Source organism: Halarchaeum sp. P4, assembly GCF_051195175.1.
GTDB lineage: Archaea > Halobacteriota > Halobacteria > Halobacteriales > Halobacteriaceae > Halarchaeum.
The window spans coordinates 1,139,836-1,195,178 of record NZ_JBNTKC010000001.1; the positions used below are offsets into that span (position 1 = coordinate 1,139,836).

Annotated in this window: 55 protein-coding genes and 1 tRNA gene (2 of these 56 only partly in view); 28 read left to right on the plus strand and 28 right to left on the minus strand. The window is 68.5% G+C overall.

The annotated features are described in order from the left end of the window. Together ACQUS8_RS06150 and ACQUS8_RS06155 are read right to left on the minus strand one after the other, a co-directional pair. Positions 1-133, minus strand: the beginning of a protein-coding gene (locus ACQUS8_RS06150) for a methyltransferase domain-containing protein (RefSeq protein WP_435098487.1). It extends 596 nt beyond the left edge of the window; the window shows 133 of its 729 coding nt (coding positions 1-133); it begins with the start codon at positions 131-133; its stop codon lies beyond the left edge, outside the window. Between the two features lie 165 nt (positions 134-298). Further along, positions 299-556 (minus strand): DUF7692 domain-containing protein, encoded by a 258-nt coding sequence (locus tag ACQUS8_RS06155; protein WP_435098490.1) that lies wholly within the window; start codon positions 554-556, stop codon positions 299-301. A 267-nt stretch (positions 557-823) separates the two neighbouring features. On the opposite strand from ACQUS8_RS06155, the gene ACQUS8_RS06160 reads away from it, so the two are divergent. Beyond that, positions 824-1,954, plus strand: coding sequence for a restriction endonuclease (locus tag ACQUS8_RS06160; protein ID WP_435098493.1), 1,131 nt, complete (start codon positions 824-826; stop codon positions 1,952-1,954). Positions 1,955-2,260: 306 nt separating this feature from the next. On the opposite strand, the gene ACQUS8_RS06165 is transcribed toward ACQUS8_RS06160, so the two are convergent. The 8 genes from ACQUS8_RS06165 to ACQUS8_RS06200 all read right to left on the minus strand — a co-directional run bounded on the left by ACQUS8_RS06165 (position 2,261) and on the right by ACQUS8_RS06200 (position 6,346). Beyond that, positions 2,261-3,949: a MarR family transcriptional regulator gene (locus ACQUS8_RS06165; protein WP_435098496.1), complete on the minus strand. Its 1,689-nt coding sequence runs from the start codon at positions 3,947-3,949 to the stop codon at positions 2,261-2,263. Continuing rightward, complete coding sequence (locus ACQUS8_RS06170; protein WP_435098499.1) at positions 3,946-4,443, minus strand: DUF488 domain-containing protein; 498 nt, start codon at positions 4,441-4,443, stop codon at positions 3,946-3,948. Before ACQUS8_RS06170 ends, ACQUS8_RS06165 begins: the two co-directional genes overlap by 4 nt. Next, positions 4,440-4,709: a hypothetical protein gene (locus ACQUS8_RS06175; protein ID WP_435098501.1), complete on the minus strand. Its 270-nt coding sequence runs from the start codon at positions 4,707-4,709 to the stop codon at positions 4,440-4,442. Before ACQUS8_RS06175 ends, ACQUS8_RS06170 begins: the two co-directional genes overlap by 4 nt. Beyond that, complete coding sequence (locus ACQUS8_RS06180; RefSeq protein WP_435098504.1) at positions 4,706-4,978, minus strand: hypothetical protein; 273 nt, start codon at positions 4,976-4,978, stop codon at positions 4,706-4,708. The genes ACQUS8_RS06175 and ACQUS8_RS06180 overlap by 4 nt, the downstream gene beginning before the upstream one ends. Continuing rightward, a complete protein-coding gene (locus ACQUS8_RS06185; RefSeq protein WP_435098507.1) occupies positions 4,975-5,586 on the minus strand; it encodes a hypothetical protein in 612 nt (203 codons plus the stop codon). Before ACQUS8_RS06185 ends, ACQUS8_RS06180 begins: the two co-directional genes overlap by 4 nt. Further along, a complete protein-coding gene (locus tag ACQUS8_RS06190) occupies positions 5,583-5,864 on the minus strand; it encodes a hypothetical protein (RefSeq protein WP_435098510.1) in 282 nt (93 codons plus the stop codon). Before ACQUS8_RS06190 ends, ACQUS8_RS06185 begins: the two co-directional genes overlap by 4 nt. After that, positions 5,861-6,094 (minus strand): hypothetical protein, encoded by a 234-nt coding sequence (locus ACQUS8_RS06195; protein ID WP_435098513.1) that lies wholly within the window; start codon positions 6,092-6,094, stop codon positions 5,861-5,863. Before ACQUS8_RS06195 ends, ACQUS8_RS06190 begins: the two co-directional genes overlap by 4 nt. Before the next feature lie 178 nt (positions 6,095-6,272). Beyond that, positions 6,273-6,346: transfer RNA gene (locus tag ACQUS8_RS06200), tRNA-Tyr, on the minus strand. 123 nt (positions 6,347-6,469) lie between these two features. Between ACQUS8_RS06200 and ACQUS8_RS06205 the strand changes: the two genes are divergently transcribed. From ACQUS8_RS06205 to ftsZ, 3 genes are all read left to right on the plus strand, one after another. Continuing rightward, complete coding sequence (locus ACQUS8_RS06205; protein ID WP_435098516.1) at positions 6,470-7,018, plus strand: zinc-ribbon domain-containing protein; 549 nt, start codon at positions 6,470-6,472, stop codon at positions 7,016-7,018. Positions 7,019-7,190: 172 nt separating this feature from the next. After that, entirely contained in the window at positions 7,191-7,364 is a 174-nt protein-coding gene (locus tag ACQUS8_RS06210; protein WP_435098519.1) for a ribbon-helix-helix domain-containing protein, read from the plus strand. Between the two features lies 1 nt (position 7,365). Next, positions 7,366-8,553 (plus strand): cell division protein FtsZ, encoded by a 1,188-nt coding sequence (ftsZ, locus tag ACQUS8_RS06215; RefSeq protein ID WP_435098522.1) that lies wholly within the window; start codon positions 7,366-7,368, stop codon positions 8,551-8,553. Positions 8,554-8,679: 126 nt separating this feature from the next. Here ftsZ and ncsA read toward each other — a convergent pair whose 3' ends face one another. Beyond that, the gene (ncsA, locus tag ACQUS8_RS06220) at positions 8,680-9,651 is read right to left on the minus strand and encodes a tRNA 2-thiolation protein NcsA (protein ID WP_435098525.1); all 972 of its coding nucleotides are present in this window, start codon (positions 9,649-9,651) and stop codon (positions 8,680-8,682) included. Between the two features lie 170 nt (positions 9,652-9,821). Between ncsA and ACQUS8_RS06225 the strand changes: the two genes are divergently transcribed. The 3 genes from ACQUS8_RS06225 to ACQUS8_RS06235 all read left to right on the plus strand — a co-directional run bounded on the left by ACQUS8_RS06225 (position 9,822) and on the right by ACQUS8_RS06235 (position 12,052). Further along, a complete protein-coding gene (locus tag ACQUS8_RS06225) occupies positions 9,822-10,604 on the plus strand; it encodes an SDR family NAD(P)-dependent oxidoreductase (protein WP_435098528.1) in 783 nt (260 codons plus the stop codon). A 169-nt stretch (positions 10,605-10,773) separates the two neighbouring features. Beyond that, a complete protein-coding gene (locus ACQUS8_RS06230) occupies positions 10,774-11,373 on the plus strand; it encodes a TetR/AcrR family transcriptional regulator (protein ID WP_435098531.1) in 600 nt (199 codons plus the stop codon). A 37-nt stretch (positions 11,374-11,410) separates the two neighbouring features. Next, entirely contained in the window at positions 11,411-12,052 is a 642-nt protein-coding gene (locus ACQUS8_RS06235; protein WP_435098534.1) for a DUF7095 family protein, read from the plus strand. Here the strand turns inward: ACQUS8_RS06235 and ACQUS8_RS06240 are convergent. From ACQUS8_RS06240 to ACQUS8_RS06255, 4 genes are all read right to left on the minus strand, one after another. Then, entirely contained in the window at positions 12,049-12,837 is a 789-nt protein-coding gene (locus tag ACQUS8_RS06240; protein WP_435098537.1) for a class I SAM-dependent methyltransferase, read from the minus strand. The genes ACQUS8_RS06235 and ACQUS8_RS06240 overlap by 4 nt on opposite strands. Positions 12,838-12,885: 48 nt before the next feature. Continuing rightward, a complete protein-coding gene (locus tag ACQUS8_RS06245; protein ID WP_435098540.1) occupies positions 12,886-13,185 on the minus strand; it encodes a hypothetical protein in 300 nt (99 codons plus the stop codon). 90 nt (positions 13,186-13,275) lie between these two features. Beyond that, complete coding sequence (locus ACQUS8_RS06250) at positions 13,276-14,154, minus strand: deoxyribonuclease IV (RefSeq protein ID WP_435098543.1); 879 nt, start codon at positions 14,152-14,154, stop codon at positions 13,276-13,278. Between the two features lie 295 nt (positions 14,155-14,449). Further along, entirely contained in the window at positions 14,450-14,770 is a 321-nt protein-coding gene (locus tag ACQUS8_RS06255; RefSeq protein ID WP_435098546.1) for a tRNA-binding protein, read from the minus strand. A 95-nt stretch (positions 14,771-14,865) separates the two neighbouring features. Between ACQUS8_RS06255 and ACQUS8_RS06260 the strand changes: the two genes are divergently transcribed. The 5 genes from ACQUS8_RS06260 (at position 14,866) to ACQUS8_RS06280 (ending at position 19,738) form a co-directional block, all read left to right on the plus strand. Beyond that, the gene (locus tag ACQUS8_RS06260; RefSeq protein ID WP_435098549.1) at positions 14,866-15,963 is read left to right on the plus strand and encodes a hypothetical protein; all 1,098 of its coding nucleotides are present in this window, start codon (positions 14,866-14,868) and stop codon (positions 15,961-15,963) included. Positions 15,964-16,020: 57 nt separating this feature from the next. Then, positions 16,021-16,443, plus strand: a complete 423-nt coding sequence (locus ACQUS8_RS06265; RefSeq protein WP_435098552.1) for a hypothetical protein — start codon at positions 16,021-16,023, stop codon at positions 16,441-16,443. A gap of 79 nt (positions 16,444-16,522) precedes the next feature. Beyond that, the gene (locus tag ACQUS8_RS06270; protein ID WP_435098555.1) at positions 16,523-17,368 is read left to right on the plus strand and encodes a helix-turn-helix transcriptional regulator; all 846 of its coding nucleotides are present in this window, start codon (positions 16,523-16,525) and stop codon (positions 17,366-17,368) included. Positions 17,369-17,446: 78 nt separating this feature from the next. After that, entirely contained in the window at positions 17,447-18,619 is a 1,173-nt protein-coding gene (locus ACQUS8_RS06275; protein ID WP_435098558.1) for an ABC transporter substrate-binding protein, read from the plus strand. A gap of 6 nt (positions 18,620-18,625) precedes the next feature. Further along, positions 18,626-19,738 (plus strand): FecCD family ABC transporter permease, encoded by a 1,113-nt coding sequence (locus ACQUS8_RS06280; RefSeq protein ID WP_435098561.1) that lies wholly within the window; start codon positions 18,626-18,628, stop codon positions 19,736-19,738. Here the strand turns inward: ACQUS8_RS06280 and ACQUS8_RS06285 are convergent. From ACQUS8_RS06285 to ACQUS8_RS06295, 3 genes are all read right to left on the minus strand, one after another. Continuing rightward, positions 19,735-20,883 carry a methionine synthase gene (locus ACQUS8_RS06285; protein WP_435098564.1) on the minus strand — a complete coding sequence of 383 codons (1,149 nt, stop codon included), beginning with the start codon at positions 20,881-20,883 and terminating at the stop codon, positions 19,735-19,737. The genes ACQUS8_RS06280 and ACQUS8_RS06285 overlap by 4 nt on opposite strands. A gap of 63 nt (positions 20,884-20,946) precedes the next feature. After that, positions 20,947-21,849, minus strand: a complete 903-nt coding sequence (locus ACQUS8_RS06290; RefSeq protein ID WP_435098567.1) for a DUF6807 family protein — start codon at positions 21,847-21,849, stop codon at positions 20,947-20,949. Next, the gene (locus tag ACQUS8_RS06295; RefSeq protein ID WP_435098570.1) at positions 21,846-22,937 is read right to left on the minus strand and encodes a Gfo/Idh/MocA family protein; all 1,092 of its coding nucleotides are present in this window, start codon (positions 22,935-22,937) and stop codon (positions 21,846-21,848) included. Before ACQUS8_RS06295 ends, ACQUS8_RS06290 begins: the two co-directional genes overlap by 4 nt. Before the next feature lie 126 nt (positions 22,938-23,063). Between ACQUS8_RS06295 and ACQUS8_RS06300 the strand changes: the two genes are divergently transcribed. Further along, complete coding sequence (locus tag ACQUS8_RS06300; protein WP_435098573.1) at positions 23,064-23,972, plus strand: serine/threonine-protein kinase RIO2; 909 nt, start codon at positions 23,064-23,066, stop codon at positions 23,970-23,972. A gap of 64 nt (positions 23,973-24,036) precedes the next feature. On the opposite strand, the gene ACQUS8_RS06305 is transcribed toward ACQUS8_RS06300, so the two are convergent. Both ACQUS8_RS06305 and ACQUS8_RS06310 read right to left on the minus strand, forming a co-directional pair. Further along, entirely contained in the window at positions 24,037-24,921 is an 885-nt protein-coding gene (locus ACQUS8_RS06305) for an ABC transporter permease (RefSeq protein WP_435098576.1), read from the minus strand. Continuing rightward, positions 24,918-25,931 (minus strand): ATP-binding cassette domain-containing protein, encoded by a 1,014-nt coding sequence (locus ACQUS8_RS06310; RefSeq protein ID WP_435098579.1) that lies wholly within the window; start codon positions 25,929-25,931, stop codon positions 24,918-24,920. The genes ACQUS8_RS06305 and ACQUS8_RS06310 overlap by 4 nt, the downstream gene beginning before the upstream one ends. A gap of 94 nt (positions 25,932-26,025) precedes the next feature. Between ACQUS8_RS06310 and ACQUS8_RS06315 the strand changes: the two genes are divergently transcribed. Together ACQUS8_RS06315 and ACQUS8_RS06320 are read left to right on the plus strand one after the other, a co-directional pair. Then, the gene (locus ACQUS8_RS06315; protein ID WP_435098582.1) at positions 26,026-26,601 is read left to right on the plus strand and encodes a hypothetical protein; all 576 of its coding nucleotides are present in this window, start codon (positions 26,026-26,028) and stop codon (positions 26,599-26,601) included. 170 nt (positions 26,602-26,771) lie between these two features. Then, a complete protein-coding gene (locus ACQUS8_RS06320) occupies positions 26,772-27,359 on the plus strand; it encodes a 50S ribosomal protein L15e (protein ID WP_435098584.1) in 588 nt (195 codons plus the stop codon). A 33-nt stretch (positions 27,360-27,392) separates the two neighbouring features. On the opposite strand, the gene ACQUS8_RS06325 is transcribed toward ACQUS8_RS06320, so the two are convergent. The 5 genes from ACQUS8_RS06325 to ACQUS8_RS06345 form a co-directional block, all read right to left on the minus strand. Beyond that, complete coding sequence (locus ACQUS8_RS06325) at positions 27,393-28,373, minus strand: hemolysin family protein (protein ID WP_435098586.1); 981 nt, start codon at positions 28,371-28,373, stop codon at positions 27,393-27,395. 72 nt (positions 28,374-28,445) lie between these two features. Continuing rightward, positions 28,446-30,155 (minus strand): DNA mismatch repair protein, encoded by a 1,710-nt coding sequence (locus tag ACQUS8_RS06330; RefSeq protein ID WP_435098588.1) that lies wholly within the window; start codon positions 30,153-30,155, stop codon positions 28,446-28,448. Between the two features lie 37 nt (positions 30,156-30,192). After that, the gene (locus tag ACQUS8_RS06335) at positions 30,193-30,642 is read right to left on the minus strand and encodes a GtrA family protein (protein WP_435098591.1); all 450 of its coding nucleotides are present in this window, start codon (positions 30,640-30,642) and stop codon (positions 30,193-30,195) included. Positions 30,643-30,917: 275 nt separating this feature from the next. Next, on the minus strand, positions 30,918-33,113 hold the full coding sequence (gene katG / locus ACQUS8_RS06340) for a catalase/peroxidase HPI (protein WP_435098593.1): 2,196 nt from the start codon (positions 33,111-33,113) through the stop codon (positions 30,918-30,920). Between the two features lie 198 nt (positions 33,114-33,311). Beyond that, positions 33,312-33,929, minus strand: coding sequence for a DsbA family oxidoreductase (locus tag ACQUS8_RS06345; protein WP_435098594.1), 618 nt, complete (start codon positions 33,927-33,929; stop codon positions 33,312-33,314). A gap of 148 nt (positions 33,930-34,077) precedes the next feature. On the opposite strand from ACQUS8_RS06345, the gene ACQUS8_RS06350 reads away from it, so the two are divergent. Continuing rightward, positions 34,078-35,730, plus strand: a complete 1,653-nt coding sequence (locus tag ACQUS8_RS06350; RefSeq protein WP_435098595.1) for an ATP-binding protein — start codon at positions 34,078-34,080, stop codon at positions 35,728-35,730. Here the strand turns inward: ACQUS8_RS06350 and ACQUS8_RS06355 are convergent, their stop codons facing one another. After that, complete coding sequence (locus ACQUS8_RS06355; protein ID WP_435098596.1) at positions 35,731-37,644, minus strand: type II secretion system F family protein; 1,914 nt, start codon at positions 37,642-37,644, stop codon at positions 35,731-35,733. Beyond that, positions 37,637-39,274 carry a type II/IV secretion system ATPase subunit gene (locus tag ACQUS8_RS06360; RefSeq protein WP_435098597.1) on the minus strand — a complete coding sequence of 546 codons (1,638 nt, stop codon included), beginning with the start codon at positions 39,272-39,274 and terminating at the stop codon, positions 37,637-37,639. The genes ACQUS8_RS06355 and ACQUS8_RS06360 overlap by 8 nt, the downstream gene beginning before the upstream one ends. 118 nt (positions 39,275-39,392) lie before the next feature. Between ACQUS8_RS06360 and mutS (ACQUS8_RS06365) the strand changes: the two genes are divergently transcribed. Continuing rightward, positions 39,393-42,023 carry a DNA mismatch repair protein MutS gene (mutS, locus tag ACQUS8_RS06365; RefSeq protein ID WP_435098598.1) on the plus strand — a complete coding sequence of 877 codons (2,631 nt, stop codon included), beginning with the start codon at positions 39,393-39,395 and terminating at the stop codon, positions 42,021-42,023. On the opposite strand, the gene nucS is transcribed toward mutS (ACQUS8_RS06365), so the two are convergent. Further along, entirely contained in the window at positions 42,020-42,742 is a 723-nt protein-coding gene (gene nucS / locus ACQUS8_RS06370; RefSeq protein ID WP_435098599.1) for an endonuclease NucS, read from the minus strand. The genes mutS (ACQUS8_RS06365) and nucS overlap by 4 nt on opposite strands. A 239-nt stretch (positions 42,743-42,981) precedes the next feature. On the opposite strand from nucS, the gene nasA reads away from it, so the two are divergent. From nasA to kdgK1, 11 genes are all read left to right on the plus strand, one after another. Further along, positions 42,982-45,054: an assimilatory nitrate reductase NasA gene (gene nasA / locus ACQUS8_RS06375; RefSeq protein ID WP_435098600.1), complete on the plus strand. Its 2,073-nt coding sequence runs from the start codon at positions 42,982-42,984 to the stop codon at positions 45,052-45,054. Next, a complete protein-coding gene (mobA, locus tag ACQUS8_RS06380; RefSeq protein ID WP_435098601.1) occupies positions 45,054-45,671 on the plus strand; it encodes a molybdenum cofactor guanylyltransferase in 618 nt (205 codons plus the stop codon). The genes nasA and mobA overlap by 1 nt, the downstream gene beginning before the upstream one ends. Before the next feature lie 71 nt (positions 45,672-45,742). After that, positions 45,743-45,907: a lysine biosynthesis protein LysW gene (gene lysW / locus ACQUS8_RS06385; RefSeq protein ID WP_435098602.1), complete on the plus strand. Its 165-nt coding sequence runs from the start codon at positions 45,743-45,745 to the stop codon at positions 45,905-45,907. Position 45,908: 1 nt separating this feature from the next. Continuing rightward, positions 45,909-46,769, plus strand: coding sequence for a lysine biosynthesis protein LysX (lysX, locus tag ACQUS8_RS06390; RefSeq protein ID WP_435098603.1), 861 nt, complete (start codon positions 45,909-45,911; stop codon positions 46,767-46,769). After that, positions 46,766-47,605 (plus strand): acetylglutamate/acetylaminoadipate kinase, encoded by an 840-nt coding sequence (locus tag ACQUS8_RS06395; RefSeq protein WP_435098604.1) that lies wholly within the window; start codon positions 46,766-46,768, stop codon positions 47,603-47,605. The genes lysX and ACQUS8_RS06395 overlap by 4 nt, the downstream gene beginning before the upstream one ends. Positions 47,606-47,710: 105 nt before the next feature. Further along, complete coding sequence (locus tag ACQUS8_RS06400; RefSeq protein WP_435098605.1) at positions 47,711-48,760, plus strand: AIR synthase family protein; 1,050 nt, start codon at positions 47,711-47,713, stop codon at positions 48,758-48,760. Positions 48,761-49,008: 248 nt separating this feature from the next. Beyond that, positions 49,009-49,836 carry an ion transporter gene (locus ACQUS8_RS06405; RefSeq protein WP_435098606.1) on the plus strand — a complete coding sequence of 276 codons (828 nt, stop codon included), beginning with the start codon at positions 49,009-49,011 and terminating at the stop codon, positions 49,834-49,836. Positions 49,837-50,211: 375 nt separating this feature from the next. Continuing rightward, positions 50,212-52,902, plus strand: a complete 2,691-nt coding sequence (mutS, locus tag ACQUS8_RS06410) for a DNA mismatch repair protein MutS (protein WP_435098607.1) — start codon at positions 50,212-50,214, stop codon at positions 52,900-52,902. After that, the gene (gene mutL / locus ACQUS8_RS06415) at positions 52,895-54,901 is read left to right on the plus strand and encodes a DNA mismatch repair endonuclease MutL (protein ID WP_435098608.1); all 2,007 of its coding nucleotides are present in this window, start codon (positions 52,895-52,897) and stop codon (positions 54,899-54,901) included. The genes mutS (ACQUS8_RS06410) and mutL overlap by 8 nt, the downstream gene beginning before the upstream one ends. A 143-nt stretch (positions 54,902-55,044) precedes the next feature. After that, complete coding sequence (locus tag ACQUS8_RS06420) at positions 55,045-55,188, plus strand: hypothetical protein (RefSeq protein ID WP_435098609.1); 144 nt, start codon at positions 55,045-55,047, stop codon at positions 55,186-55,188. A 55-nt stretch (positions 55,189-55,243) separates the two neighbouring features. Beyond that, positions 55,244-55,343: the 5' end (the start) of a bifunctional 2-dehydro-3-deoxygluconokinase/2-dehydro-3-deoxygalactonokinase gene (kdgK1, locus tag ACQUS8_RS06425; RefSeq protein ID WP_435098611.1), read on the plus strand. 854 nt of this gene lie beyond the right edge of the window; 100 of the gene's 954 nt are visible here — the first part of the coding sequence; its start codon is at positions 55,244-55,246; its stop codon lies off the right edge, out of view.

Sequence of the window (55,343 nt, forward strand, 5' to 3'; positions counted from 1 at the left end):
CAGCGTCATTTAGAAGATACTCAGCGAGCTGGAAGGGTTCAACCCCAGCATCAACGACGACGTCACCCTCTCCGATATCGGCCGCTTCTGAGATTGCCTCAAACCGTGGTCGGTGTTGCTCTTCCCAAGTCACAATCTGACAGAGAAGACAGCAGGGGGAAACTTGAGTCTCGGGGCCAGAACGGGGTTCGACTCGGCGCTCAACCCGGAGCAACGGCAACCGCGTCACGTATCGGGCTCACAACGAGCCCCAATATCGGCATCCTTCAGCTCGGTGACGAGGATAGCGCTCCGGCAGTCAGTCCGGATGGACCGACACCGATGGTCGCTTGAACTCGACGGTGACGTTTCGTGTCGAGACGGCATCGGCGATTTTCTCGGCCTCACTCGGCGGAATGTCGGCCTCGGCGAGCGCCTGCTCCAGTTGCGGGAGTACACGACCGGCGAGGTCGCACGACTTCACGACGGCGTCGGTCTTGTTCACGCCCCAGAACTCGGCGGCGTCCTCGATGACGTCCTTGCGGTGTGCGTAGTCGCCGTCGGTGCGGATGCGCATACTCGTACACACGGCCCGCAGAACCTAGATATCTGCGGTGACTGGAACGCTCCGAGTTTAAGTAGTCGCCCGAAACTCGTCCTCACTCGCGGGGTGGTGACGCGAGAAATTCGTCTCGATCGGGGTCGCCGTACACACGGCCGGCGTCGGAACCGCGGGGCTCGTGTGCATATTCGGAAGGGGTGTGTTCCGAACGCGTGAGAGGTGGTGTGTGGGTAGTGGGAGGTAGTTTCATGCTTGAACAGTCGTGATTAGTGCGTAATAGAGATGGCATCAACGGAGGAATTACGCGAACACTTCGAGACCATCGCTGGAATTGAACAGAAGACTGGCACGAAACGTCGTCAACCAGACTTCAACCGTGCAATACCGGGGTTGATTGAAGCATTAGGTTACGATCGCGATCAACTGTTTTACGATGTTACGTATGAGCCAGAAACAGACTCCGGCTATATCCGATGGGTGAATGCAGCTATCAAAAGGGATGTCACCTCTCCGATTTGGATGACTATATCAACTAATTTTAACTATATCCATGGACAAGAGGAGTCGATCAGCTGGCCCGGACGCAGAAGATATCAGGCCCGTATGGACAAGCGAACATTAGAAGATATATCTAATCAAACAGAGGCTCAGTATTCTGTATTAATATCGAACCACCGTATTGCGTATTATAATGGATTCCAGTTTGAAGGGTCGGCCCTTGAGGATTTAACGTACGAGGAGGTGCAGCGAATCTTCGATGAATTACGTGCACCAGAGTCTCTTCCCGAGAGTGAAGAGGAGTCGAAAGTCGATCGACAAGAGATATTCCACCGAACCCAACTTCGTCAACCAGATGCGGATATTGACATTTCTATAGAAAAGGAGTATTATTCACTTGACCTACAGAACTTCTGGGACGAGTTACAAACGGTTCGCTCTGCCGAATCGCCGATCGAGAAGGGGGATTCCTTAGAGAAGCTATCAAAGACCATATTCAACGGATTCCCATTCATAGAGATTCGGGGGCAGAATGTACGAACATCCTCTGCAGAGATAGACCTGATTTTAGAATATCATCCCCCGGAGGGGGGGACAGTCTTTGACGATTTTGGTAGATATATTCTCGTGGAGTGTAAAAATTGGAAAAAGTCTGTGGGTGCAGATACGGTACGTGATTTCAAGGGAAAAGTTGACTCAGCAAAGGTTGACCTAGGGATAATTGTTGCATCAAATGGAATTACAGGCGAGAGTGGGAAGGACGCGGTTGATGAATTAAACCAATATTATCAAAGGGACGATAAGACTATTGTCGTAGTTGACGAGTCTGATTTAGAGACTATAATACGTGGGAATTCTCTATATGAGATAATTGACCAGAAGATCTTCAACCGGAGATTTAGAAAGATATTGTAGACATCTCTTAGAGGGAGGGTTGATTCATGAGGGGTGCGAAATTTTCGCGCGCCCCGCGGGGCGGGGCTGTAGCGGTGCGGGGCGGTGCCCGCGCCGAAGGCGCGGGGTACCTTGGTTTTGTGCCCTTAGGCACACCTCTAACGGCGCGCTGTACACCGGGTGTACAGCGCGCTCGTCGGGCGCGACCGTGCTCGGCGTCCTTGTCGAGCCGCCGAACTCACGCGATACTCTCGAAACTCGTTGATACGCGCGTGAGAACGGCGAAAAGAAGGGGGTCGGAGAGTGTTGCCACTATCCGCCGGCCGTCTACTGGAGATAGTAGAAGGCCGACGAGCCGCCGGTTCCGAAGTCGATGAGTGCGCCGCGGAAGGTGGCGGGGTCACGGCCGGCGTCGGTCCACAGCTCGAAGCCGCGCTGGATGCGGCGCTGAATCTCGTCTTTGCTCAGATCGTCGCTCATCCGTAGGCGCATCCGCGCGCCGTCACGGTTCTCGATGTCGATGTCGTACTTTGAGGCCCACGCGATGAACGCGCTGGCGGTCTCCTCGACGCCGCGGCGCTGGGCTTCGGCGGTCTTCGCGACTGTCTCAAGTGCGCCCTTCCCGGCTTCACGGGCCTGGCGGACCTTGTCGACAACCATCTCCGCGACGAACGGCGACTCGAAAGCGATCTTCTCGCGCGAGCGTTCCAGGAAGTCGTCGAGACGCCGGAGTGCGCGGTACACCGAGCCGAGCGGTCGGTCGTTCTCCTCGGCGATGTCTTCCGGTGCGACCTTTCCGCCGTCGCTCACCAGCGTTTCGGCGATGTCCCACTCGACAGGCGAGAATCCGCCGTCTGCGAGGTGGCGAACGACCACGGATTCCTGCTCGTCACGAATCCGTGCGAAGTCGAGACTGACCGGGTCCGGGCCGGCCTCGCTCACCTCCGGCTTCCAGTACGAATCCCGGAAGAACGGCCCGCGACGCTTCGGCCCCTCGTCGCCATCGTCACCAGGCGCGACGTCGAGCCCGGCCTCAGCGAGGATAGAGACGATCACCCGATCGAGTTCGCGCTGCAGCTGAGTGATGCCGTCGTCGTTCCAGCGGAGCGTGAAGTCGCCGGGCATCTGCGAAACCTGATAGGCGACCTCGAGCTTCGGGTGCGCGAGCGGTTCACTGGGCTTCCGGTCGGCGGCCTCACGCGCGTAGTAGTGTTTCGCCTCGAAGGCGAGTTCGTGGCCGGGGAAGGCCTCGGCGACGCGTGTCGGACCGAGTGTCACCGTGTGGTAGTAGCCGGGGAGGTTCGTGCCGTAGTCGTCGTCATCGTTTTGCACGACCTTCCGGTAGCCCGTCCGGTCGTTTTCGAGGAGGTGGCCCATGCGCGCGAGCGGGCCGTCTCGGCCGTGCACGGGGCCAGACTGGCGCTTGTCGAGACGGACGTAGCGCGCGGCGTCCTGCACGTTGCTCGTCTCGTGCGGGCCGTAGCCGTCCTCTCCGGGGATACCGCCGAAGTGCTCGGCGTTCACGCCGAACGCGGTGACGGCGTGCCGGAGAAGCGGGAAGTAGCGCCGCGGGTCGATGTTCGCGCCGGACACGCGGACGCTCAGCCCGTCACCGAGGGCGTCCGGCGTCGGGATGTCCGTCACTTCCCCGTTCTTCTTCTCGGCCTTCTGGCCGCGCCACCGCGGCCGCACGTGCGCACTGAAGCGCTGGCGGCCTTCGCGACCGACGGCGGGCTCGGCGACGGGGTCCTCGTCCGGGTGGCGCTTGATGGTCAGACGCCACTCGCGAATCGTCTCGAAATCCACCGTCGTCCCGTCCGGTGTCTCGCCGCCGTCCGGCGGCAGAAGGTTCCCCTCCTGGTACGAGATCGTCGCGCGCCACCGCTCACCGCTCTCGGTAAAGTCCCGCGTCGTGTCCGACGGGTCGAACGCCGATTCCAGCGCGAACCAGCCCTCGAGTCCGCTGAAGTTCAGGTTCCCGGCGACTTCGTGCCAGCCCGGCGTGACGGTCTTCACGCGCCGTCACCTCCGAAGGTGGTGAGAGAGGCGTCACGGGGCTCGGGTTCGGGGACGAACGGCTCGGGGTGGTGCTCGACGTCGATGTCGGCGAACGGTTCGACGAGGACGTCGGCAAGCACGCGTCGGTGACACCACCGCGGGTTCTTCTCCCAGCAGACGAGCGTAAGCGTCTCGCCGTTCCGGAGTCGGTTACGGAGCTTCGACAACGCTCGGTTCGCATCAACGTGGTTCTGGAGGCGGCGGCGATAGCGCGGCTCGAAGCTCACGCTCTCCCACGCGACCTTCGCGGGGAGTCGTTCGCCGTCGTTCTCTGCGGCCTCCTCGACTTGCTTGTAGGCGGTGAGGAGGTCCTCGGAGGGCGCGAGCGTCCGGATGTTGCGCTCGGTGGCGTCGTTGATGAAGTCGTGGGGCCGACGAACGACGGCGAGGACGGTCCCGGTCTCGACGTCGAGACTCGGGAGACCACCGAAGTACGTCGTGTGAACCGTCATGCGCGGCCCTCCCCGTGTTCGAAGGTCGTGCGAGCATGGTCGTCGGACTTCTCGACAGACAGGTTCGCGGGCCGGTTGTCGTACTTGACGCCGCTCTCGTGGTGAACGTGGTACTCACCGGCGGAGAAGACGAGGTACGGGCTCGCGCCGTCAGCGATGGCGAGGAGCTGGTGAACGTAGACGTAGCGCTCGCGCTTCTCGCTCGGGTCCCACGCGCGCCACCGCTCGTAGCCGTCGCTCCGGGTTTCGAGACGCGCCGGCGTCACGGCAACCACCCCGCTCGGCGGACAGCGTTCTGAATCGCGGGCTTCGCGCTCGGCGCGTAGATCGCCGTGCGAATCTCGCCGTCACGAACGGGGAAGACGCACCGCGTTGTCGGGTCGTACCGCGCGCGCTCGCCGCGCAGCCACGCGCCGCCGGGAATCTCGTAGCCCTGTCGCCATGCGTCCTCGACGGTCGGCGTCAGGTCGAGGCGGTCCGCCCGCTTCAGGAACTTCTCCCGAGCGTGCTTCGAGACCGTGATGCTCACGCTCACCGCGAGTCACCCCGGTCGGTCTCCGCGCCTACGTAACGACCCGCGCCGTCCGTCGCGAGCGTGCCGGTAGTCCGCCGGTCGACGGTCACGATGACGTCGCGAAGCACCGGGCCGCGCTGGAGGAGATAGGTCGCTTCGCGCTCGAACGCGGCGAAGCTCTTCATCCCCCACGAGTTCCAGCCGAACGTGATGACGCGGCCGTTCGGACGAACGAGTTCCTCGAAGTCCTCCAGCGCCGCGTAGATGTTCTTCGCGTGGATGCCGTCGTACTTGTCGTCGGCCTGTGTGTCGTCGAATGGTGGGTCGAAGACCACCGTGTCGAATGACTGCGGGCCGAAGTGCTCGGCGATGCGCTCGACGTTGTGGTGCGTGTCGGCGTCGCGCTCCGGATTCAGGTCGTTCCTGACGATTTCGCCGTCGTGGTTCAGCTTCGTCTTCCCAGCGCAGGCGTTCAGTACGCGCCCTTCGAGGAGACTCTCGACGAGGTCGCGCGCCGGCTCGTACTCGAACGTCCATCGCCCGAGCGTTCGCGCGTTCCCGTCACGGTCGCGTCCACCGTTCGCGACGACGTCCGTGACATCCTCGAAACGTGAGATTCCGTCACTCACAGGGGCTCACCCCGTCGGAGCCGCCGGTAGTCGTCGCGCTCGAAGCGGTGGCAGACAATTTGCTCGCTCCCGCACCCGCACGCGGAGACCGGGCCGGGCGTGTCGGCATAGCGACGGCCACACTCACAGCACGTGAACAGCCAGACCTTCCCGTGCGGACCGGACGCGGGAAGACGTTCGCCGGGGTCAGCCTGCCACTCGCTCGGAGAACGTCGGTCGACCGCGTGCCCGCCGTCCGTGACGAGCACCGCCTGTGAGGGGTCGCTGCTCTGCTTCACGCCTCATCACCCCACAGGGACCGACAGGAGGCGCACAGCGGCACGCGCTCGGTGTTCGCTCTGTCAGGCAGGCGGACACGCCGGACGTCGTGCTCGTCGCCGTCCGCGCCGCACATCTCGCACTCGTCGCCCTTGGGGGCGCGCTCGGCGAGTGATTCCCAGTAGCCTTCGGGGCGCGCGCCGAGACCGCCGTCGGCGCGCAGACGAGACGCACGAACGAACTCGTGCATCACCGCTGGTCACCTCCGTCGACTACGGGAATCGCAACACGGCGTGAACCCGGAACGGGTACCCCGTTGAACCCACATTTCGGGGTGTCTCCCGAAAAGTCGAAAGCGGACGCGAGAGACGATACGGCAGCGGTTTTACGGAGTTGCCACTTCTGCGTGGAATCAGCAGGAAATGGGATCCGCCCTCCCCGATTTGAACGGGGGACAAGCCGATCTACAGTCGGCTGCTCTACCAGTCTGAGCTAAGGGCGGGCGCATTCAACAGTAGGTCGTGGAGCGAATTTAAGACTTCTCATTCGACATCGCGGTCGCGGGTGTGTCGACGGAATCGGCGTGGGGTTTGAAATGGTCGGGCTCATTATTGGGACACATCGTATGCCGAAGATAACGTTCCGGGCGGACGCGGACCTCGTCGAGCGCGTCGAACGCCTCGATGCCTCGAAGAGCGAGGTAATGCGGCGTGCGCTCCGGGCGTACCTCGACGGGGACGCCGAGCGCGCGGCGGACACGGGGGCGACCTCGCGTGCGCGTGACGCCGAGGGGTCGCTGGACACACTGGTGGACGCGCGCATCGAGCGGCGGCTGCGTGAGTTCCTCGACGAGCAGGAGGAGGCGTCCGACAGGGACGACGTGACGGTAAACGTGACGCTGAACGGCGCGGACGTCGAGCAGAGCCGGGCGGCCGACGCGACGGCCGGGCGGACGAGTGCGGAGTCGTCGCCGGCGCCTGACGCGCCGTCGGACGCACCCGTGTGCTCACAGTGCGGGGAGTCGCTCGACGAGGAACACGTGTTCTGTCCGAACTGCGGGGAGCGTGCGGCCGGGCATCCGACGTGTGAGTGTGGCGCGGAGCTGCGTTCGGACTGGGCGTTCTGTCCCGACTGCGGGCGTCGGACAGTGTCAGCTGATGTACTCGACCGGTAAGACGGCCGTTTACACAGCCATTAACTATTTACGTGGATACGTTGTCGTTGTGTGTACGTAAGACGGGCGTCTTACAGGAAATCGAGGGATTGCGGCGCACTGCGCCCGATTCGAGGACCGACGTAAGACAGAGAACGGGGATGACCCCACCGTCTTGCAGGGGAATACAACAATGGAGCGTGTGACACTCCGGATTCCGAAGCAGCAGATCGAGGAGGTCGAACAGATGGTCGAACTCGGGAAGTACCCGAACCGATCCGAGGCCATCCGCTCGGCCGTCCGCGAGATGCTGGACGAACAGGCCGACTCACAGTCGAACGAAAACCGCAGCTGGGCGAAGGTGTAAGATGCAGGATATCGTCAATCAGGCCCTCGAGAACGCCGAGGCCGAACAACGAGACATGAGCGACGTCTCCAGCGACGGTGACGAGTTCGGGGACCCCCGAATCGTCATCGTCGGCTGTGGCGGCGCCGGGAACAACACGGTCAACCGGCTGTACAACATCGGGGTCGAGGGCGCGGACACCGTCGCCATCAACACCGACAAGCAGCACCTGAAGATGATCGAGGCCGACACGAAGATCCTCGTCGGGAAGTCCCTGACGAACGGCCTCGGCGCGGGTGGCGACCCCTCGATGGGCGAGCGCGCCACGGAGATGGCCCAGGGAACCATCAAGGAAGTCCTGGGCGATGCCGACCTCGTCTTCGTCACCGCCGGGATGGGCGGCGGAACGGGGACGGGTGCGGCACCCGTCGTCTCCAAGATCGCCAAGGAGCAGGGCGCCATCGTCGTCGGGATGGTCTCGACGCCGTTCAACGTCGAGCGCGCCCGCACGGTGAAGGCCGAGGAAGGCCTCGAGAAGCTCCGCGAGGAAGCGGACTCCATCATCGTCCTCGACAACAACCGCCTGCTGGACTACGTCCCGAACCTGCCCATCGGCAAGGCGTTCTCCGTGATGGACCAGATCATCGCGGAGACCGTCAAGGGCATCTCGGAGACCATCACCCAGCCCTCGCTCATCAACCTCGACTACGCCGACATGACCGCGATCATGAACCAGGGCGGCGTCGCGGTGATGCTCGTCGGCGAGACACAGGACAAGAACAAGACGGACGAGGTGGTGAAGGACGCGATGAACCACCCGCTCCTCGACGTCGACTACCGGGGCGCGAGCGGTGGCCTCGTCCACATCACCGGCGGTCCGGACCTCACGCTCAAAGAGGCCGAGGGCATCGCGGACAACATCACCGAGCGCCTCGACGCCTCCGCGAACGTCATCTGGGGCGCTCGGATTCAGGAGAACTACAAGGGCAAGGTCCGCGTCATGGCCATCATGACCGGCGTCCAGTCCGCGCAGGTGCTCGGTCCCTCGACGCAGAAGCAGGCCGACAAGTCCCGCGCGGAACTCCGCGAGGTCGAGGCCGACGGCGCGTCGTCCTCCACGTCCTCCTCCACCTCCGAGTGGGAGGGTGCACACAGCGACGGCGGTCAGGACGAGCTCGAGCAGAACAACGGGCTCGACGTTATCCGCTGAACGGTCTTTCTTTCTTGGGTGGGAACGGGAGTTCACGCTCCCGTCACGAGTCGGCGAGCGGCGGCGCTCGCCACAGTTCCGAACGCGTCGTGTAAAACGGGTGTCGTGTCTGACGTGTAAGACGCATCAGTCGGCGGCGTGGACGGCCTCGACGAGGTAGCACTTCCGGCAGACGTCGCGCGTCGTCGGCGCGCCACACTCCGTACACTCGTTCAGGTCGGCCTCGCTGCCGTCCGAGCGATAGCGCTCCGCGGCCATCGCCGCCATCTCCTCGTAGCCGGCCATGATGCTGTGCCGCGTCCCCGGGTGGGCCTCCTCGAGCGAGAGGAGGAGGTCCTGTATCTCGCCGCGGAACGCCTCGCTCGAGTGGGGGCATTCGGCCATGTGGACGGGGAGGTCCCGAAGTTGCGCGTAGAGGGCGACCTCCTTTTCCGGGATGTCGCGCAGCGGTTTCGCGCGCGGCACCATCCCTTCCTGTTCGTTGCGCTCGTCGAACGGGCCGAGCGAGGCGTCGAAGTGCTTGCCCATCTGCTCGACGTTGCCCTCGAGGACGTTCATCAGCGCCGTCTCGGCCTCGTCGTCGAGGTTGTGGCCGGTGAGCAGTTTGTCGGCGTCGTAGCCGGCGGCGTACTTCGAGAGGAGGTCGCGGCGGAACACCCCGCAGTAGGCGCAGGCCGCCATGTCCTCGGGGTCGGAGTCGACGACGTCGTCCATCTCGACGTCGAACTCCTCGGCGTAGGAGACGACTTCGTGGGCGATGTCGAGGTCCTCAACGAGTTCCTCGCAGGCGTCGACGCTCCGGTCGCGGTAGCCCGCGATGCCCTCGTGGATGGTGAGGGCGACAATCTCGACACGTGGGTCCTCGGCGAACGTCTCGTGGAGAATCTGGGTGAGGACCACGGAGTCCTTCCCGCCCGAGAGGCCGACGAGCCACGTCTGTGGGTCCTCGGGCGTCGCCGAACTCGGCAGCAGGTCGTCCTCGCGGACGCGCCGGCGCACCCGACGCTCGACGGACTCCCGAAAGTGGCGCTCGCAGAGATGCGTCCCCGAGTACGCCGCGTGCATGACCGCCTCACGGTCGCACTTCGTACACTCCATCGCGTCTCGGTTGTGGCCCCACGCGTTTGACCTATTCGCTCGGCGGACCCGTGGGGGCCTAGTTTGATGGGACGCGGCGCCGTCGCGGGAGGCATGGAGTACGCGAAGCCCGAAACGAACCCGTCCGGTTCGCTCCCCGACCAGCACGCGCGCGTCGAGGTGTCCGACTGATGGGGCGACTGCGCGCGGACTTCTCCGATGACACCGTCATCGTGACGGGCGGCGCGTCCGGCATCGGTCGCGCGGTGGCGATGCGCTTCGGCGAGGCGGACGCGACGGTCATCGTCGCGGACCTCGACGAGGAGCCGAAGGACGCCGAGGTGCCGACCCACGAGGTCATCCGCGAGTCCGGCGGCTCGGCGGAGTTCGTGGAGACGGACGTCACGGAGCGCGAGCAGGTGGAGACGCTGGTCGAGGCGGCGCGCGAGTTCGGCGGCGTCGACGTGATGGTGAACAACGCGGGCTTCCACGTCGGCGCGTCGATTCTGGACCTTGACGAGGCGGCGCTTCAGACGGCGCTCGACGTGAACGTCCACGGGGTGTTCCTCGGGACGCAAGTCGCCGCACAGGACATGCTGGAGCGCGACGACCCGGGCGTCATCATCAACACGGCGTCCATCAGCTCGAACCTCGCGCAGTACGACCAGGTGGGATACGACGCGACGAAGGGCGCGGTACGGATGTTGACCCGCGGGTCGGCGCTCGACCTCGCGGAGCACGGCATCCGCGTGAACGCCGTCGCGCCCGGGCAGATTGCGACGGAGTTCGTCGAGGGCTGGTCGGAGGAGGCGACGGAGAAGGCGTCGTCGGGCGGCCTCATCAAGCCCGTGCCGCTCGGACGTGCGGGCGTCCCGGACGACCTGCCGGGGGCCTACCTCTACCTGGCGAGCGAGGACGCGTCCTACGTGACCGGCGAGTTCGTCCACGTCGACGGCGGGTGGCAGGTCTTCTGAATCGTGTGGACCGCCCTTCAAGTGACGTGACCGAATACAGAGAGGACGTGACGGCGACGTGGGCACGGCGTCACACGCTCCATTGGACCGCGGCCGTCTCCCCCGGCGGCCCGTCGGTCCGTCGTAACCGACACGTTTTCCTGTCTGACTGACTGATTAGTCAACCATCATGGGAGACGACGGGGACCGCACGGAGACCCAGACGGCCATCATGGAGGCGACCTACCGGGCGCTCTGCGAGCACGGCTACGCCGACCTGACGATGCAGGCCATCGCCGACGAGTTCGAGAAGTCGAAGTCGCTCATCCACTACCACTACGACACGAAAGAGGAGTTGCTCGTCGCGTTCCTCGACTACCTCCTCGACGAATTCCTGCAGAAGGTGGAGGCCACCGACGACGAGGACCCCCGCGAGCGCCTCGAACGCCTCGTCGACGCACTCCTCTCCGGCCCCGGCGAGGCCGCCGACTTCCAGATTGCGATGCTCGAGTTGCGCTCGCAAGCCCCCTACGTCGAGGCCTACCGGGAGGCGTTCGCCGCGAACGACGCTCGGCTCTCCGAGTTGCTCGCCGACACCGTCCGCGACGGCATCGAGGCCAGCGAGTTCCGCGGCGTCGACCCCGAGCAGGTCGCGGAGACGATTCTCGTGATGGTCGACGGCGCGCGCACGCGGAGCGTTCTCTTCGGCGACGAGGACCCCGTGGAGCACACGCGCCGCGCCATCGACGGCTACCTCCACAGCCACGTCTTCGTCGGCGACGGCGAGTAGGGAAACCCGTTTAGGCGCGCACGCACTCCTCCCGGACATGGACCGCGACGCCGCACTCGACAGGGTGGAGGCCGTCCTCGACGCCGTCGCCGAGGAGCGCCTCCCCGTCCCCGTCCGGGAATGCTGGGTCTACGGCGACGTCGCCCTCGGGAAGGACCCCGTCACGCGCCTCGACGTCTACGTCACGAAGGACCTCCTGCTCGGTGGCGACCCCGCCCCCGACCTCGACGCGGAGTTGGGCGTCGAGGGCATCGGTCGGACTGTCGACGCCGAGTGGGCGCGCGAGCACCCCGAGTGGGTGCGCGTGAACGACAGCGGCCACGTCGCCCCCGAGAAATGCCTCGCCGCCCACCTCCTCCCCGACGACGACGAGCCCGTCCACCTCGAGGTCTGTAACGCCGGCTTCGAGCGCAACGTCACCCAGCGCGCCGAGGGCGCCCGCGCCCGCGAGAACTACGAGCAGGTCATCGACCCGCGCGGCGTCTGCCTCTACGCCGAGGGCCAGCGCAGCGACGACGCGCTCGAGAAACTCCGCGAGAGCGCGCTCGCCTTCCCGACACTCGAGGAGTCGCTGACGATGCTCGGCTTCGAGGAGGAGGAGGCCGAGACGGCCGCCGAGGCGATGCGTGCCTACGAGGAGCGCCAGGAGGGCGCGACCGTGCGCGGCGACGTCGTTTAGACCTCGCCGACGACGACGTAGAACGGCACGACGGCGCGGCGCTCGTACTCGCCGGCGCTCATCTGCTCGACGACGTCCCGACCCATCGCCTTCCACTCGCTCTTCAACTCGTCGACGCCCGCCGGGCTGAGTCCTCCCTTCTGGAGAGTGTGTGTTTGCTCTCTGATTCGCGTGCCTGCGGCCTTCGCCTTCGCGGCCGCGAGCGCCGCCTCGTCGTAGGGCGGCGCGACAGTCTGCTCGTGCTCGTAGCGCCGGCTCTGGATGTCGGAGAGGCCGGCCTCCTCGAAGAGGTCGGCTGCGCTCGCGCCGAGGGTCACGTCCGTCTCCACGCCGGCGATATAGGTGTCGCGCGCGCGTTTGGCGAGCGGCGCTTCCGCCTCGACGGAGGACTCGACGAGCACCTCGGAGTTGTCGGGTTCGACGCACGCCACGAGGTCCGAGGAGACGCGCGCGAACTCCTCAACGGCCGCGAGCGGGTCGGGGAGGTTGATGAGGAGCGCCTGACAGACCACGAGGTCGAAGGCGTCGTCCGCGAAGGGGAGGCGCGTCGCGTCACCGAGCGCGCGCGCGTCCGCCTCGACCTCCTCGAGCAGGACGCGGTCGGCGTCCACCGCGACCACCTCGGCGTCGGACTCCTCGCGGAGGACGCGCGTGAGTTCGCCGGTGCCACAGCCAACGTCGAGGACGCGCGTCCGCGAGTCGAGGCGCAGGGGCGCGAGCGCCGAGCGGTCCTCCCACATCCCCCGCCGGGTGTCCTTCAGGTATTCGGACGAGAAGCGTCTCACTGGGTGTCGCTAACGGCGGCGAGTAGGAAACGCTGACGACCGGCCGACTCAGAGTCGGTGGCGTCGTGGAAGCGCGAGCGAGAGGCCGCCGAAACCGCCGAGTACCAGGACGCCCCCGAGCGAGACGGCGGCGGTGAGGCCGAGGCTGACGGACGCCGTCGCGGCGACGGCGACGACGGCGAGGCCACCAAGGAGGAGACAGAGACTCAGGACACAGAGGAGAGTTTGGAGGGCGACGGCCCAGAAGTTGTTCCAGACGGCGTAGCGGAGGGCGTCGAGCGCCGGTAGGTCCTCGACCGGATGCGCGTCGTCCACCGCCAAGTCGGCGAGCGGATGCCCGTCGCTCATACGGGTGGGTTCGGCGCGAGCGACGTTAACGGTGGTGGGCCGACGCGTCGCGGCGGCCGTCCGTCGAGCGCGACGCGGCGGAAGTGGAGACTACTCCTCGTCGCGGAGTTCCTTGACGTGCTGGATGTTCCACTCGTAGGATCGCCCGTCCTCGGTGGGCGTTTCGAGGGCGAGCGGGACGTCGCGAATCGCCTCGTGGTTGAGGAACGCCTCGAATCCCTCGTCGCCGATGTGGCCGTCGCCGATGTGGGCGTGTTCGTCCTTGTTGGTGCCACACTCGTGCTTCGAGTCGTTCAGGTGGACGTACTTGAGGTGTTCGAGGCCGACGACGTCGTCGAGTTCGGCGAGGGTGTCCGCGACGCCCTCGGGCGTGGAGAGGTCGTAGCCCGCGGCGAAGGCGTGGGCGGTGTCGAGGCAGATGTCGAGGTCGGTGTCGGCGAGTTCGAGGACGGTGGCGAGGTGCTCGAAGTCGCCGCCGAGTTTCGTGCCGCTGCCCGCGTCGGACTCGATGAGGATAGTGACGTCGTCGGGGACGTCGAGGCTGTCGATGACCGCGGCGGCGTTCTCGAGGCCCTGCTCGACGCCGGCGCCGGTGTGCGCGCCGAGGTGGACGTTCACGTAGGGGATGCCGAGTTTGTGGGCAGCCTCAACCTCTTCCTGCATGCTCTCGCGGGACTTCTCGCGCAGGCCCTCCTTGGGCGTGCAGAGGTTGACGAGGTAGGAGGTATGGATGACCCACGGGCCGATATCGTGAGTGTCGCTCTCCGCGCGGAAGGCCTCGGCTTCGTCGTCCTCGACGTCTGGGGACTGCCAGACCTGCGGGGAGTGGGTGAATATCTGCCCGCAGTTCCCGCCGACATTGCGCTGCCGCCAGACGGCGTTGTCGACGCCGTCGCTCGGCGGCGATTCGTCGTCGCCGGACGTCTTCGAGCCGGAGATAGAGACGTGTGCGCCCACGTTGAGGGTCATAGCCGTCGAGAGGGCGTACGACGCAAAAGGGACTTCGGAGTCGGGTCACCGGAGGACGCGTCTCGTGCGGCCGGCCCCGGAAACTGTCGGCGGGACGTGCGAGCGCCGAAACGCTTTTGCTGTTTTAGGTATACCTAAAGTCTGTGTCGGGACCGGCGCACAGGTCGTCGTGCCCCCTGCATCGGTGGTCCCGGACACGGGCTGTACCGCCAGAGAATCGTCCCATAGCCACTATTCGACGGTTGTGTTCAGCGAGTCGGCGTCCGCGGTTGAGGGCCCGGGCGTCGGTCTCGATTCAGTAGAGTTCCCCGCCGAGCGGCACGTCCTCGTCGGGAACGACCAGCATCGGGTTGCCCTCCTCGTCGGGAACGCCGAGCGTGAGCGCCTCGGACTCGAAGCCGGCGATGTTCACGGTGCCCAAGTCGACCGCGCAAAGCACCTGCCGTCCGACGAGCTCCGCGGGGTCGTGGTTGTAGCCGAGCTGCGCGGCGGACTGGCGCGTCTCGTCGCCGAAGTCGATCTCGAGTTTGACCATCTCGGGCTTGCGAGCCTCCTCGAACGCTTCCGCGCTCTGAACCTCGCCGACGCGCACCGTCGTGTCGAGCGGACCGGACATATTCGGGAAGGGACGCCGGGGGCGCTTGAAAGTTCTCGTTCCCGATTAGTTAGTCACCGAGAGGTCTTACATTTACAAGTGAAACTGTCGTAAGTATGAGTGCTATGTGGAACGTAGGTAACGACGAGGTAGACCGCGAGTTCCAGAAAGCCCGCACTCCGTTCAGTGAGGACCTCTACGGGGTCGTCTCCACGAAGAAGGGCCCGTACGCCATCGGCGCCGGCGGCATCATCGCCGCCGACCGCAGCGACAGCGACGAGGGCTGGGAGGTCATGATCGACGACGGGCCACACACGAAGGACAACCGCCTCAACGGGCTCGCCGTCACCGACGACGGGAAGCGCATCTGGTTTGCCGGCGGCTCCGGCGCGCTCGGCTGCTACGACGTCATCGAGCGCCGCAAGTACGACTACAGCCACCCGAACCAGAAGACCTCGACGTGGGAGGGGATCGCCGTCTGCGGAAAGGCCGGCCAGGAGAAGGCGCTCGTCGCGAACGGCTCCGGCGAAGTCCTGCCGTTCATGATCGACGGCTTCGACGCCGACTGGGGGCAGGTCCGCAAGCCCGTCAGCGGGAAGGCCTCCAACATCGCCGCGCTCGCCGCCTCGCCCGAGGGCATCGGCTACGCGGTCGACACCTCCGGGAACGCCTTCAAGACCACCGACGACGACGGCTGGCGCGACATCGGCATCGTCAACGCGCAGGTGAAGTTCCACGACATCTACGCCGGGAAGAACCAGCGCGTCTACGTCGCCGCCGGCGACGGGAAGCTCTACCGCTACGACGACTCCTACAACGACTGGACGCCGCTCGGCGTCGCGAACGAACCGCTCAACGCCATCGACATCTACAAGCGCCAGGACGGCAAGCGCGTGATGGTCGTCATGGGCGGCAGCGGCGCCATCTACCACCGCCTCGGCGACAACCGCTGGGAGAAGGTCTACTCGCCGACCGAGAAGTCGCTCAACGACATCGCGCTCGGCACGCCGGACGTCGCCGTCGGCGACAGCTCCATCGTCCTCGTCCGCCCGCGCAAGCACGCCCGCACCAGCGACGAGGTGACGTCCAAGGACGGCGACCAGTACGAGGGTCGCGGCGAGAACTTCGACCACAGCGACAAGCAATCGAGCCAGCAGCAGTCCTCGGGTTCGTCGTCCGGGTCCACGTCGACGAACAACGAGACGTCGAACTAGACACACCCCGTCCCGTTCTTCCGAACGACGCTTAGGCGTCGAGGCCCAGATGCGAGTATGGCGCTCGACTCGCTCCCGAACCGTCCGCTCGCACACGACGAAGTCGCCGTCCTCTCCGCGTCCGGCGCGTTCCTCGACGTCCGACCCGTGAACGCCTTCCACTTCCCGAAGCGGGACACACGTCTCGTCACCGCACTCATTCTGGTCACCTCGAGTGGCCTGCGCGCCGTCGACTACGACCCGACGACGCGCGAGTGGGACGTCGTCCGCACCGAATCGCTCGACGACCCCGAGGGGATGGAGGACGTCCCGGACGAGATGCTCGCCACCGTCCAGGGCGAACTCGAACGCCGCGTCAGCGAGATGGAGGAAGCCGGCGTCGTCGGGCAGACGGCCGCCCGCGAGGACGACGTCGAAGTCCGTGACGCCACCAGCCTCGGTGCCGTCCTCTACGACCAGTACACCGACGGCGACGCGTAACGCGCTCGACACGTCGGACGTCTCGTGCGATTGACGAAAGAACAACTGTTTTAGGGATGCCTAAACGATAGCCGAGCAGATGCAGACGGGGAACACGGGGGACGTCGGAACGCGAACGGGGGACGAGACTATCGAGACCGTCGCGTATCTGGCGCGCTCAGAGCACCGCGTGCGCGTCCTCGAACTGCTCGCTCGCGGCGTGCGCGAGCGCGAGACGTTGCTTGAGGAGACGGGCGTCACGCGCGTGACGCTCAGTCGCGTCCTCAGCGGCCTCGAAGAGCGCGGTTGGATCGCGAAGTCCGGGGGCGAGTACGAACTCACCGGCTTCGGCGCGCTCGTCTACGAGGACCTCTCGCGGCTGCTCGGGACGGTGTCGCTCGGCGAGACCTACCCCGACGTCGTCGAGCGGCTGCCGACGGAGTGGTTCGGCTTCGACGTCTGTCGCCTCGCTGACGGCGAACTCGTCGCCGACGAACACGCGGACCCGCTCGCGGCCACGCGCGTCGTCGCGAACGCCGTCCGCGAGGCCGACACCGTCCGCGCGCTCGTCGGCTCGTTCACCAGCCTCCCGATGTACGCCTACGCCGAGGCGACGCACGCGGGGCGCGCGGGGGACGCCACGGTCGTCTTCGACGCGGACGCGAGCGCGCTCGTCCGCGAGGACGCCGCCATCGCCGAGCAGACCACCGGCATCGAGCGGCGAACGGGGTCGGACATCTACTACCGCACCGGGAACGACTACCCATGTAACGTCGACCTCGTCGACGGGGAGACGGTCTACATCGGTGTCCCCCGCGAACGCGGCGGTGGCTTCGACATCATCGAGTCGACGGACGACGCCGTCTGCGAGTGGGCCCGCGAGACGTTCGAGCGCGAACGGGCTGACGCGACGCCGCTCTCCGACTGCCGCCCGAGCGGTCCGTAACACACCCCGTTACGCGTAACACGCCGTGTTACGGCGAACAGCGGGAAGCACTAAGAGTTTTTAGGCCAACCTAAAAACATGCCACGCAGACGCCACGTACTGGCGAGTAGCGCGAGCCTCATCGCGGCCGGCCTCGCCGGCTGTAGCGGCTCCACCGACGACGGAACGAACGCCGCCCAGACGCCGGAGGGGACGACGACCGGGACGACGGAGAGCAGGCCGACGCCGTACACGGTCCACATGAAGCCCAACGACCCCTACACGTTCGAGGAGGTGCCGGAGACGTACGGCGTCATCTCCGGGCCCTTCCTCGACATGGGGATGGCACTCGGCATCCACCCGACTGCGACCACCGGCCTCGCACGCGCGCCGCTGAAGTTCTACGACCTCCTCGGCCTCGAGTTCGACGAGAGCAAACTCACCAAACTCGCGAGCGGCGCCGAGTCCGGCTACGACAAGGAGAACTTCTACGCCGCCGGCGCGGACGTCTGGCTCATCTCCCGCACCAACCTCGGCCGCTACGTCAGCTGGGACGACTCGGACTTCCAGGAGGTCCGGTCCCAGACCGGCCCCTTCCTCGGCACCACCCTCCGGTTCGCGCCCACCGCCGCCGTCTCCAGTGAGCCGAACCCCTATACGCTCTACGAGGCCTTCGAGAAGGTCGCGAAAATCTTCCAGCGCCGACAGCAGTTCGAGGCGTGGCAGTCCTTCCACGACGACCTCATGTCGACCATCGAGGAGGGGCTCCCACCGGAGTCCGAGCGACCCACCGTCGCCGCCATCTGGCGCGGCGTCAACCCGGACTCCGGGCAGTTCCGCATCGCGCCACTCCACCGCCTCGGGAACAACACGAAGTCCTACTGGCGCGTCGGCATGAAGGACGCCTTCGAGGGGCGGTATCCGGACGGGCCCATCGGCTACGAGGAACTCCTCGACATCGACCCCGACTACATCGGCGCCGTCGGCGCGCTCACCTCCTCGACCCACGAGCAGTTCCGGCAGACCGTCATCGAGCCGTTCGAGACCAACGAGAACGGCCAGAACCTCAGCGCCGTCCAGAACGGTAACGTCATCCGGAGCGGCGGCCAGTACATGGGCCCCATCGTCGACATGTTCTCCACGGAAGCCGTCGCCAAGCAGGTCTATCCCGAGACGTTCGGCGAGTGGCCCGGCCCCGTCGGCGAGGTACCCGAGGACGAACAGCTCTTCGACCGCCAGCGCCTCCTGGACATCGTCAACCGGAACGTCTAACGCTCGATGAGCAAGGTCACAGACACGCTCGCGCGGCGCCGCTCGGAGTGGGGGAAGTGGTACGCGGACTCGAGACTCGCCGTCCTCGCGCTCGGGAGCGTCGCCGTCCTGCTCGGCGCAACGCTCCTGCAGGTGAGCTTCGGCGCCTACCCGCTGACGATTGCGGAGGCGTGGCACACCGTCTTCGACCCCGAAGTCCTCTTCAGCGCCGGCGCCTGGCAGGCGTTCCTGCTCGGCGGCGGCATCCCCGAGTGGTTCACGCGCCGCCAGCTCATCGTCTGGAACATCCGCCTGCCGCGCATCCTCGTCGGGGTGCTGGTCGGCGCGAACCTCGCGGTCTCCGGGGCCATCTTCCAGGTCGTCACGCGGAACGAGCTCGCGAGCCCCTACGTGCTCGGCATCAGCGACGGCGCGGGGCTCGTGGTGCTGGTAACGCTCACCTTCCTGTCGAGTTTCCTGCCGCTGATGCCGGTGCTCGCCGCATTCGGCGGCGCCATCGCGTTCCTCATCGTCTACGCCATCGCGTGGAAGAACGGCACCTCGCCCGTGCGGCTCGTCCTCGCGGGCGTCGTCGTCGGGACGGTGTTCGGCTCCGTCCAGCGCGCGCTGTTCTTCTTCATCGACGACCTCAGCGTCGTCATGTCCGCTCAGGCGTGGCTGTCGGGCTCCCTGTTGGGGACTGACTGGGGGCAGGTCCGCATCGCGCTCCCGTTCACGGTCCTCGCGATGGTGCTCGCGCTCCTCGTGACGCGGCAACTCGACGTGCTCCTCTTGGGCGAGGAGACGGCCCAGTCACTCGGGATGCCGGTCGAGAAAATCCGCTTCGCAGTGGCCGGCATCGCCATCCTCTCGACGGCCGCCGCCATCGCCGTCGCGGGCCTCGTGGGGTTCGTCGGCCTCATCGTCCCGCACATGGTGCGGAACATCGTCGGCAGCAACTCCAAGCGCCTGCTCGTGGGCTGTCTGTTCCTCGGGCCGGCGCTGCTCGTCGGCGCGGACGTCGGCGCGCGCCTCGCCTTGAACCCGATTCAGCTCCCGGTCGGCATCATCACCGGCCTCGTCGGCGGCCCCTACTTCCTCTACCTCATGCGCAAGAAGGAGGACATCGGCTCCGTCTAGGCGAGCCGTTCGGTCGCGATCTCCGCGCCCTCGACGAGGGCCTCGAGTTTCGCCCACGCGATCTCGGGCGACACCATGCCGAGACCGGCCTGCGTGCCGAAGCCACAGTCGGGCGCGGCGACGATCTCGGTGTCGTCCGCGGCGGCGTTCGCGACGCGCTCGATACGGTCCGCGATGGTCTTCGGGTGGTCGATGATGTTCGTCTTCACGTCCACGACGCCGGGGATGAGCGTCCAGTCGTCGGGGAGCGGTTCCTCGGCGAACGCGCGGTACTCGTGCTGGTGGCGCGGGTTCGCCTGCTCGACGCTCAGGCCCGTGATGTCCGCCTCGTAGATGACGGGCAGCATCTCGACGAGGTCGGTATCGAGGTGGCCTGGACCCTCGTAGCTCCCCCAGCAGGTGTGGAGCCGAACCTGCTCGGCGGGGACGTTCTCGAGCGCCTCGTTCAGCGCCTCGACGTGCAGGCGAGTCGCCTGCTTGATGTCCTCGAGGGACTCGTCGGCGTACGCCGCGGTCTGCCCGACGGTGAGGAGTTCGGGCGCGTCGATCTGGAGGGTCGTGCCCGTCTCCGCGATGAGCTCGTACTCCTCCTGCATCGCGTCGGCGGCCGCGAAGAGGTAGTCCTCGTAGTCGTCGTAGTACTCGTCGACGTGCGTGGACGTGACGATGCTCGGCGACGCCGAGGTCATGAAGGTGTCCTCGACGTCGGCGTCGACGGTATCGAGCGCGTCGAGGAACTGGTCGATTTCCGCCTCGGCCTCCTCGTGGCCGGTGTACTCGATGGGGCCCTCGACGACGGGGTGCATCGAGAGGTCGATGACGTCCGTCTTGAACGTCTCGTCGGCGTACTCGGGGTAGTCCTGGAGGTCCGCCCAGAGTTCGGTCTCCTGCTTGCCGTCGATGCCGCTGAGGCGGTTCGCGACGTACCAGTTGAAGGAGACGCGGGGCTGCTCGCCGTTGTTGATGTAGTCGAGGCCGACCTCGCGCTGCCGTTCGACGACGCGCTCGGTCGCCTCCTCGGTCGCTTCCTCCCACTCCTCGTCGTCGACGTCCTCGCCCTCCTGTTTCTGCTGCAGGAGGTCGAGGAGTTCGGGCGGGCGCGGGAGGCTGCCGATGTGCGTCGTGAGAATCTCGTCGCGCGACATATCGGGTAATAATCTCCACGCAAGATATAACTCACGGTACTGTGCGGGCGTCGCCCCGACGGGTCAGTTCCGCGTGACGTAGTCCTCGTAGACGGCCTCGATCTCGGCCTCCTTGGGCGTGCCGTCGTGCACCCACAGCCCCCAGTTCCACGTCACGGACTCGCCCGCCGCGAGCGTCAGCACGTCGCCCCACGTCGGGTTCGCAGCGAGGAAGCCGAACGGCTCGGTCATCACAAACCAGCGCACCGGGTCCGCGGCGTTCTCGGGGTGGTCGAACATCGCGACGCCGGCGCTCCACGACTCCCCGGGGCCCGTCCGGCCGTCGAGCAGGCCCGAGTAGTCACACCATCGGCCCGCCGGCCCGCTCACGTCCCGCGGCGGCGTTGTCGTCCCCACGTCCGTCCCGTTCGGCAGGAGGACGCGGCCGTCCGTGAGACTGCGCGCGAACCGGAGGCTCAAGCCGCTGTAGTGGCCGTGGAGCGTCTCACTGGAGAGGTTCCGCGAGGCGCCGCGCGCCGTGAGCGTCTGCGTCCAGTCGAGGACGTACCCGCCCGCATCGGGTTCGTGCACGGTAATCGCGCGCTCGTCGTCGAGGAGGACGCTCTCGTCGTCGCTGCGGCGCCACGCCGCCGACTGCTCCAGCGTCACCGCGTCGCCGTCGCCACGCGCGTCGTACCCCTCGTTCGTCGCGTAGCCGTGCCGTTTGCCCGCGCCTTCGTGTGGTTCGGACTCCCAGCAGTTCAGGCCGTCCACGAGCTTCGGACAGTAGAACGCGCCCAGATGCCACGAGTGGTCGTGGGGCGCCCACACGACGAGGTTCTCGCCCGGTGCGTTGGTGCCCGCGGGGAGCGCGAGCACGTCGAAGCCGGGTTTGCTCGCCGCCGTCTCCGCGCGGTAGCGCGCAAGCAACTCGCCCTCGCTGCGTATCGAGACGACGCCGTCGACGTCCTCGACGGCGAGCGTCACTGTCCCACCTCCGGGTCCGCGCCGGCGTCGGCGAGCACGTCCGCCACCGAGACGTCGTCGCCGTCCGCCTCGGCACTCCGATAGATGGCGGTCATCGCCGCCACCGTCCCGAGGTTGTCCCGACCGCTCGCCAGCGGCTCGCGGCCCGTCTCGGCGCACTCCGCGAAGTGCAGTATCTCGTTCACGAACGCGCTGTCCGTCGGGAGGCCGACGTCCGCGCCCGACACCTCGTCGAACTGCTTGCGCGCCTCGGGGTCGTTTCGAGTGTTGATTCTCGGGGTCGGCGTCCCGACGTAGCCCTCGTCCTGTGGTTCCTCGGGGAGCGTGTGGACGACGCCCGTATCGCCCATCAGCCAGAACGACTCCGTGTACGGCATCGCGGGCGCCGAGAGCGTCGCGAAGAAGTCCGCCATCGTCCCGCCCTCGAACTCCAGAAGGCCGAGCGCGTAGTCCTCCGCGTCCTCGAACGCCTCGTCAATCCTCCGCTCCCACGAGACAGCGCGCGTCACGTCCCCGAGGAAGTAGCGCAGCAGGTCGAGTTTGTGGACGGCGTAGCCCATCACGGCGCCGCCGCCCGCGCGCTCGCCGTCGTAGAGCCAGTGGCCCTCGGGGAACATGTCGCCCTGGTTCGCGAGGACGTCACAGCGCGCGTGGCGAATCGCGCCGAGGTCGCCCGCCTCGACGCGCTGCTTCACCGCGCGGTACGGCGGGTGGAAGCGCTGCATCTGGCCGACCATCAGCGTCAGGTCCTTCCGGTCGGCGGTCTCCACGAGGTCCACGCAGTCCGCGAGGTCCGGCGCGAACGGCTTCTCCACGAGGACGTGTTTCCCGGCCTCCAGCGCGGCTTTCGCCGCCGGATAGTGGAGGTGATGGGGGAGCGTGATGTCCACGGCGTCGACCGGCGCCTCGGCGACGAACGACTCGAAGTCCGTCCAGTAGTCGATATCGAACTCGTCGGCGACCTCGCGCGCCGCGTCCTCGTCGGCGTCGCAGACCGCGGATAGCTGTACCGTCTCCGGGTGGTCGCGGTACGCCGGGAGGTGCATCGCGGAGATGCCGCCGGCGCCGATGAGACCTACGTTGAGCATGCCCGACTACTGGGGCGACGGGGGCCATAGACGTTTGCCTCGCAGTACCCGGAGTTCCGTCTCGTCGCGTGGCGTGTATCGGCCTGTCGCGGGGCTTTTATCGCGCGCCGACCAACTCAACAGTAGATGGTACGGAACGTCGCCGAGGACGTCGCAGCCCTCGAGCAGGAGGACTTCAACCTCCTCTCCGGGGTGGAGCACGGGATGCGCTTCTCGGAGTGGGTGAACCGGGAGAAACTCCCGGACTTCGCGAGGCTCACCGAGGAGGAGGTGGACTACCGGTTGGACCGCGTCGAGGACAGAGGGTTGGTCGAGCGCCAGACGATTCAGTACGAGGGCTTCCGGCTCACCTTCGAGGGGTACGACGTGCTCGCGCTGAAGGCGTTCGCCGAGCGCGACACCGTCTCCGGGTTCGGCGCGCCGCTCGGCGTCGGCAAGGAGAGCGACGTCTTCGAGGTGGAGTCCTACAAGCCCCTCGCGCTGAAGTTCCACCGCGAGGGCTACACGAACTTCCGCGAGGTCCAGAAGGAGCGCGACTACACGAGCGACAACGACCACGTCTCGTGGTTCTACACGGCCCGAAAGGCCGCCGAGCGCGAGCACGAAGCGCTCCACTCGCTCTACCCGGACGTGAACGTCCCGCGACCCATCGACCAGAACCGTCACGCCATCGTGATGGAGAAGATCGACGGCGTCGAACTCAACCGCACGAAACTCGAGGACGCACAAGCCGTCGGCGTCCTCGACCTGATTCTGGACGAGATGGCGACGGCCTACGACGAGGGGTTCGTCCACGCGGACATCAGCGAGTACAACGTCTTCGTCCGCGAGGACGGCGTCGTCCTCTTCGACTGGCCCCAGTCCGTCCCCACGGACCACGAGAACGCCCGCGAACTCCTCGGGCGCGACGTCCGCAACATCGTCTCCTACTTCCAGCGCAAGTACCCGAACCCGACGCCCGAGGTGGACGAGGACGCCCTCGCGGACGCCGTCGCCGCCGATACGTTCGAGACGGTGCGCGACTACGCCGAATAGCACTCCGTCGCCGCTCGCCCTCCCCGACGTTTCTCTCGTCCGCCCCGGCCGTGAGCGGCGGCCGTCAGCGCGCGTCGGCGCTCGTCGCGCGCGCCATGAAGTAGACGGCGACGCTGCCGAGCAGGAGGTCGAGCGCGGCGAGGACAGCGACGGCGGGGACGAGCGTGTTCCAGAGGCCGCCGAACGCCGTCACCTCGATGACGCTCATGACGTCCTGGCCGAACATGAGGGCGCGCGCGGCGTCGATACCGTACGTGATGGGGTTGAGCGCGGCGACGACCTGCACCCAGCCGGGGAGTACCTCGAGCGGGAGGAACGCGCTCGACAGGAAGAGCAGGGGGAACTGGAGGACGTTCACGCCGATCATCGTGGACTCCTGGTCGCGGGTGACGAGCGCCATGATGTTCGAGAACGCCGTGAACCAGATCGAGAAGAGGACGCCGACGAGGACGATGCCGACGGCGCCGAGCAGGCCAGTCGCGACGTACGCCCCGGGGTGCCCGCCGGTGTTCACCCAGAGGAGGACGTAGCCGAACGCGAGGATGATGCAGACCTGGACAACGATGCGCAGGACCTCCGAGAGGGATTTCCCGAGGAAGACGGCGCCCCGGTGCATCGGGGAGACGAGCGCCTTCTCGAACATCCCGGACTCGATGTCCTCGACGAGGCCGATGCCGGAGGTGGTCGCGGCGATGAGCGACACCTGGATGGCGATGGCGGGCACGAGGTAGGTGACGTAACTGACGTCGGCGCCGACCGCGCTCCCGATGGCGCCGCCCGTAATCTGTCCGAACACCTCCGTGAAGAGCACGAGGAACATGATGGGGTTCAGCAGGGAGAACACCATCACGAACGGGTTGCGCGTCGTCTTCAGCAGCCAGCGCTTGAGGTTCACCCACGTGTCGAGGAGGAAGCCGTTGCCCGTCGCCTTCTTGCCGGCGGCGCTCATCGCGACACCCCCGTCGTCCCGGTGTCGGTCGCTCCGGCGTCGCCGGCGTCGTCGTCGGGCTCGTACTCCTCGCCGGTGACGGCGAGGAAGACGTCGTCGAGCGTCGGACTGCGGACGTTGAACCCCGTGATGGTGAGGCCGGCGTCGCGGAGCGCGACGAGCAGGTCGGTGCCGTGGCGACGCGCCTCGCTGGAGGTGACGCGGATGCCCTCGTCGGTCGTCTCGACGGCGTCGGGCGAGTCGACGAGCCGGGAGTCGAGAGCGACCTCGCGGGCGCGCTCCACGTCAGCCGCGCTCGGGTCGTCGAAATCGAGTTCGAGGACGTCGCCGCCGACCTCGGCCTTCAGCTCGCTCGGCGAGCCGGTGACGGCGATTTCGCCGTCGACGATGACGCTGATGCGCTCGCAGAGGTGGTCGGCTTCCTCCAAGTATTGGGTAGTGAGGAAGATGGTGGTGCCCCGGTCGTTGATGCGCTCGAAGTAGTCCCAGAGGCGGTTGCGGGCCTTCGGGTCGAGGCCGGTCGTGGGTTCGTCGAGGAAGACCACCGGTGGTTCGTGGACGAGGGCGGTGGCGACGTCGAGGCGTTTCTGCATCCCGCCGGAGAAGCCCTTCGCGGGCTTGTCCGCGACGTCCGCGAGGTCCACGAGGTCGAGGAGGTCGTCGATGCGCTCGGCCCGCTCCTCGCGGGGGACGCCGTAGGCCTCGCAGGCGTAGCGGACGTTCTCGCGCGCGGTGAGCTCGCGGTCGATGCTCGTCTCCTGGGCCATGTAGCCGATCGACTCGCGAACCTGGCGGGGGGATTCCTCGACGTCGTAGCCGTTCACGGCGACGCTCCCCTCGGTCGGGTTGAGGAGGGTGACGAGGGTCTTGATGGTCGTCGTCTTCCCGGCGCCGTTCGCGCCGAGGAAGCCGAAGAACTCCCCCTCGGCGACGTCGAGCGAGACGTCGGTGACGGCCTCCGTGCCGTCGGCGTACGTCAACGCGAGATGGGTGGCGTCGATTGCGCTCATGGACGACTCTGTGGCGTGGCAACGCATAAATCTTGACTGACTATTCATTCAGAGGCAGCAAAGACTACCCGGCCACAACGCGAACGGTCGCGCGATGAACGACCCCGCCGATCCAGTCGACCCCGTCGAGCCGGCACGGGGACTGGACACGGCTGACCCGACGAACAGCCTCGATGGACTGTCGGGCCAGATCGACCGGTACGCGGACGGCCCGGTGGACTGGGAGACGCGGCGGCGTCTCGAGGAGGCGTCCGTCGAGGAGCTCGAAGCGGCGGCCCGCGACGCCGAGCTACAGGGCCTCACCGACCTCAGCCACCGCCTCGAGGCGGAGGCGAACAGTCGACGACCCGCCGCCGACTATCCCGGTGCACTCGACGACGCGACCGACCCGCCGCGGAGTCCCGAGGTCGGCGACGACGAACACAGGGAGACGACACCGACGAAGGAGGACAGCGGCGAGACAAGCGAGCGAGAGGCGAGCGCGGCGAGCGACGACATGGACACGACCGGGAGCGCTGCGCTCTCGGGGACAACGGCCACGTGGAGCGGCTGGGGGTCGAGCGTGCTCGCCGGCGCGGTCGTCGGTGGCGGCATCGGAGCCATCGGCGGACCGTCGATGGCGCTGGCAGGTGTCGCGCTCGGCGCGGCCATGGGGTGGACGGCTCCGTGAGAGCGGGGCGCATCGGGTGGTGCAGTTCGAAGGCGTTAAACCCTCCACGACAGTAGGGGAACACAACTCGCTGGTGCGGGCCCAGCGGGCACCCGTTTCGACGGGACGAAATGTGGACCACGGGATGCACGCATCCCGCAGTCTGAATCGACAGCGCCCGCGGACACACTATGGCACGAAGCTTCTACTCCCACATCAAGGACGCGTGGAAGCAGCCCGGCGAGGGCAAGCTCGCCGAGCTGCAGTGGCAGCGCAAGCAGGAATGGCGCCGACAGGGCGCGATCGAGCGCGTCGAGCGCCCGACCCGCCTCGACAAGGCCCGTGAGCTCGGCTACAAGGCCAAGCAGGGCGTCGTCGTCGCGCGCGTCTCCGTCCGCAAGGGGACCGCCCGGCAGCAGCGCCACAAGGCCGGCCGCCGCTCCAAGCGTCAGGGCGTCAACCGCATCGGTCGCGCGAAGAACCTCCAGCGCATCGCCGAGGAGCGCGCGACACGCAAGTACATCAACCTCCGCGTGCTGAACTCCTACTGGGTCGGTGAAGACGGCTCGCAGAAGTGGTTCGAAGTCATTCTCCTCGACCCGGAGCACGGCGCCATCGAGAACGACGACGACCTCAGCTGGATCACCAACAACAGCCAGGAGAACCGCGCGCTGCGTGGTCTCACCTCCGCCGGCCGCAAGGGTCGCGGCCTCCGCAAGCGCGGGAAGGGTACGGAGCACGTCCGTCCCTCGAAGAACGGCGGCAAGCGCAAGAAGTAACCCCTCCGGTTTTCCGGGTTTTTTCTCACGCAATCAGCGGCCGCGCCAGACGACGTCGTCCGCGACGTCGGTGCGCGTGACGACGCCGACGAAGCGCTCGGCGGAGTCGGTGACGACGGCGAACGACCCGCCAGTCTCGCGGAACTCGGCGATGAGGTCGTCGACGGTCCACGACTCGCGGGCGAGACAGACGTCGCGCATCACGTCCGCGAGCGACGCGCTCGACTCGGCGGCGCGCGCGGCGTCCGCGAGCGTCACGACGCCGACCACGTCGTCCGGGCCGTCGCCAAGGACGGGGACGGTGTCGACGCCGGCCTCAAGGCAGGCGTCGCGCACCGCGGCGGGAGTGACGTCCACGCCGACCGTGATGACGTCCCGTCGCGGCGTCATCACCTCCTCGACGGCGGTCTGTTCGAGGTCGAGGACGGCGTGGACCATCTCGCGCTCGGCGGCGTTGACGACGCCGAGTTGCGCGCCGGTGACGAGGAGGGCGCGGATTTCCTCGCGCGTGACGTACGGCGTCGGCGCGCCGGCGCTCCCGAAGATGCCGGTGATGACGTCCGCGGCGGTGTCGAACGCCCAGACGACCGGGGAGAGCGCGCGCTTGAGGAACGTGACGGGGCGCGCGATGGTGAGCGCCCACGATTCGGCGTGCGCGACGCCGTAGGCTTTCGGCGCGATCTCGCCGAAGAGGAGGACGAGCACGCTCGTGATGACGGTGGCGGCGACGATGGCGGGGCCGGCGGGGAGGAGGGCGACGGTGAGTGTCGCGACGATGGTGGAGAACGCGACGTTCACGACGTTGTTCCCGACGAGGATGGTGACGAGCAGTCGGTTCGGGTCCTCTCGGAGCGCGCGCAGCGCCTCTGCGCGGGCGTCGCCGGTCGCGGCGAGCGACTGGACGCGGTGTAGTTGGAGTGAGAACGTCGCGATTTCGGCGGACGAGAAGAACGCGCTCACGACCAGGAGGAGGACGCAGACGCCCGCGAGCACGACGAAGGTGGGGTCGACCATGTCGGCGTGGACGGACGCGGGGCCCGTAAGCACACCCGCCATGCCGGGGCACGTCGGGACGCGTCGCGCGCTCTATTCGGCGTCGTCGCCGACGGCGTCCGCGAGCGTCTCGAAGGCGTCGCGTTCCTCGTCCTCGGCGTTCGCGACGAGGCGCGAGACGATGAACTCCGGTGTGCTGCGCCCGACGACGCCGAAGCGCGGCTGGTAGTCGACTTCGAGGTCGAGGTCCGGCGAGAGCCCCTCGGCGAAGATGCCGTCGATGCGCGCGCGACTCGGGAGCGGGTCGAGGTCGTCCGCGAGGTGGGTGACGTAGACGCCGAGCGCGTCGTGGTCGGCGGTGAGCGACACCAAGCCGTGCAGGAGGTCGGCGGCGCTCCCGGGTTCGGTGATGGCCTCGAACTCGTCGACGAGCATGAGCGTGCGGCCCTCGCGCGCGAGCGGCGGGACGACCGAGCGGAGCGTCGTCTCGAGGACGCCCGCGTTGAAACTCGCGTGGCGGCGGTGGAAGACGAGGCGGTCGAACGCCCCGATCTCGGCGTGGTCGGCGGGCACCGGGAGGCCGAGGACGGCGAGCGTCGCGACTTCCGCGAGCGTCTCGAGGAGGGTGGTCTTCCCGCCGGAGTTCGCGCCGGTGAGGACGGCGACGCGGTCGCCGACCGGCGGGCCGTCGATTTCGTGCTCGCCGAGGGCGTACGTCACGGGTTGGACGTCGACGCCCTCCGCGCGGAGGCCGAGGTTCCGCGCGCCGGCGACGGCGAGGCCGGCGGCGTCGCTGTACTCGGGGCGCGTGAGGTCGTAGGCGATGGCGAAGCGCGCGAGCGAGAGGTTGAACGCCACCTCGGGGACAGCATCGGCGGCGGCCTCGACGTCCGCTTCGGCCTCGGCGACGGCGGCGTCGAGGTCCGAACGGACGCGCTCCTCCCGGTCGGCGGCCTGCTCGCGGAGGGCGTCCGCGAGCTCGCGCAGCGTCCCGCTCACGAAGTCGGCGGCGTCGGCGGCGTCCGTCGCGGCGCTCTCCCGAATCAGCGCGCGGTCGGCGCCCGTCGCGTCCGCGACGTGCTCGACGACGGCCTCCCGGAACTCGTCCGGGCCACGGAGGTTCCCGGAGCGGACGTCCTCGAGGACGCCGAGCGCGTCGCGTTCGAGGTGCTCGACGGCCTCGGCCCGTTCACGAAGCGCGTCGAGGCGCTCGTCGTACCCCTCGGCGACGCCGTCGCCCTCCCGATAGCGGAGCGCGTCGGCGGCGTCCCGGAGCGCGTCCGCGTCGAGGTCCGCGAACGCCGCGAACGCCCCGTCCGTGAGGCCGGCGTCGATGAGGTCGAGCGCCGTCTCGACGGCCGCGCGCTCGCCGGCCTCGCGGCTGTCGTGCTCCTCGAAGGCGGCGACGGCGGCCTCGCGATCGGCCTCGTTCAGGCGGTCCCACGTCTCGACGGCACCGAAGACGTTGTCGAGACGGGCCTCGCGCGCGTCGACGTCCGAGAGCGGTGTGAGGACGCGGATCCGGTCGCGGGCGCGACTCGTCAGCGCGTGCTCGGTCGCGGTCTCGAGGACGCGCTTGTAGACGTCGCGGGCGTCGTCGGTGGCGAAGCGCTCGGCCTCGGCACCGCCGGTGGCACGCCGGAGGATGCGGGTGGCGCGGCCGGCGGGAACGCCCGCGTTCACGAGCGCGGTGACGTTCGCGGACTCGATGGCGCGAACGGCGTCGTCCTCGCCGAGAGACTCGGAGAGGAGTTCGGCGGTCTTCGGGCCGACCCCCCAGTAGTCCTGTAGGTCGCTCTCCATACGCGAGTGGTGGACGGGTGGGAGAAAAACGGTTGCCCTAGGCGAGCGCGAAGAGTTCGCTCCCCACGTAGTTGAGGAGGCCGCCGCCGGTGACGGCCGAGAGGGAGGCGAGCCAGTAGGGGAGCGTGAGCCACTGGAGGCTCATCGTGAGCACGGCGGTGTAGACGACGTAGCCGAGCGAGCAGACGCCGAGGTAGCGCGCGAAGCGCCGACGCAACTGGTCGGTTGTCTCGAAGGTGTAGCGGCTGTTCAGGCCGAACGTCCAGACGGCGGCGCCGAAGAACGCGACGAACGCCGCCTGCGCCGTGGAGAGTCGCCCGACGAGTGCGAGGAACGCGACGGCGTTCAACAGCGCACCGGTGAGGCCGATGGCCCCGAACTCGGTGGCGCGAACCGCGCGCTCGGCCCGACAGACTCGTGTCACGCCGGCGCGACGGAAGCCGGCTTCGAGCACTGACTCGAAGCGTGCAATCGGTGTCCTACTCATGCCCCTGTCGAGACAACACTATTGGAGTGATACACTTAAAGGTTGGTCCGGGCACGGATGTCGAGCGGCGTCGGCGCGTCAGACGGACGTCTCGCCCCGGGAGGGGAGAAAGCACTTATCCCGTGGCGGGAACCGCGCGACGGCGTCGCCACTCCCGGGCGTGGAAAACAGAAGGCCGCAGAAAGTGAGAGCGCAGGGGAAGAGTCAGTCGCGGCGGGGCCGCATCAGACGGACGCGGCGCGTGTGACCGCCACCGGGTGAGCCGGCGTGGGGCGTTACTCGAGGTCGAAGCGGTCGAGCTTCATGACCTTACTCCACGCATCGGCGAAGGACTGGACGAACTCCTCTTCGGCGTCGTCGGCCGCGTAGACGTCCGCGTAAGCCCGAAGACGGGCGTTCGCGCCGAAGATGAGGTCGAGGCGGGTGGCCTCCCACTCGACCTCGCCGGTCTCGCGGTCGCGAAGTTCGAAGACTTCCTCGTCCTCGTCGACCGGCTCCCACTCGTAGTCCATGTCGATGAGGGTCTGGAAGAAGTCGTTCGTGAGCGTGCCGGGTTCGTCGGTGAAGACGCCGCGGTCGGTGTCGTCGTAGGTCGCGCCGAGCGCGCGCATCCCGCCGACGAGCACGGTCAGCTCGTCGACCGAGAGGTTGAGCAGCTCGGCTTTGTCGACCATCCGCTCCTCGGGCGTGTCGTAGAGGTCGTCGTGGTCGCCCTCACCGAGGTAGTTGCGGAAGGCGTCGACCTTCGGCTTCAGTGGCTCGAAGGAGTCCTCGTCGGTCTGCTCGGCCGTGGCGTCCGTGCGACCCGGCTCGAACGGCACGTCGACGTCGTAGCCGGCGTCAGCCGCGGCCTGCTCGACGGCGACGTTGCCACCGAGGACGATGAGGTCGGCGAGCGAGACGCGGACGTCGTCGTCGCGCGACTCGTTGAACTCCGCCTGAATCTCCTCGTAGGTCTCGAGAACGGACTCGAGCTCCTCGGGCTCGTTGACCTCCCAGCTACGCTGGGGTTCGAGGCGGACACGCGCGCCGTTCGCGCCGCCGCGCTTGTCGCTGTCGCGGTACGTCGAGGCCGAGGCCCACGCGGTCTTCACGAGCTGTGAGCGCGTGAGGTCGGAGTCGAGGATGGCCTCCTCGAGCTCGGCAATCTCCTCCTCGCCGACGATTTCGTAGTCGGCGTCCGGGATGGGGTCCTGCCAGATGAAGTCCTCCTCGGGGACTTCGGGGCCGAGGAAGCGCTCCTTGGGGCCCATGTCGCGGTGGATGAGCTTGAACCACGCACGGGCGAACGCCTCCTGGAACTCGTCGGGGTTCTCCTGGAAGCGCTCGAGGATTTCGCGGTAGTCGTCGTCGTGCTTGAGCGCGACGTCCGTCGTCAGCATCATCGGCTCCTCGGTGTCCGCATCGTCGTGGGGGGCCGGCGCCTCCTCGATGTCGTCGCCGACCGGCTTCCACTGCCACGCGCCGCCGGGGCCCTTGACGGAGGTCCAGTCGTGCTCCAGGAGGTTGTCGATGTACCCCATGTCCCACTGGGTCGGTGCGGAGTTCCACGGCCCCTCGATACCGCTCGTAATCGTGTCGGGGCCCTTCCCCTCGCCGAGGTCGTTCTCCCAGCCGAGGCCCTGCTGCTCGATAGGCGCGGCTTCGGGCTCGGGGCCGACGTGCTCCTCGGGCTCGTCGGCACCGTGGACCTTCCCGAAGGTGTGACCGCCGGCGATGAGCGCGACCGTCTCCTCGTCGTCCATCGCCATGCGGCCGAACTCCTCGCGGATGTTCTTCGCGGAGCCCTCGACGTCGGGCTCGCCGTAGGGGCCCTCGGGGTTCACGTAGATGAGGCCCATGACGGTGTTCGCGAGCGGCTCCTTGAGGTTGCCAACTTCGCCGTCCTCGAAGCGCTCGGGCGAGGTCGTCTCCCACTCGGTCTCGGGACCCCACTCGATGGCCTCGTTGGACTTGTACTCGTCAACGCGGCCGCCGGCGAAGCCCTGCGTCTCGAAGCCCATCGACTCGAGGGCGACGTTGCCGGCGAGGACGATGAGGTCACCCCACGAGAGCTTGGGACCGTACTTCTCCTTGACCGGCTGGAGCAGGCGGCGGGCCTTGTCGAGGTTGACGTTGTCCGGCCAGCTGCTCTCCGGCGGGAGGCGCTGGAGGCCGCCGGACGCGCCGGCGCGGCCGTCGATGGTCCGGTAGGTCCCGGCGCTGTGCCACGCCATCCGGATGAAGAACGGCCCGTAGTGGCCGTAGTCGGCCGGCCACCAGTCCTGCGAGGTGGTCATGACCTCCTCGATGTCCTCCTTGACCTCTTCGAGGTCGAGCTTCTGGAACTCCTCGGCGTAGTCGAAGTCCTCGCCGTACGGACTGAGGTCCGCGGCGTTGTCGTCGAGGATGTCCAGCCGCAGCAGGTCTGGCCACCACTCCTGATTTGACCAAGTCATCTGTGTACGCGATTCATCACACGTTGTGAGCATAAACATACCGATTGCTTTCGACAGACCACGGTTTTCTTTCCCATATCTCTCGTAAGTTTTGTGATTGGGGAAGATTCCTTCACGATACTCGTTGTCAGAGTTCTCTAGAAACGTCCTCACGTCGGCGTTGCGACTACTCGCCGGAATCTCGATACTGCCACAAAACGAAGTAGAAGTCCTTTTCGCCGCGTTCTGCCGTTACTGTCCTTCGACGAGGCGGCGGAGTTGCTCAGGGGGCACAGCACCACGTGCCGCGTAGCCCTCGTAGGCGAACGTCGGGACGCCAGTCACGCCCTTCTGGTGGGCCTCGCTGAACTTCGCCTTCACCTCCTCGCGGAGGGTGTCGTCGCTCACCGCGTCCCGGACCTCCTCGGGGTCGACACCCGCCTCCTCGGCGAGGTCGGCGAGGACGTCGACGTCGCCGATGTCGCGCTCCTCCTCCCAGTGGGCGGTGAAGATCGACTCGTCGAACGCCAGCCACGTCTCGTAGTCGTAGTGCTCCTTCACGTAGTAGGAGGCGACCTGCGCGTCGAGCGAGTCGATTTCCTTCGGTCGGTCGACCACCATCTCGTCGGCGTCGTGCTCCGCCTTCAGGCGCTCGACGTTCTTCCGCGCCTGCTCGTAGTACTCCTCGTCGTGGCCGCTCTCACGCACGATTTCGTCGTCCTCGTTGCGCTGGTTCGACCGAAGGTCGAAGGGGTGCCAGTCGATTTCGAGTTCCTCCTCGCGGCTCTCCTGATACTCATCGAGCGACTGCCGTCCGAGGTAGCAGAACGGGCAGACGTAGTCCGAGAAGACCGTAATTTGGTCGGTCATACCCGGAGTAGGGGGCGCGCACCCAAGAGGCCCACGCCCCCGGCACTCGACGGGCAAACCGACGGGCGACGGGGGGCACAGCACTTACGAGCGGGCGCTCGTACGTCGCGTGTATGCACACCGAGACGCGACCGAGCGGGGTGGCGCGGTGAACCCGGTCTTCCTCGCCCACGTCGCGGTGTTCGCGCTCGCCACCGTCGCGTGCCTCCTCAGCGCGTGGCGCACCCGCGACGTCGAGCACCGTGAGACGCGCCGCGGCCTCCTCGCCTTCTTCCTCGCGAGCGGCGGCTGGGCGGCCAGTACCGTCGGCTACCTCGTCGTGCCCGTGGTGCCCGTCCAGCGCGGGCTGTTCATCCTCGGGTTGCTCTTCGGCCTCGCGGCCGTCGGCGCGTGGCTCTACTTCGCCGCCGCCTACACCGGCCGCCTGCCCGGGTCGCTCCCCTACAGCCGCCTGACCGCCAGCCTCCTGGTCGCCGTCGGCCTGTTCAAGGTCACGAACCCGATTCACCACGCCTACTTCACGACCGAAGTCGTGACCGAGCCGTTCACCTACCTCCTCGTCCACTACGGCCTCGCACACTGGCTGGCGCTCGGCCTCTCCTACGCGCTCGCGTTCGTCGGCGTCTACATGGTCCTCGAGCACTTCCACCTCGTCGGCGCGGACACCCGGCCGCTCGTCGTGCTCGTCGGCCTCACTGCCGTCCCCGTCGTCCTGAACGTCGCCGCGCTCATCACCGAGGGACTCCTCCCGCTGATGTACGAGCCGCTCGGCGTCGCGGCGTTCGCCGTCGGCGTCTCCTTCGTCTACTTCGAGCGCTTCGAGACCATCCGGCTCGCCGCCGAGAGCGACGACCCCGTGGTCTTCCTCGACCAAGACGGGCACGTCCGCGACTACAACCGGCAGGCGGTGGCGCTCTTCGGCGAGCTCGACGGCGCGACGGGGGAGCGTCTCGCCGACGTCATCCCGGCGCTCGCGGACGGCCTCGAAGACGACACTCCCGTCGTCGAGTTCGAGCGCGACGGCGAGACGTGCTACTACGACGTCACCACCACCCCGTTCATGGCCGGCGAGCGCCGCACCGGCCAGTCCGTCGTCGTCACGGACGTCACGGAACGCGAACGCTACCGCCAGCGCCTCGAAACACGCAACGGCCAGCTCGGCGCGCTGAACCGCCTCGTCCGCCATGACATCCGCAACGACATGACCGTCATCATGGGGTGGAGCGACGTCCTCGAAGACCACGTCGACGAGGAGGGCGAGGCGGCGCTCACCCGGGTGCGCCGGACCGCGGAGCACACCATCCAGATAACGGAGAACGTCCGGGACTTCATCGACGCGCTCGCGGACGAGGGCGAGATGGCGACCCACCCGCTCGACCTGCACGACCACCTCGAAGCCGAACTCGAGCGGGTGCGCGAGGTGTACCCGCACGCCGAGTTCCGGACGCCACAGGGTCTCCCGGCGGTCTCCGTGGAGGCGAACGAGTTGCTCTCCTCGGTCTTCCGGAACATCCTGAACAACGCCATCCAGCACAGCGACGTCGACACGCCCGAAATCGTCGTCACCGCGGCAGTCCACCCGGAGACAGTCGTGGTCCGCATCGCGGACAACGGCCCCGGCATTCCCGAGGAGCAGAAGAAGCGCCTGTTCGGGAAGGGCGAGAAGGGCGTGAAGAGCACGGGGACGGGCATCGGCCTCTACCTCGTGCGGACGCTGCTCACGCAGTTCGGCGGGAGCGTCCACGTCGAGGACAACGAGCCGCGGGGCACCGTCTTCGTCGTCGAGTTACCGCGGGCGTAGTCAGAAGACGACCGACGTCGCGAGGAAGACGGCGGCGACGGCGGCGACGAGCGGGACGGCGTAGGCGACGCCGTCGCGGAGACGCCCGCCGACGAGCGCGCCGACGACGAGGCCGTTCCCCGCGGCCTGCACGAGCGCGGAGTGGTAGAAGAGCGTCTGATAGGTCCGGGTGTCGATGGTGCCGATGCGGACGGTGTCGAGGCCGTTCGTCGGGAGCGACGCCGAGGCCCCGGCGGCCTCCGAGACGGCCGGGAGGAAGACGACGTCGAAGGCGAGGAGCATCCCGACGTAGACGAAGACGCCGACGACGACAACGCCGGCGTAGACGCCGAGGGCGCGCCGCCGGTCGACTTCCCGCTCGTGTCGCTGCCCGAGGTCGTCCGCGACGGCCGCCAGCACGGGGCCGACGTCGTCAGTCGAGCGGACGGCGACGACGGCGAGGCCGACGGCGCGCGTCACGTCCGGGACGCTGAGGCGGTCGGCGAACGTCCGGAGGGCGCGCGGGAACTCCGCGGTCCACTCGACGTCGCGGCGCACCCGGTCGAGTTCGTCCGCGAGCGTCCCGCTGGTGCGCTCGGCGACGAGTGCGACCGCGTCCGCGAGCGGGACGCCGTTGCTCGTGGCGTCCGCGACGACCCGGAGCGCGTCCGGGAAGCGCCCGCGGAGGTCGCGCTGACGACGGCGTTCGAGGACGTGGAGGAGCGCGAACGGCCCGGCGGTGACGAGGAATGGGACGACGACGAGTGCGGTGGTGGTGGCGAGCGGTCGCGCGCGCATCGCGTCGACGGAGAGCGGGACGACACCGAGCGCGACGAACAGGAGGACACAGACCAGCGCGAGCGGTGCGGTGACGAGGCAGACGAGCGGCGGGTTCGTGCGGACGGCGTCGAGCGGCGCGGCGAGGTACTCACGCCACGTCGCGCGCTCGCGGTCCGCGAGGTAGTCCTCGATGCGGCCGTCGGCGACGGCGTCGGGGTCGCGCCCGTTCTCGGCGGTCGCGGTGGCGACGGGCGCGTCGGTCCGATGGCGGGCGCGGGCGAGGAGGCGGCGGAAGACGAGGGAGAACACGACGAGGAGGACGGGGATGCCGACGTAGGTGAGCGCGGCGAGCGCGCGGACGAGGCCGGGCGCGGTGAAGGAGGCGACGAGGAGGACGACGAAGAGGAACGCGGGCCCGGCGAGCGCGACGGCGACGTACGCCTCGGCGGCCGTCTCCATGTCCTCGAGGACGCGCTCCTGTCGGTGTTCGGCGCGCTCGCGCTGGTCCTCGACGGCGTCCGCGAGGAACGCCTCGACGTCCCCGCCGGTCTCGAGGACGCCGACGAGTTCGTCGAGGAGGACGGTGAAGTCCTCGCTCGGCGTGCGCTCGCGGGCGTCGGTGAGCGCGTCGAAGAGGTCGGCGTTGAAGCGCTCGGCGTCCCGGACGGCGAGGCGGACCTCCTCGGCGAGCGCGCCGTAGGCGTCGGTCTCCTGCGAGAGTCGCGAGAAGGCCTCGTAGAGGTCGGTGCCGCCGTGGACGAGCGTGTAGAGGAAGACGGTGGCGTGCGGGAGCGCGCCGTCGATGGCGCGTCGGCGTGCGCTGACGCGGTACTGGAGGAGTGCGAGGTGGCCGACGGCGACGCCGCCCGCGCCGAGCAGGAGGGCGAGCGGAATGGCCATGGCGCGCACGAGGAGCGGGAGCGGCGCGACGGCGGCGACGAGGATACCGAGTAGGAGGCCGACCGCGGCGCCGATTCCGCTTCGGCGGGCGACACGCGCGGCGTAGACGTCCACCGTCTCGGGGACGTGCGCGCTCGCGAGGGCGTCGTCGAGGCGCGCGAACCGCTCGGGGTTCGCGCGGACGCACCCCCGGACGGGGCCGTAGGCGTCGGGGGAGTCGTAGGCGTCCGCGGGGGCGCGCTCGCGGTCAGCCATCGACGACACGCACCCGGTCGTGACCCGCCAGCACGTCCTCGGGGACGTCCTCGAGCGCGCGCTCGGGGTTGCGCTCGAAGGTGAAGACGCGCTCGGCGACCGACTCGTAGTCGAACACCTCGCGGTCGGCGAGCGCGGCGAGCATGCGCTGGCGGCGGTCGAGTTCGCGTCGGAGGCGCTCGTCGCCCCAGCCGCGGTCCTCGGCGACGTCGCGGGGCACCCGCGCGGCGTCGTTCTGGACGAACGATTGGGTGTCGGCGTCGTAGCGGAAGACGTCGCGCAACTGGGGGCGTTCGGCGCCGTCCAGCGGTTCGACCTCGCTTATCTGCCAGCAGCGCCGCGCGACGCCGTCCGGCTCGTCGACGATACGCTGGACGACGATGACGTCGAGGTCCGCGAGCAGGTCGGGCGGGACGGAGAGCGGGTCGTGGGTGAGTCGCCGGATGGCGTCGTCGCTCGACTCGGCGTGGAACGTCGTGAAGCCGTCGTGGCCGGTGCCGACCGCCTGGAAGAACGACCGGACGACGGCCGGGTCGGTGCGGAGTTCGCCGACGATGATGTGGTCGGGGCGCTGATGGAGCGCCTCGCTGAGGAGCCGATAGCTGTCGACGGTGCGCTCGGCGCGGGCGCTCGCGTCGTCCGCGGTGCGGGTGACGTCCGCGATCCAGTTCTCGTGCGGGAGGTTCACCTCGCGGGTCTCCTCGATGGAGACGACCTTGTGGTCGGGCGGGACGAAGAACGCGGAGGCGTTCATCGAGGTGGTCTTCCCCGAGCCGGTCGGGCCGACGAAGAGGACCGAGCGGTTGTGCGCGACGGCGAGCCAGAGGTAGGCCATCTGCCGGGCGTCGAACGTCCGGAGGGAGACGAGCTCCGGCGGTGTGAACGGTTCTTCGCGGAACTTGCGGACGGTGAAGTTCGACCCGCGCGTCGCGACGTCGCCGCCGAGCGTCACCTGCACGCGCGAGCCGTCCGGGAGCGTCGTCGTGAGCAGGGGGTTCGCGGCGGAGACGTGCCGGCCAGCGCGCTGGGCGAGGCGGACGGCGAGCGACTCGACGACGTCGCCGCCCCACGCGCGGTTCGATTCGAGGTGGCCGTGGTCGCGGTGGTAGACGTAGACGGGGACGTCCGCGCCGTCACAGGAGACGTCCTCGACGGCGGGGTCGTCCATGAACGGGTCGATGCGGCCGTAGCCGAGGAAGTCCCGGCGGAGGTAGTAGCGGACGACCCAGCGGTCGGCGGGTGGGAGGCTCGGGGCGTGCTCGGCGATGACCTCGTCGAGGCGCGCGGCGAACGCCTCGCGGCCGGTCTCGTCGTGGGCGAACGCCTCGTCGAGGAGGACGCGGCGCGCGACGTCGCGCAGGTCGTCGTGGACGTAGGCGACGAACTCCGAGCGCGTCGGTTCGAGGACGTCGTAGGCGAGTTCCTCCGTCTCCGGGTCGCGACGGAGGGTGACGTGCGCGTAGGGTTCGTTCACCCAGTAGGCGTCCACCGCGGGGTCGGGGTCGGCGGCGAAGTCGAAGCGCGCCACGAGCGCGTCGGCCTCGGGGAGCGCGTCGAACGGGGCCGAATCGCGCTCGGCGAGGTGCGCCTCGAGCGCCGCGCGGACCCGCTCGCGGGTGTCGCCGGTCATACGGAGACACAGAGTAGTGGAGGTCCTGAAGATTGTGGCTGTCGCGGTGCCGTCCTGCCGACGACGTCTGCGGAGCGCCGACGACGAGTATTTCCGGGACGGCGCGTTGGGTGTGGGTATGGACGCGGCTCTGGGACCACCACAGGCGATGGCCGCCCAGCGCGAGGAGCTGACGCCGATGATGGCCCAGTATCACGACCTCTGCGAGGAGTACGACGGCTCGCTCGTGCTCTTCCAGGTCGGGGACTTCTACGAACTCTTCTGTGAGGCGGCGGAGACGGCGGCGCGGATTTTGGAAATCACGCTGACGAAGCGTGAGGACTCGACGGGCACCTACCCGATGGCGGGCATTCCCATCGACAGCGCCGAGTCGTACATCGAGGGCCTGCTGGAGGCGGGCTACCGGGTTGCCGTCGCCGACCAGGTCGAGGACCCGGACGAGGCGAGCGGCGTCGTCGAGCGCGCGGTGACGCGCGTCGTCACGCCCGGCACGCTCACCGAATCCGAACTGCTGCGCTCGGACGACAACAACTTCGTCGCGGCGCTCACCCACGACGAGGGCACCTACGGGCTGGCGTTCCTTGACGTCTCGACGGGTGATTTCGTCGCGACGGGCACGGGCACGCGCGAGACGGTACGCGACGAAATCGAGCGCTTCGACCCCGCGGAGGCCATCGTCGGGCCGGACGCGCCGGACGACGTCTTCGCCGACGACTGCATGGTGACGGCGTACGACCCCGCGGCGTTCGCGAGCGACGCCGCGCGCGAGCAGGTCACCGACTACTTCGGCTCGCCCGAGACCCACCTCGCGGGCCGCGCGGAAGTGCGGGCGTGTGGCGCGCTCCTCGCCTACGCCGAGTACACGCGCGGCGGCGAACACGGCCACCTCGACTACCTGAACCACCTGACGCGCTACGACCCCCGCGAGTACATGGTCCTCGACGGCGTCGCCCTCCGCTCGCTCGAACTCTTCGAGCGCCGGAGCGTCCACGGGAGCGAGGGCACGGCACTCGTCGACGTCCTCGACGAGACGGCGTGCGCGCTCGGCGGCCGCAAACTGAAGGACTGGCTCCGCCGGCCGCTCGTCGACGAGTCGCGCATCGAGGCGCGCCTCGACGCCGTCGAGGAACTCTCCGAGGACCCGCTGACCCGCGATTCCCTGAGTACCCTGCTCGCGGACGTCTACGACCTCGAACGCCTCGTCTCACGGGTGTCGCGGCGGCGTGCGGACGCCCGCGACCTGCGCTCGCTGAAGTCGACGCTCGACGTCGTGCCCGACGTGCGCGCGGAGTTGGACGACGCCGAGAGCGCGCTCCTCCGCGACCTCCGCGAGCGCCTCGACGGCCTCGACGACGTCCGGGACCTCATCGGGAACGCGATTCAGGCGGACCCGGACCGCGAGTTGACCGAGGGCGGCATCATCGCGGACGACTACGACGACCACCTCGACAGTCTGCGCGCGACGGAGCGCGAGGGCCAGCAGTGGATCGAGGACCTCGAAGCGCAGGAGCGCGAGCGCACCGGCATCGACTCGCTGAAGGTCGGACACAACTCCGTGCACGGCTACTACATCGAGGTGACGAACCCGAACCTCGATTCCGTCCCGGAGAACTACGAGCGCCGGCAGACGCTGAAGAACTCGGAGCGCTTCGTCACGCCCGCGCTGAAGGAGCGCGAGGAGGAGATTCTGAACGCGTCGGCGCGCGCCGACGACCGCGAACTCGAACTCTTCCGGGAGGTCCGGCGCGAGGTCGGCGCGGAGGCGGAGCGCGTGCAGGCCGTCGCGGACGCGCTCGCGGAACTCGACGCGCTCGTCTCGCTCGCGAGCGTCGCCGCTCAATACGACTACTGCCGGCCCGAGGTCGGCGGCGAGGACGTCCGCATCGAAGGGGGACGCCACCCCGTCGTCGAGCGCACCGAGGAGTCCTTCGTCCCGAACGACCTCACGCTCACGCGCGACGTGCCGTTCGCGGTGGTGACGGGCCCGAACATGAGCGGGAAATCCACGTATATGCGCCAGACGGCACTCGTCGCGGTGCTCGCCCAGGTGGGGAGTTTCGTGCCCGCGCAGTCCGCGGAGATTCCGCTCATCGACCGGGTGTTCACGCGCGTCGGCGCGAGCGACGACATCGCGGGCGGGCGCTCGACGTTCATGGTGGAGATGACGGAGATGAGCGACATCCTCCGGGACGCCACGGAGAACTCGCTCGTCCTCCTCGACGAGGTGGGCCGGGGGACGAGTACCGCGGACGGGTACGCCATCGCGCAGGCCATCACCGAGCACGTCCACGACGAGGTGGGCGCGTACACGCTGTTCGCGACGCACCACCACGACCTCACCGCGGTCGCCGAGGAGTTGCCGGGCGCGAAGAACCTCCACTTCCGCGCGGAGCGCGAGGACGGCGACGTCACGTTCGTCCACGAGGTCGCGGAGGGCGCGGCGACGGCCTCCTACGGCATCGAGGTCGCCCAGGAGGCGGGCGTCCCATCGAACGTCGTCGCGCGGGCGCGCGAGCTCGTCGCGGCGCACGCGGAGAACGCGGACGTCGAGCCGGACGCGAGCACCGCCGACGCGCCGGCAGACGACGGCAGCGCGCCGACGGACGAGGAGAGTGCCGCGGCGAGCGCGGACGGCGGCCGGACGGACGCCGGGAGGGAGGTGCTCGAGGAACTCGAACGGCTGAACCTCGCGGAGATGACGCCCATCGAGGCGTTGACGACGCTGAACCGCCTCCAGCGCGAACTCTAGGGTTCTAGGCTGACGAACTCGTGGCCGTCGCGCGCGAGCACGCGGCGGGTGCGCGGCGTGCACGAGGGCGCGACGAGGATGCCGCGAACGTCGGCGTCGGCGTGGAGGTCCCGACCGAGCGCGTCGACGTAGCGTGAGAGTTGGCTGGCGGCGTCGGGGCCGGCGCGCGTGGCTTTCAGTTCGACGGCAACGGGGCGACCGGCGCGGTCGCGGCCGAAGACGTCGACGGGGCCGGCGGGCGTGTCGCGCTCGGCGGCGAGCGCGCGGAAGCCCTCCTCGACGAGCGCGGGGTCGGCGAGGATGCGCTCCTTCAGGTCGGCTTCCGTCCCCGAGATTTCGACGTCGGCGTCGGTCTCCTCGGCGGGCATCGCGGCCACCTGTGCGACCGAGTCGAAGGTGACTCGAAGCGTCTCCTCGGGCGAGTCGCGTTCGGCGGTGAGGGTGAGCGCCTCGCCGTCGCTCTCGGCGTCGATGCCGTCGGCGGCGAGCCAGTTCTGCGGTTTCGGGCCGTCGGCGGCGTGGACGAGGAGCGTCAGGTCGGGTTTGAGCGCGACGAGGCGGTCGGCGGGCCCGGCGTGCGAGCGCGTGCGGCCGTCGTAGTCCACGTGACAGCGCCCGAGGAGCGTGCAGAACGCCCGCTGGTCGAGGGCGTCACGGACGTAGGCGGCGGCGTCCGCCGGGGCGGGAGCGACGAGCGGCGACCGGACGGAGTCGGACACGTCCGGTGGTTGGGTGTGGAGCGTCAAAAGCGTCGCGCGAGGCGCCGAATTACGTCCTTAAGGAGAGGATACACATACGAAGAGTGGCTGTCCGGACGGTCTCGGGCAGTATTTTCAGACAATCGTCAACAGTTAGTTTCTTATTCGATACACGCTAGGACTATATCCGTGAGAAGCAATACGTTCGTTTCGAGTTCTATCGAATCGGGTGTAGATACTGAATCGCCCGGTGGTCAGGCGTGAACGGCTGGGTGCCGACGACCTGCATGCGCTGTGCGGTGGGCTGTGGGCACCTCCAGCGCGGCGCGGACCTCGGCTACGGCGTCGACAGCGTTCGGGGGAACGCCCAGCACCCGACGAATCGCGGGCTGGCGTGTCAGCGCGGCGTCCGCGAGACCGCGGACCCGGACGCGGCGTTCCTCACGCGCCCGCTCGTCCGGCGCGACGGCGAGTTGGTGCCGACGACGTGGGACGTCGCGCTCGGCGAAGTCGCGGAGCGGATGCGCGAGGCGCGCGAGACGACACCGGACGCCATCGGCGTGTTGGGGAGCGGCCAGCAGACGAACGAGGCCGCCTACGCGCTCGGGAAGGCCGCGCGCGGCGCCATCGGCACGCGCCACTACGACGCGAACACTACGCTCTGCATGGCCTCAGCGGTGACGGCCTACTACGACGCGTTCGGGAGTGACGCGCCGCCGTGCAGCTACGAGGACATCCCGGAGGCGGAGAGCCACGTCGTCTGGGGGGCGAACCCCGCCGTCGCGCACCCCGTGCTCTTCCGGTGGGTAACGGACAGCGCGAGCGAGGGCGACCTCATCGTCGTCGACCCCGTGGAGACGAAGAGCGCTGAGGCCGCGGACGTCCACGTCCAGCCTGAACCCGGCGGCGACTTGACGCTCGCGCGCGCCGTCCTCGCGCACGTCGTCAACACCGGCCGGCTGGACGCGGCCTTCATCACGGACCACACGCGGCGGTTCGACCACCTGCTCGAGAGCCTGCCGCGGGTCGAGGCAGCCGCCGAGGCGGCGGGCGTCACCGTGGATGACGTCGAAGTGCTGGCGGAGGCGCTCGACGCGAAGACCCTCCTCTACTGGGGGATGGGCGTCAACCAGAGCACGCGCGGGACGGCGACGGCGGGCGCGCTCATCGACCTCTGTCTCGCCACCGGGAACCTCGGCGAGGGCTCCGGGCCGTTCTCGCTCACCGGGCAGGCGAACTCGATGGGGACGCGGGTCTGCTCCTCGAAGGGCGGCTGGCCGGGAATGCGCGACTTCGACGACGCAGAAGCCCGCGCCGAGGTCGCGGAGACGTGGGACATCCCTGAAGAACGGCTGCCGGACGACCCCGGCCCCGGGCCGGTGGGCATCATGGACGCCGTCGGCGACCCCATCGAGGTGCTGTGGACGGTGGCGACGAACCCCGTCGCCGGCCTCCCGGACGCTGACGACGCCGCGGAGAAACTGGAGGACGTCTTCCTCGTCGTGCAGGACGCCTTCCACTCCGAGACCGTCGAGTACGCTGACGTCGTCCTCCCGGCGGCGACGTGGGGGGAGAGCGAGGGGACGACGACGAACATGGAGCGTGCCGTCTCGCGGGTGCGCGCCGTCACGGAGACGCCCTCGGGCGTCCGCACGGACGTCGACCTCATCGCGAGCGTCGCGAACAGCGTCGAACCAGGTACCTTCGAGCGCCACCCCGAGCCCGAGGACCTCTTCGAGGAGATGACGGCGCTCACCGAGGGGACGCCTGCGGACCTCTCCGGACTCTCCTACGAGCGCCTCGACGCGGAGGGGGCCGTCCGGTGGCCCGCGCCCGACGCGGAGACGTCCGTCGACTATCGCTACCGGCGCGAGGACGGCTGGGCGTTCGAGACGGTCGACGGGAAGGCGTGGTTCTCGCTCGGGGGCACCACCGAGGGCGGCCTCCCCGAGCCCACTACCGAGGAGTACCCGTTGACGCTGACCACGGGCCGCGAGGCGGACGGCTACAACACTGGCGTGCGCTCGCGCGGCAGCGAGACGGAGGTGCCGACGGTGCGGCTGAACCCGGCGGACGCGGACGACGGCGACCACGTCTACGTGGAGACCCGGCGGGGCTCGGCGGCGGCCGTCGTCGAGACCGACAGCGCGGTGCCGGAGGGCGTCGCGTGGCTCTCAATCCACCACCCGGCGACGAACCGGCTGACGATCCCGGAGGTCGACCCGCGCTCGGCGGAGCCGAACTACAAGCAGTGCGCGGCGCGCGTCGTCCCGCGCGTCGAGGGGACGACGGACGCGACGACCGCGACCGTGACAGAGGAGGCGGGCGACTGATGCGCGCCGGCGTGGTGGTCGCGGGCGGCCGCTCGGAGCGCTTCGGCCCCGCCGAGAAGGCGCTCGCGACGGTGGACGGCCAGCCGATGCTCCGCTTAGTCGCGCTGGCACTCGCGCCGCACGTCGACGAACTCGTGGTGAACTGCCGGCACGACCAGCGCGACGCCTTCGCGGACGCGCTAGCGGGTGTCGTGCCCACGCCGCGTTTCGCGCCCGACCCGCGGCCGGACACCGGACCCGTCGCGGGCGCGCTGACGGCGCTCCGGACGACAACCGCCTCGCACGCCGTCGTCGCGGCCTGCGACCAGCCCTTCCTCGACCCGGGGACGGTCGAGTCGCTCTTCGAGGCGGCGAACGACCACGGCGCGATACCGCGGGCGGACGGCACACTCCGACCGTTCGGCGGCGTCTACGGCGTCACCCCCACGAAGGAGGCCTGCGAGGCCGTCGTCGCGCGCGGCGGCGAGTCGATGCGCGAAGTCGCCTCCTTCCTCGACCCCGAGGTCGTGGACGTGCAGCGCGCCGCGCCGTTCCTGAGCGTGGACACCCGTGCCGACCTCGCGGCGGCGCGACGCGACGCCCCGACGAACGGCGACACCTACGCACGCGGCGAGTAGGCGATCGGGCGCCGACTGCAAGCGATGACTCCTGCACGAAAGCTAAGTAGGCGCTCTGCGAATGTGACTCCATGACAGAGTGCCCGGAGTGTGGCGCGGAACTGGACCTGCACGACACCCTCGAAGTCGGCGAAATCGTCGACTGTGGGACGTGCGGCGCGGAACTCGAAGTGACCGGCGAGGCGCCGGTAACGCTCGAGCCGGCGCCCGAACTCGACGAGGACTGGGGGGAGTAGGGTGCGGTTGGGCTTCCTCTACTCGCGCATCCGGAAGGACGAACAGCTCCTCCTCGAGGAACTCCGCGAGCGCGGCCACGACGTCGTGAAAATCGACGTCCGGGAGCCGCAGTTCGCCATCCGCGAGCGACCCGAGGAACTCGAGGACCTCGATTTGGCGCTGAACCGGTGTCAGGAGTCCTCGCGGGTGCGCTACGTGAGCATGTTCTGCGAGCACTACGACGTGCCCGTGGTGAACGGCGCGGCCGCGACGGCGACCTGCGCGGACAAGGTGCGGGGCAGTCTCGCGCTGGAGGCCGCCGACGTCCCTACACCCCGGACCGAGGTGTCCTTCGACGTCGAGAGCGCGCTCGAGTCCATCGAGGCGTTCGGCTATCCCTGCGTCATCAAGCCCGTCACGGGCTCCTGGGGTCGCTTGCTGGCGAAAATCGACACGCGCGACGCCGCCGAAGCGGTGTTGGAGCACAAGCAGACGCTCGGGAGCTACGAGCACTCCGTCTTCTACATCCAGGAGTTCATCGAGAAGCCCGGCCGGGACATCCGGGTCGTCGCAGCGGACGGCGAGCCGATCGCGGCGATGACGCGCTCGGCCGAGCACTGGATCACGAACGCCGCGCGCGGCGGCGAAGCGAAACCCTTTGAGGTGGACGAGGAGGTACTCGACCTCGTGAACCGCGCGAGTGACGCCGTCGGCGGCGGACTGCTGGGTATCGACCTGATGGAGACGAAAGACGGCGGGTACACCGTCCACGAGGTGAACGCCACCTGCGAGTTCAAGGCGCTGAACGACGCCGTCCCCGAGACGGACGTACCCGCACGCATCGTCGACTGGCTGGAGACGAAGGCGGAGGTGGCGGAATGACGACAGTCGTCAAAATCGGCGGCGCGAAGGCTGTCGACCCGGAGGGCGCGCTCGCGGACGTCGCCGCCCTCACGGAGGAGGGCGAGGACGTCGTCGTCGTCCACGGCGGCTCGACGGCGGTGGACGAGGCGCTCGAAGCGATGGACATCGACCCCGAGTACGTGGAGACGCCGGGCGGCGTCGTCGGGCGTTTCACGGACGAGGAGACGATGGACGTGTTCAAGATGGCGATGCCGGGACTCGTGAACACCGACCTCGTGACCGGCCTGCAGAACCAGGGCGTAGACGCGGTCGGGCTCTCCGGCGTCGACGGCGGCCTCCTCACCGGCCCGCGGAAGTCCGCGGTCAGGGTTGTCGAGGACGGCAAGAAGAAGATCAAGCGCGGCGACCACTCCGGCACCATCGAGTCGGTGAACGCCGGATTGCTCGAAACGCTCCTCGAGGATGGCTACACGCCGACGGTGTCGGTGCCGATGCTCGGCGTCGAGGACGACGGCTCCTACACGGCCGTGAACAGCGACGCGGACCGCTCGGCGGCCGCAGTCGCGGGCGCGCTCGACGCGGACCTCGTCCTCCTGACGGACACGCGCGGCGTCTACCGGGATCCCGAGGACCCCGAGACGCTCATCGAGCGCGTCACGACGCCCGCGGAGTACGACGAGCTGACGGACGCGGCGGAGGGCTTCATGAAGCGGAAGGTGATGGCCGCCGAGGAGGCCCTGCGCGGCGGCGCGCCCACCGTGGTCGTCGGGGACGCGAACGCCGACAACCCGATCCGCTCCGCGCTCGAGGGCGCGGGGACGACGGTCGAGCGAGACGCGCTCCCCGAGGTCTGAGACCGGCGGAACGTTTCCGCCGGCGCGGCGAGCACGGCGAGGACGCCCGGTACGTCGTCGGCGCCTAAGCGCAGGCCCTAACCACCTCCCCGCCGCATCTCGGGTATGGACCCCGGGAAGGTCGAACGCGAGTTCTTCGACGAGCACATCTATCCGCGGCTCGGCGCGTCCCGCGAGGACGTCCGCCTCGGCCCGACGCACGGCGCCGACTTCGGCGTCGTCGACGTCGGCGAGTCGGTGGTGGCGATGGCGACCGACCCCGTCTTCGTGCTCCGCGAACTCGGCGTCGAGCGCGCCGCGTGGTTCGCCGTCCACATCGTCGTGAGCGACGCCGCGCTCTCCGGCATCCCACCCAGCCACCTCAGCATCGACCTGAACCTCCCACCGTCGACGAGCGTCGACTACTTCGGGGCGCTGTGGGAGGTGTTTCACCGTGAGGCCGAGAAGCTCGGCATCGCCATCACGACCGGTCATACGGGTACGTACGCGGGATGCGCGTGGCCGACCGTCGGCGCGGCGACGACGCTCGCGGTGGGCGACCCCGCCGACCTCGTGGTGCCGACCGGTGCCGAACCCGGCGACCGACTCGTCTGCACGAAGGGGCCGGCCATCGAGACGACGGGCATCCTGAGTGTGCTCTACGGGGACGCGCTCGACTTGCCGGACGAAACAGTCGAGGCGGGCAAAGCACGCTTCGAGGAGGCATCGCCCGTCCGCGACGCGCTGACCGCCGCGGCCGCCGGGCCGGTGACGGCGATGCACGACGCCACCGAGCGCGGCGTCGACAACGCCCTGCACGAACTCGCGCACGCCGCGGACGTCGAACTCGCCGCCGAACGCGAGCGCTTCCCGATCGCGCCCGGCGTCGAGGCGGTCTGCGCGGCGTTCGACGTGAACCCGTGGGTGTCCTCCAGCGAGGGGACCGTCCTCATGACGGTGCGGCCTGAGGGCGTCGAGGACGTGCTGGACGCGCTCGCCGCAGAAGGCATCCGTGCCGCCGAGGTCGGCGAGGTTCGCGAGGGAAGTGGCGTGACGATGGACGGCCGCGACCTGTCGAAACCGACGAGCGACCCGCTCTGGAACGCCTACGAGCACGGGAAGGAGGCGTACGGCGTGCAGACGGGGTGGAAGGCGGAGCAATCGCTGGACGAGTAGCGACGCGAGAAGTGGCGCGACGCGGTCCGTCGCACCTCGGTCGTATCTACTGGTTGTGACGAGAAATACTTAAACGACGACGCGGCAGGCGCGACGGCGTCGCGACTCGGGGTGTTGCGATAGTCGCCCGAGAAAGGCGGGCGACCCTGCTCGTATCTATTGCTTGTGACGAGAAGCACTTAAATAGCCGGTGGGCCGACGACGGCTCGGGCATCGGCGTTATGACCGGGGAGCGCACTACGGGAGCTATGGGCGGTGACGCGCCGACGACCGTTCGTGAGCGGGTGCGGTTCTACCTTCATGACAGCGAGACGCCAGTCGGGCGCGTGCTCGACATCACGCTGTTCGCGTTGAACCTCGTGTTCGTCGCCATCTACGTCGCACAGACATACCGGCTGTCGGCGGGCGTGCGCGCCCTGCTCTGGAACGCGGAGCTCACCGTCGCCGTCGTCTTCGCCGCCGAGTACGCGCTTCGACTCTGGGTCGCTGAGGACACACTCGCGGCGGTCAGGGACCCGTACGCGGTCGTCGACCTCTTGGCCATCCTCCCGACGTTCGCGGTGTTCGTCCTGCCGGCGTCCGCCGTGGCGTCCATCGGATTCCTCCGCGCGATTCGCGTCGTCCGCGTGCTGCGTTTCTACCGGTTCACCCAAGACGCCGAGTTCTTCTTCGGAACGGTGTCGGACAACGCCCTCCGCGCGATGAAACTGCTCGTGACCGTCCTCGTCATCCTCTTCGTCTCCGCGGGGCTGTTCTACAGCGCCGAGCACGCCGTAAACCCCGACGTCGCGACGTTCGGTGACGCCTTCTACTACACCGTCGTCGCGCTCTCCACGGTCGGGTTCGGCGACGTCCTCCCCGTGACGACGCTCGGACGCTGGATAACTATCGGATCCATCATCGCCGCGGTCATCCTCGTCCCGCAGCAGGCGAGCAAAATCGTCAAGGAGTGGACGACGCGGGAGAAAGTGGATGTCACGTGCCCGAACTGCGGGCTCTCGGCGCACGATCCGGACGCCTCGCACTGCAAGGCCTGCGGGCACGTCATCTATCAGGAGACGGACGGTGCCGAGTGAGCGGCGATGGCGTGGCTCCGCGAGAGTGGGTCGGAGGCCGACAGCAGCGCCGCTCGACGACATGAGAGCGAGAGACGTGGCGCGACGCGGCCCGTCGCACCTCGGTCGTATCTACTACTTGTGACCAGAACAACTTAAAGACGGGACGGCAGCGGTGGAAGTCGTGGAGTCCCGACGGTGATGTGTGCGACGCCGAGGAGAAACGCGCCGCTCTACGGAAGTGACGTCGGTCACCCCAGAACCCGGGGCGACCCTGCTCGTATCTACTGCTTGTGACGAGAACTACTTAAAGGATGTCGAGCGGTGGGGTTTTACTCGCCGACGGCCACCATCCGCTATGACCGAGACGCCTGCGCACGCCGGGGTGAGGGCGACGTGACCGGTATCGTCGAGGAGTTCCTCGCGCTGAAGGAGGAGACGGACGCGGACGTCCTCGCGATGCAGGTGGGCGACTTCTACGAGTTCTTCGCGGAGGACGCCCGCCTCGTCGCCGACGAACTCGACCTGAAGGTCTCCGAGAAGTCGAGTCACGGCTCCGCCTACCCGATGGCGGGCGTCCCGCTGAAGGAGTTGACGCCCTACCTGAAGTCGCTCGTGGAGCGCGGCTATACGGTGGCTGTCGCGGAACAGCGCAGCAGCGACGACACGACGCGCGAAATCACGCGCGTGGCGACGCCCGGCACACTTCTGGAGGCGACGGGCGCGGACGCGCGCTACCTCGTGAGCGCCGTGCGCGACGACGGGACGTGGGGGCTCGCGGCGGTGGACGTAACGACGGGCGCGTTCCACGTCACCGAGTTGGAGGGCGAGCGGACGGCGCTCGCGGAACTCGGGCGCTTCTCCCCGGAGGAGGTGCTCCCCGGGCCTGAACTACGCGACGACGAGGACGTGCTCGCGGCGCTCCGCGAGGACACGGACGCGACGCTCACCGTCCACGGCCCGGACGCGTTCGCGCCCGGACGGGCGACGCATCGCGTACGCGAGCAGTTCGGCGAGGGCACGCTCGAGTCCATCGGCGTCGAGCCCGAGGGGCCGGGCGCGCGGGCGGCGGGCGCGGCGCTGGATTACGTCGAGAAGACGGGCGTCGGCGTGTTGTCGTCGCTGACGCGCGTGCAGGCCTACCGGGCGGACGACCACGTCGCGCTCGACCCGACGACGCGACGCAACCTCGAACTCACGGGGACGATGCACGGCGAGCGCGAGGGGTCGCTCGCGGACACGCTCGACCACACGGTGACGTCAATGGGGTCGCGCCGCCTCGAGGCGTGGCTGGTGCGGCCGGTACAGGACCGCGCGGAACTCGAACGCCGCCACGACTGCGTCGCGGCGCTCGCCGGGGACGCCTTGGAGCGCGACGCCGTCAGGGAGACGCTGGACGGCGCGTACGACCTCGAACGACTCGCGGCGCGTGCGACGTCGGGGAGCGCGGACCCGGCAGCAATTCGGCGCGTCGCCGACACCTTGGAGCGCCTGCCCACGCTCCACGAGCGGCTCGCGGAGTCGCCGGCACTCGCCGACTCCCCCTTGAGCGATATCGTCGCGCGGGTGGACTTGGACGACGCCGCAGAGCTCCGCGAGACCATCGACAGCGCGCTCGTGGAGAACCCGGGCGGCGAAACGGGCGTCTTCGCACGGGGCTACGACGACGAACTCGACCGTATCGCTGACGAGCACGACGCCGTCGTCGAGTTCTTCGACTCGCTCGCCGAGCGCGAGAAGGAAAACACGGAGCTCTCGCGAGTGACCGTCGACCGGAACAAGACCGACGGCTACTACATCCAGGTGGGGAACTCCCAGACCGACCGGGTGCCCGAGCACTACCGGGAGGTGAAGACGCTGAAGAACTCGAAGCGCTACCGGACGGACGAACTCGACGAGAAGGAGCGCGCGCTCGTCCGGTTGGAGGAGGAGCGCGCCGCCCGCGAGCGCGAACTCTTCGAGCAGTTGCGTGAGGAAGTGGCCGCACACGCCTCGCTGCTGCAGGACGCGGGCCGGGCGCTCGCCGAGGTGGACGCGCTCGCGTCGTTCGCCCAACACGCCTCCGCGAACCGCTGGACGCGCCCCACGTTGCGCGACGACCGCGAACTCGACGTCGTGGCGGGCCGCCACCCGGTGGTCGAGCAGACGGTGGAGTTCGTGCCGAACGACGTGCGCCTCACCGACGACCGGCGCTTCCTCGTCGTGACGGGCCCGAACATGAGCGGGAAATCCACATATATGCGCCAGACGGCGCTCATCGTGTTGCTCGCGCAGGCGGGGAGCTTCGTGCCCGCCGAGTCCGCCGAGATCGGCCTCGTGGACGGCGTCTACACGCGCGTCGGCGCGCTGGACGAACTCGCGCAGGGCCGCTCGACGTTCATGGTGGAGATGCAGGAGCTCTCGAACATCCTCCACTCCGCGACGGCAGACTCGCTGGTCGTGCTGGACGAAGTCGGGCGCGGGACGGCGAGCGACGACGGCATCAGCATCGCGTGGGCGGCGACCGAGTACCTCCACAACGAGGTGCGCGCGAAGACGCTGTTCGCGACCCACTACCACGAGTTGACGGCGCTCGCCGACCGACTCGAGGGCGTCCGGAACGTCCACGTGGAGGTGGACGAGCGGAACGACGGCGAGGACGTGACGTTCCTCCGGACGGTGACTGAGGGGCCGGCGGACCGCTCCTACGGGATTCACGTCGCGGACCTCGCGGGCGTCCCCGACCCCGTGGTGTCGCGCTCACGGGACGTCCTCCAGCGGCTCCGCGCGGACGAAGCCATCGACGTCCGGGGCGGGTCGACGGACGACGGCGGGGGCGACACGGAACAGGTCGTCTTCGACCTCGGGAGCGGCGAACTCCGCACCGAAGGCGACGACGCGGGCGCGCCGGACGCGGGTGCGGGGAGCGCCGGCGCGGGAAGCACTGAGGCGGCCAGCGCCGAGGCGGACGGCGGGAGCGCGGCGCCGTTCGACGCCGAGACGCGCGAGGTACTCGAGGAGTTGCGCGACGTCGACATCAACAACACGTCACCGCTCGAGTTGCTCCAGCGGGTGAACGAGTGGCAAAAGCGCGTGGACGATGACTGAGGAGATCCGCGAACTCGACCCGGCGACGGTGGACCGCATCGCGGCGGGCGAGGTAGTCGAGCGCCCGGCGTCCGTCGTGAAGGAACTCGTGGAGAACAGCCTCGACGCGGACGCCTCGCGCATCGAGGTCGAAGTGGAGGGCGACGGTACCGAACGTATCGTGGTGCGCGACGACGGCGTCGGGATGACGCGGCCCGACGCCAAAATCGCCGTCCGACAGCACACAACGTCGAAGATTCGGGACGCCGACGACCTCGGGAGCGTCGCGACGCTCGGCTTCCGCGGGGAGGCCCTCCACACCATCGCCGCGGTCTCACGGACGACGGTGACGACGCGCGCTCGTACGGGTGACGGCCCGGCGACCGAACTCCGCGTCGAGGGCGGGGACGTCGTGTCCGTCGAGCCGGCGGGGCGCGCGCCGGGGACGACCATCACGGTCGAGGACCTCTTCTACAACACGCCCGCGCGCCGGGAGTTCCTGAGCGCGCCGAGCACGGAGTTCGGCCACGTGAACCGCGCCGTTTCGAGGTATGCGCTCGCGAACCCGGACGTCGCCGTCTCGCTCTCCCACGACGGCTCGGAGACGTTTGCGACGCCGGGTGACGGCGACCTCCGTGGGGCGGTGCTCGCCGTCTACGGCCGCAAGGTCGCGGAGTCGATGATTCGCGTGGACGCCGCGCCCGACGGCTCGCTCGAGGGTGTGTCGGGTTACGTGAGCCACCCGGAGACGACGCGCTCGACGCGCGAGTACCTCGCGACGTACGTGAACGGCCGCTACGTCAGCGATTCGGTGCTCCGCGAGGCGCTGGTGGAGGCCTACGGCACCCAGTTGGCTGCGGACCGCTTCCCGTTCGCGGTGCTGGACGTCGAGATCGCCCCGAGCGCGGTGGACGCGAACGTCCACCCGCGAAAGATGGAGGTGCGCTTCGAGGACGAGGCGGGCGTCCGCGAGGGCGTCACCGAGGCGGTGCGCGACGCGCTGCTGGAGCACGGCCTCGTTCGCTCGCGCGCGCCGCGCGGCGCGTCACAGCCACGGGACGCTGCCATCGCCCCCGAGCGGCCGGACGACGGTGTCGAGCGGAGCGACTCGGAGGACGACACGGGCGACGGCGCGAGCGAGGACGGGCGACGGGAGTCGGCGTCCGCGGAGTCGCCACAGACACGTGGGCGCTCCCGGCCGGGCGCGACGAGCCGTCGGCGAACGCCGGAGACTGGCACGACGGACACCAGTTCGAGCGGGAGCACGACGTCGGACAGTCGGGCGTCGCACACCGCGTCGAGCACGTCGACGTCGAACACCGGGTCGGACGCCCGGAAGTTCGCGGGCGCGTCGCGGAACGCCCGCCTTCCGGGGACCAAGAACGACGCGGCGGAGGAGACGGCGGAGCGCGAGCGACTCCCGGAGATGCGCGTGCTCGGCCAACTGCACGACACCTACGTCGTCGCGGAGACGGCCTCGGGGCTGGTGCTCGTGGACCAGCACGCGGCGGACGAGCGCGTGCGCTACGAGGCACTCCGGGAGGAACTCGGCGAGTCGCCGGACTCGCAGGCGCTCGTCGCGCCCGCGAAGCTGGAGGTGACGGCGGCGGAGGCCGCGAGTTTCGAGGCGTCGCTGGACGCCCTGCGCGACGCCGGCTTCGAGGCCGAGTTGGACGGCCGGACGGTGGTCGTCTCGGCGGTGCCGGCGGTGTTCGGGCAGGTGCTCGATGCCGAGTTGGTGCGGGACGTCCTCGCGTCCGCGGCGAGCGCCGTCGGCGGCGACGACGTGCAGTCGGCGGCGGACGCGGTGCTCGCGGACATGGCGTGCAAGCCCGCAATCAAAGGGAACACGTCGCTCCCGGAGGGCGACGTGACCGCGCTCCTGGACGCGCTCGACGCCTGCGAGGAGCCGTGGGCGTGCCCGCACGGTCGACCTGTCGTCGTCGAACTCGACGAGGCGGAGTTGGACGCGCGCTTCGAGCGCGACTATCCGGGCCATCAGGACCGCGCACCCGAATAGCGGCCCGGGCCGGGGGTCGAGGGACTTCTGCGGGGACGTGTGACCGACGAGCGGCCACTCCGGTCGCCGACATCGCGCCCTGACCGGGAGCGACGACGAGGGTGGGACGGAGGATTCATATAGTGGTAGTGGTATGCATACCCATGGACGGTGGCCTCGAAGACCCACTGACGATGGTGAACGCCCGGATGAGCGACGGTGCGGCGTGGCACGCGGACGATCCCGTGCTTCTCCTCGGGTTCCTGCTCGTCGCCGTCGAGCTCCTCGCCGTCTTCGCGCTCCTGTAGGGGGAATCGGCGAGAATCCCGGTCATTCATTTAGGGCGCTGTCCTCTCCCGAGGTATGAGTGACCTCGTGACGTTCGGCGAGTCGATGCTGCGCCTCAGCCCCCCGGGCCAGGAGCGCATCGAGCGTGCGACCGAACTGGAGTTCCGCGCGGCGG

Excerpts from the sequence above, each read along its gene's own strand:
- ACQUS8_RS06315 (WP_435098582.1), top strand. The coding sequence starts at position 26,026 with ATGAACGACCCCGCCGATCCAGTCGACCCCGTCGAGCCGGCACGGGGA.
- ACQUS8_RS06155 (WP_435098490.1), bottom strand. The coding sequence starts at position 556 with ATGCGCATCCGCACCGACGGCGACTACGCACACCGCAAGGACGTCATC.
- ACQUS8_RS06280 (WP_435098561.1), top strand. The coding sequence starts at position 18,626 with ATGAGCAAGGTCACAGACACGCTCGCGCGGCGCCGCTCGGAGTGGGGG.
- ACQUS8_RS06345 (WP_435098594.1), bottom strand. The coding sequence starts at position 33,929 with ATGACCGACCAAATTACGGTCTTCTCGGACTACGTCTGCCCGTTCTGC.
- ACQUS8_RS06360 (WP_435098597.1), bottom strand. The coding sequence starts at position 39,274 with ATGACCGGCGACACCCGCGAGCGGGTCCGCGCGGCGCTCGAGGCGCAC.
- ACQUS8_RS06210 (WP_435098519.1), top strand. The coding sequence starts at position 7,191 with ATGGAGCGTGTGACACTCCGGATTCCGAAGCAGCAGATCGAGGAGGTC.
- mutL (WP_435098608.1), top strand. The coding sequence starts at position 52,895 with ATGACTGAGGAGATCCGCGAACTCGACCCGGCGACGGTGGACCGCATC.
- ACQUS8_RS06265 (WP_435098552.1), top strand. The coding sequence starts at position 16,021 with ATGGCGCTCGACTCGCTCCCGAACCGTCCGCTCGCACACGACGAAGTC.
- ACQUS8_RS06335 (WP_435098591.1), bottom strand. The coding sequence starts at position 30,642 with ATGAGTAGGACACCGATTGCACGCTTCGAGTCAGTGCTCGAAGCCGGC.
- ACQUS8_RS06160 (WP_435098493.1), top strand. The coding sequence starts at position 824 with ATGGCATCAACGGAGGAATTACGCGAACACTTCGAGACCATCGCTGGA.
- ACQUS8_RS06225 (WP_435098528.1), top strand. The coding sequence starts at position 9,822 with ATGGGGCGACTGCGCGCGGACTTCTCCGATGACACCGTCATCGTGACG.
- ftsZ (WP_435098522.1), top strand. The coding sequence starts at position 7,366 with ATGCAGGATATCGTCAATCAGGCCCTCGAGAACGCCGAGGCCGAACAA.
- ACQUS8_RS06395 (WP_435098604.1), top strand. The coding sequence starts at position 46,766 with ATGACGACAGTCGTCAAAATCGGCGGCGCGAAGGCTGTCGACCCGGAG.
- katG (WP_435098593.1), bottom strand. The coding sequence starts at position 33,113 with ATGCTCACAACGTGTGATGAATCGCGTACACAGATGACTTGGTCAAAT.
- ACQUS8_RS06400 (WP_435098605.1), top strand. The coding sequence starts at position 47,711 with ATGGACCCCGGGAAGGTCGAACGCGAGTTCTTCGACGAGCACATCTAT.
- ACQUS8_RS06320 (WP_435098584.1), top strand. The coding sequence starts at position 26,772 with ATGGCACGAAGCTTCTACTCCCACATCAAGGACGCGTGGAAGCAGCCC.
- ncsA (WP_435098525.1), bottom strand. The coding sequence starts at position 9,651 with ATGGAGTGTACGAAGTGCGACCGTGAGGCGGTCATGCACGCGGCGTAC.
- ACQUS8_RS06230 (WP_435098531.1), top strand. The coding sequence starts at position 10,774 with ATGGGAGACGACGGGGACCGCACGGAGACCCAGACGGCCATCATGGAG.
- ACQUS8_RS06260 (WP_435098549.1), top strand. The coding sequence starts at position 14,866 with ATGAGTGCTATGTGGAACGTAGGTAACGACGAGGTAGACCGCGAGTTC.
- ACQUS8_RS06170 (WP_435098499.1), bottom strand. The coding sequence starts at position 4,443 with ATGACGGTTCACACGACGTACTTCGGTGGTCTCCCGAGTCTCGACGTC.
- mobA (WP_435098601.1), top strand. The coding sequence starts at position 45,054 with ATGCGCGCCGGCGTGGTGGTCGCGGGCGGCCGCTCGGAGCGCTTCGGC.
- ACQUS8_RS06325 (WP_435098586.1), bottom strand. The coding sequence starts at position 28,373 with ATGGTCGACCCCACCTTCGTCGTGCTCGCGGGCGTCTGCGTCCTCCTC.
- ACQUS8_RS06275 (WP_435098558.1), top strand. The coding sequence starts at position 17,447 with ATGCCACGCAGACGCCACGTACTGGCGAGTAGCGCGAGCCTCATCGCG.
- ACQUS8_RS06420 (WP_435098609.1), top strand. The coding sequence starts at position 55,045 with ATGGACGGTGGCCTCGAAGACCCACTGACGATGGTGAACGCCCGGATG.
- ACQUS8_RS06310 (WP_435098579.1), bottom strand. The coding sequence starts at position 25,931 with ATGAGCGCAATCGACGCCACCCATCTCGCGTTGACGTACGCCGACGGC.
- ACQUS8_RS06245 (WP_435098540.1), bottom strand. The coding sequence starts at position 13,185 with ATGAGCGACGGGCATCCGCTCGCCGACTTGGCGGTGGACGACGCGCAT.
- lysW (WP_435098602.1), top strand. The coding sequence starts at position 45,743 with ATGACAGAGTGCCCGGAGTGTGGCGCGGAACTGGACCTGCACGACACC.
- ACQUS8_RS06195 (WP_435098513.1), bottom strand. The coding sequence starts at position 6,094 with ATGCACGAGTTCGTTCGTGCGTCTCGTCTGCGCGCCGACGGCGGTCTC.
- ACQUS8_RS06295 (WP_435098570.1), bottom strand. The coding sequence starts at position 22,937 with ATGCTCAACGTAGGTCTCATCGGCGCCGGCGGCATCTCCGCGATGCAC.
- ACQUS8_RS06305 (WP_435098576.1), bottom strand. The coding sequence starts at position 24,921 with ATGAGCGCCGCCGGCAAGAAGGCGACGGGCAACGGCTTCCTCCTCGAC.
- ACQUS8_RS06205 (WP_435098516.1), top strand. The coding sequence starts at position 6,470 with ATGCCGAAGATAACGTTCCGGGCGGACGCGGACCTCGTCGAGCGCGTC.
- ACQUS8_RS06300 (WP_435098573.1), top strand. The coding sequence starts at position 23,064 with ATGGTACGGAACGTCGCCGAGGACGTCGCAGCCCTCGAGCAGGAGGAC.
- mutS (WP_435098598.1), top strand. The coding sequence starts at position 39,393 with ATGGACGCGGCTCTGGGACCACCACAGGCGATGGCCGCCCAGCGCGAG.
- ACQUS8_RS06330 (WP_435098588.1), bottom strand. The coding sequence starts at position 30,155 with ATGGAGAGCGACCTACAGGACTACTGGGGGGTCGGCCCGAAGACCGCC.
- ACQUS8_RS06235 (WP_435098534.1), top strand. The coding sequence starts at position 11,411 with ATGGACCGCGACGCCGCACTCGACAGGGTGGAGGCCGTCCTCGACGCC.
- ACQUS8_RS06405 (WP_435098606.1), top strand. The coding sequence starts at position 49,009 with ATGGGCGGTGACGCGCCGACGACCGTTCGTGAGCGGGTGCGGTTCTAC.
- ACQUS8_RS06270 (WP_435098555.1), top strand. The coding sequence starts at position 16,523 with ATGCAGACGGGGAACACGGGGGACGTCGGAACGCGAACGGGGGACGAG.
- ACQUS8_RS06355 (WP_435098596.1), bottom strand. The coding sequence starts at position 37,644 with ATGGCTGACCGCGAGCGCGCCCCCGCGGACGCCTACGACTCCCCCGAC.
- ACQUS8_RS06255 (WP_435098546.1), bottom strand. The coding sequence starts at position 14,770 with ATGTCCGGTCCGCTCGACACGACGGTGCGCGTCGGCGAGGTTCAGAGC.
- ACQUS8_RS06250 (WP_435098543.1), bottom strand. The coding sequence starts at position 14,154 with ATGACCCTCAACGTGGGCGCACACGTCTCTATCTCCGGCTCGAAGACG.
- ACQUS8_RS06285 (WP_435098564.1), bottom strand. The coding sequence starts at position 20,883 with ATGTCGCGCGACGAGATTCTCACGACGCACATCGGCAGCCTCCCGCGC.